The following is a 56,040-nucleotide window of genomic DNA, read 5'->3' as shown; positions in this document are numbered from 1 at the left end:
TTATCGCGAATATTACCGCGGTGGTATAATGTCGCAAATCAGATGAAAGAGGCGTTTAAAGATGCATCTTATCCATTTCCAGATAAGAAGCCGAAGTTTGGTGGTACAGTAATTCAACGATTTAATATCCGTAATGGCCTTCCTGCTACTCCATTTAGGAATAATATGGATGAAATAAATGCAACTGTAGTTTCTGAGCTGGTACCAAGTTTAAGGACTAATGGTATGTTATTGAGTGATTCTATCTATACCAGTATAGATATATCTGACACCTATTGCATTGCTGAAATACCCGATTTTCAAAGTCTTCTTCCTCAATCTCATAAATATGGGCTGCCTGTTTATGCGCTAAAAGATGGCGAAATCGGTCGTACCGGTACTGTTTTGGCCCAAATGAAAGACAAAAGAAAATCTTTCAATAAGATTTTTAATGACTTTGAAAAGAAAATAGAACTTATTAAAGCCAATGCTTAATTCAATAAAACAGTTTGATGAGAACTTCATAAGAATTGCCAATATAGATACTGTTTATCTTCACCTAATAAATAGCCTCAAGCTAAATCCCGGTGATATAGAAGATAGTCTAAGAAGTGAGATTGTGTATGCGGTATCTGCATTTGACAAGTTAGTTCATGAATTGGTTCGAATAGGAATGGTCGAAATTTTCACTAAAACGAGAGCTGCTACTAAAGGCTATCAGAAATTTCAAATTTCTTTGGAGCAGTATGACAATTTTGGCAGCACATTTCTTCCGAAGGAAGCGATATTTTCTCAATTCGTTATAACAGCACATAGTTATTTAGCATTTCAAGATCCTGACAAAGTAACTTCCGCATTAAGTTTGATTTGGCCCGAGACTCATAAATGGCAGGAAGTTGCTAAATGTATGAAGATGACGGAAGATGATGTAAAAGTAAAATTAAAGAATATTATAGTTAGGAGAAATCAGATCGTTCATGAATCTGATATAGATATTTCAACAGGAATTGTTCAGAGTATATCTCATCAAGATACGGTTGATATCGTTAAGTTTATTAAGGCTTTAGGGCATTGCATTTATAGTTTGGTCGTTTGATGTATGAAATAGGCATTAAAATGCCATTAGGTACTAGTTGTGAGATAGGGAAAAATCGAATATAACCATTAACCACCTATTAAAGTTGGTGCAACGATAATAATATAAATCGTTTGAGCAGCCAATTGAATAAATGAGTATAAATTCTAGATATCTTTAAGTAATCAATATGCTATACAATATGTTTCCAGATTAATAAACTCCTTTCAGCATGAAATAGTTCTATATAAGCCCATTTTCAAAGTATTCCTTTATTAATTAATAACTTTTAAGAAGTATATCTGTCATCTATAATGAAGTGGTATACGCAAATATATCCTGCGATGCAATTTAGCTGGGGGAGAAGCACGTGTCTTTAAATTCATCAGGACACTGAGATTCGCCGGCACACTGCCATAGTATATCAAACAAAAGGCCTAGTGTTTCTTTTCGTTGTTCGATTTCTGAAATATGCATTATTGGAAGATTTAAAGATGGACATTTTATGTGTCCAATTGTAAGGTTATCAACTAATGATGTGAATTCTGTTAAATTATATAGGCTTATAGAAATATAAAAGTCTGGAGAGATATTTAATTTTGATAATATAAAAAGGCATTGCTGACCGCATTATTTAAGAACTCCGCAAGAACCCTAATGTACAGAGTACAATATTTTGCGCCTTCTTCTATCTCATTAAAAAATATATTGTTGATGGACTCTACGCATCCGTTTCTTAACAACAATGTATGGCCTCTTTGCTTATCCCTGAGCATATATTGAGGATTCATCGGATCATCTTTTTGCAGAAGGAATAGTCCTTCGAATGAGTAGCCGTGCTGTTGTTTTTGAGCAAAACCAGTCGGCTGGAATATTTTACTTGCAAATTCTTTAAATTCTTTAGTGCTGAACGAATCCAAGGCAATTATATCTTGGAAGTTTGAGGGCACCATATGTGTTATTACTACCGGTAAATTTCTCAAACCTTCAGAGAATGGTTCGTAAATTCTCTCTGTCCTGGACTTTATAAAAGCAGCTACTTCTTCTTTAAGGCTATGATGACTCAAAAAGGCCCTAAATAGCTCATGGGTATCTGGCATATATTTGTCAGTATAGTTTCTTTTATGAAATGTATTAGACCCATTGTAGATAACCATTGTTGGAATTGAAATGTTTTTGGGGATTCCAATTGCAAAAACCCTACAACCATCTATATCCAATAGATCACTAAATTGGAGATTAACAATTTTAGGATTTGTACCTGAAAGAACTATCTGTGATATTCTTGATTTTTCCTTTTCATAATCGTCAATGGTTAGTTTATCAGTATCCGGTAAAATGGGGATACCCAATTTTTTCTTCCCCTCTCTTCTTTCTGATAGACCGAAAATAATTGTTCCTCCCTCGGTATTATAAAAGGCCGATATATCTTTTAAGAACTCTTCATTTTTTTTTATCATCAGCGACATTAAAAACCTCTTTATAATCCAGAGTTTTTGATTCCGCAATTTTGTCGTCAATAAGTATTTTTATATCCTCACGGGTAAGGGATGTAATCTTCTTTCCTAGAACTTTCATGTATTTATTTTTTTAATAATAATGGGAATTATTCTTGAAATAAATTTTATATTTTAGTATTACCCGTGGCCTAATTGGGTCTATTGTCTCTCCTGGTTATCTGGTCTCTGGAAGTTTCTGGAATTACTTCATCATAAAATTCATTAATAAGATTTGGCTGTGTTATTTGATTGTCACAGATAATATTTATGAAGACAAATAGTTTATTGGCGATATCGGGGCCGTCAGAAAAATCTATTTGCCCTGGATGTACCGCGTTATTGCCAACGACTCTAATATTATCTAAGGCTCTTTGTAGTTTTTCTGGTAATCCATTTGCAACCAAGAAGGCTATATCTTGATTTATATTTTCTCCAGATGCTCCGAGTATTCTGCAAAGTTTTTGAATTGCTAATCTTAGCAGTGCGGCAGCTCCTCTGGGTGATATATTTACGATACTTCTTGCTTCAATGTAATCCGCCTTAACATCATCAGGCATGTCTGAGTTGGGTAGTGGTGCATTTCCAGAATAGGGATAGATCATTCGGCGGTCATTGGAATTTATGCGCCAAATAGAGTAAGAATTACAATGGTCACAAACTGCAAATAATATATCGCCAATTCCAGCTGAGTAGTTTTCAGATCTATTTGTTAAATGAACTTCAGTCCAAATTTGTTTAGCGTATGCAGCACATGAGGGGCAATTGAAAGCCGATTTGTAGAATTCTGGTGGAGTATAGGTCATATTTAAATTATTATATTTAATGTATTTGAAGTCATTTCGGTAATTTATAAAAAGGATTTGTGCTATAAAAAAAAACTACAGCATTAGGAGTTCTTTTCATCTCCCAATTAATATATAATTTGCTGCAATTACTCAAAATTCGAAAATAACAAGCGGCGGCTGTGCTCTATTGGTCGTTATTATAGGTATTTGCTTTATCATTTTCTGTTATTATTCAACCTTGTACTACTTATTATTAGTCATTTAACGCATACTTAAATTTAGTTTGCATATCTGTATTAGGCATGACGGGGGCATATATTATGGGATAGTGTACCGTTTTATCTATTTGCCTTTTCTTCATCAACATTTATTCCACAGGTCGAAGCATTGGGTGCTAATGTAAAAATGGAGCATTTAGTTCTGCTACAAACCAAAAGCGCTAGAACACAGCTAAAACACCAACCTTGACCATAGTAAGAAGCTCGACGATAAGAACGAGTGATTCTCGTTGCTAACCTCCTTTAAAGGTTACAATATCGAAAATTAACTTCTAGAATTCTAGTGCCAATGCTTATGTTGGAAACGCATTTTGCGTTCATGGTCTGCCTGCCGCCTTTCAGCTAAAATCCATTCTTTAATGTAACTTTTGTGCTTACTATACCGATACTTCTTTATTTGGATCTTATTGATCGTTTCCAGAATGCTTTCTAAGTCATTGGCTCTAATGTCGGACCATATTTTATCACCATTGCTGGAAAAAGAATTATTTAGCAGCTCTATCCGCCTAAATTTTTCAAAATCTGCTTCAAGGGATAGATAGTATAAGATAAAGACGTGCCAGTGATCGCTAAATGAATTGCGAACGCAATCAAATACAAAATTGCACGCTTTGCTATCATTTATATTGGATTTTAAATAGTTTTTCAAAAATTGAATTCCTCGCGTCATGTGGATTGATTCAATATTTTTAAAAAGTGAGACGATAATCTCCTCCATGAAATGACGCTTATCACGTAGTAAAAAGTGATCTAATACATTTTCAACAAGTGTCTCGGCATTAGTTAAATTCCAGATAATTGACAAATGATCAAACTCCCTGGAATGCAAGGGAAGGTGCGTTGTTGTTATTAGCGTGAAGTATTCGAAGAAAAAACTATTGTCCAATTTTATCAATGCCAATAAATGTTTGCAGTCATAATCGAAATGATCTCTGTCATTATCGAAAAGTAAGTAAATCTGCTTCAGCAAATCGACATGTTCTATGTAAATTTCAGAATACTTTTCAAAAAAAGAGTGATCTAATTGTATATTTCTTTTATTTTCCGATTTTGTTGCAATAACACGATTTAAAGCGTCCACAAAAAATTGCTTCTTAACTTTTGTAAATTTCTCAAAGATTGTAAATTCGATATATATTCCATCTCTTGTCGTTGATAGAAGCTGGAGGAGGTCATTTGCATATTGTAATGTTACACTTTCGTCTGGTAATCGGTAATAGAAAGACCATAACCACCAATCTTTTCCTTTAAAAGAAGAATTTATCAACAATTCATAATAGTCTAAGAAGATTTTATCTTGTGATGTAAAAAAGACACTTAGTACTCTGATTGGATAGAAATTAGTTTCGTTACTTGTGGAAATGATTTGCCTTAAGAACGAATATGCTAAATTGGGATCACGCAGTGAATGTTCATGAATGAGTATGTCTAAAGACACAGAAATTTGAGTGTAACCCTTATCTTTTAATTTGGACATTTCAACATATTTGTGGTAGAATTTTTTGAATTCTGCAACGTTTTTGAAGTTGAAGCTGCTTCTAATTTCTTTTTCCTTTAGCAATTGATATTGTTCGTAGTTGGTGAAATCCACGTCTTCCTTATCGCGAAGTCTATTAAAACTGAGTATCAGGTATGTCTTATAGTCTTCTGTCAGAAAACGAGACTTGAGATTGCTTATGTCCTTCGGACGAATATTAAGCCATTTATAGTTATATATCAAACTTTGAATAAGGAAAACGTCTTGTAATGAATTTTTCTTAAAATGATCATTAAACAGTTTTATCCAATATTGATAGTCAAATTCATGAGCGACTTTTGCAAACTGCCGTCCATCTGAGATAAATGAAAGCAAAATATCATCAAGCCTTGATTTATAAGTCGGATAATTGTCAATAACAAACGACCATATGCCGCTTCTGAAACTTGCAATTGCATCAATGATTTTAATCTTCTTCGTAACAATTGTTGTTGCATTGATTTTATCAGTTCTGGAACTATTGTATGATCTATAGCTTAAAAAGCTTGGTAGCAGATAAAATAGTGATTGGTTATAAATCAAATCATAATTTACCTTTTCTGTTAAAAACATGAGTAGGGCCTTTTGCCTTTTACATCCATTGTATAAATCTTCAATATCAATAGAAAAGTTTTTAATCAATAAATCTAATAATTGTTGAAAGCATTCAGGTTTACGTTTTACATATTGGAAAGATAGATCAACTGCATCGAGGTAGCTAAATTCTTCGTACGGAAAGCAATTTGAAAGAAGCTCTATGATTTCATCATTATGGGGATAACCTCTATTTTTTAGATCCTCGATATAGATATAATTAACACATGTTATTTCTGGCAGGTTATTTATAACAAGCTCTGTATATTCGTAAATGTCTTCGTGCCTATATAGCCAGAAAAGTTTTAGAAATTTAAGTGCTATAATAGTATCGGTATTTATTGACTGCCAGTATTTAGATAAATATGGGTCGATAGTTCCTAAAACGTTAGTGTGACCAAAAGCACTATTGGCACCCAACACAGTATCATTAAATCGGTGAACATGATCTTGGAAATAGTTAGTCAAAATAGTATTAAAATCCAAACTCCTTTCCTTTAAAAAGGTTTTGTAGAAAAAATATGTTGCGAGTGTTTGCTCAGAAATTCTAATTATATTTCCATCAGGCGAAAGTTCGGCTAGTTCCCATATTGCGATATTTAGCATTGCTTCTTTAAACTCATGATAATCGATTGAAAAGTCTTGACATATCCTTCTGACAAAGTCGACATTTTCTAAATTAATCGAATAAAAAAAGGAGAGCAATCCTATCGATTTAAGCAATATTTTATCCGATAACACTGGCCTATCTATTGTCGTTCGTTCGAAATATTGCTCATACAAACTATAAACATTGTTTAATGATGTTAAATCTTGATTATCAATAGCTACCCTTGCTGCCATGATAGCTAATCTTGGATTTCCTTTTGATATTTCGGCTATACGTTGCAAGTAACGGAATTTCGATATTTGAAAATCTTCTCCTTGCAAAATTTGCTCTATTTGAGCATAGTCAAGCTTTAATAACTCGAAGTCCGCCACCTTATAATCAATGCACTCTGATTTAATTCCTGTTAGTGCATAATCCCTGACAGTTATTACAACTTGAATTTTATTTGTACGCTTTTCTTTAAGTAGACCAAGTAACGTTTTTAGATTATTTGACTGCCGATTGCCATCATCAATAAATATGGCATACGGTTTATCTTCTGCCAGATAGACTCTTAGGTCATCATGAATTGGGGCAGTTTTATTTGAAAGGCAAAGTACGGTTAACTCCTTATTAGAGATTTGTAATTCTGATAATGCTTCGAGGACCAATCTTGATTTACCTACTCCTGGTGCTCCGGATATTATTGTAATTTGATTGTTTTTTATACTGTTGGTCAGGCTCAATAATTCCTTTTCTCGCCCATACAACTTATTAGATAAAGGCGTTGCAAAATCAGAGTGCTCATATTCTTCAATAAAGATTTTGGGGGGTAAGATCTGCCCTGTGTCGATTGTAATACCTAAATATTCCTTCGCCGTGTGTTTGCATGGTCCAATAAGATTAAAAGCAATTGTGTCAATCCCTCTGAGTTCCAATAAGATACCTTGATGTGTACAAAAATCTCTTAAGGCTTGTACCTCTTTTGTAGTAAGCCTACTATTGAAACAAAAAATTATTTTTTCAATCTCATCAGTCTTCAAGCCGGTTTTGCCTTCATCTAGGCATTTGGCAATATCATCCTTAGCTTTTTTTAAGAATGCCTTCTTACTTTCAGATTTGTCCTTCGTGGTATATTCGACTAAAACATAACGCCCGTTGGGAAGAATAAAGTAAGTATCTGGCGTTCCTTTGCAGGTCTTTTGTTTTCCGATTGTAGTGCCTGTTCTAACAATATTTTGGCAGTTCTCTTCAGTGTGATATAATATTGAATCACAAACGTTCTGAAAGACAGCCTCGTTGATAGAAACCAAGCTTTTTTCTATCTCTTGTAATTTTGTCATGCGTAATATATTCTTTCAAAATGGGCTACGTTTTTAGTAGCATGTTTTAACTCAGTTTAGTTTAAATTTACCGATATAGGAAGATATGATGTTTTTACAGGAAAATGAAAAACAATGGAATTGCCTGAGCAATGAATCTTGAATGCGAGGCATGAGAGAGGTTTGGATCTTACCCAAGCTTGGCGGCTATACGAAGAGTCTGGGAAAAAGGCTGCCTGCGTAGATGATAGAAACCTATGAGTATTTTAGGACGATTTAAGTTAGAAGTCTCTAAACTCGTCCCTTTTTTATGCCTTCTATCTCCTTGTAAATGTGATAAATAGATAGTCGACCTTGTTTACTTTAGTGGTTCGATATACGTCTCCTGTAAAATCTACTACTCAATACTAATGATATTTCTCAGGTCTTTATTTGTAATTCCAAATCTCTTAATCATTTCTTCATACTGAACAATTTTTGCCTTTGTTGCCACTATTTCGCCTTTTTCATCTTTTACGGTACTAACATCGCTTGATTTAAGTACAGCATTTATTTCGGCAGGACTTAGATTCGATAAATCGACCATACTTTTTTGTTTGAATAGTTCAACCCAATAAACATCAGCTCCAAGCATTTTCCCCTTGGTGATTTCACACCGAAACGTAGTTAATGAAACCTTATCATCCTTGTCCGCTTTTTCCAGCATCCTTGCTGCTTCTTTTAACTCTTCAACGTTAGTACGATTTAAATAAATCCTGTTTTCCCACGCCTTAAACTCATATAATGAATCTGTTATTTTATAAATTTTGGCATAACCGGCATTGGACCTATATACAACTTTGGCATCAATTGTTGTGGCCTGTTCATTATTATGGCTTTTTATCAGCAGAGGATGGGCAGGAGTATTTTTATTACTGGAGGATTCTACCTGCGCAATCAAATACGTAGATTTAAGTGTCACAACTAAAGCAATAAACAAAGCTCTCATTAATGTAGTTGATAATAATATGAAATGGAAAAAGTCCATATCTTGAAATACTTGTATCTCTAAAGAACATAAAACCTTCTTGAATGAAAGTGGCATGATCTTTTAGACTGGGGATAATGTTATGAAGTTAAATCCCTGCCCTCCAATTTGAAAATTTACCAAAAACTTCCCTTTGATATGTATTTGCCTCCTGTTCCAATTTATTAATCCCATATTCTTCTCATTAATTATAACTGTTACAAGAGCATTACCTTGCATTGGTTCAGAATAATAATAAGAGATTGCTTGTCCATCTTTATCAATTTCATTGGCTATCTTAGGATCGGTGATGTGCAAAACCGTAAATTTTAATGCTGTAATTGAACTTGAAACATAATCCCCACCGTCAGTAATGGTTTTAAATTTCGTTTTGAGTTCATTTATATAAGTGGGATAATTATAAAACATTTTATTGGAATCCAGGGACGACGAATCAAATTTCCGATCATTTATGACGGTATTGACAAAAATCTCCTTCCCATCATTTTCATCCGCAAATATTTCGAACTCCCCATCATCAATGTTGGTATATTCGTTTGGGCCTTGTATTAAGTTACCTTGTATTACTGTTCCAATCTGCCCTTTGTTGAAAACAACTTTATCTGCTACAATATTTGGAGAAGTATCAGCTTTGATTAAATCAGCTGAAAGTACACTAGAGTTGTAGCTTAACATAAAATAAGCAGCAAGACTTAATAAGGAAAGTATAAATACGCAAAGAATAATTAACCTTAAAATATTATAGCCTTGTCGCTTAGTTAATGAAGGGAAAATCTCTTTTTTTATTATGCCTTTAAATACAAGAAATAAAATCGTTAACGCTAACCCAGCGATACCAGTGTATTTTAAAATTATTTCCATAGTATATAGAATTTTTTCGCTGAAAAACCATAACCATTTAGCTTGTCTTAATCGGAGTTACTCAATTAATAGAGTATGTATACAAATTATTAATAGCAATGAATATTCATGTTGTTAATATTGCCGACTCCCCAAGCCTGCTATAACTAATCGCAGCACCAAGCTGATCATTCCCTTCCATCACATTCATTGCCTGAGCAAATTTCAAGAACTGAATTTCGGGAGTTCCACCACCTATAGGATTGCGGATGAAAACAAATTCATTTGTCTTAATGTTAAAACAAAAATGGTGTATATCAAATGCTTTGACTTTTATTCGATCTATATCATCGGATATATGAAATATTTCACCATCAATAAAGTAATACTCAAATGACAAATTAATGGATCCAGGATGTGAGCGATATTTATATTTCCAATAGCCATTAAGAATAGAAGGAGTAGTATATTGATCAATTGCTTCAATCTTTCCGGAGAGTTCAGTATGTATTTGCTTTTGAACAGAAAGGTCGTGTTGAAGGACATTAACCTTATCATTTATTTCCGCAAGTTTCTGGATTGCTGAACTTTCATTCTCAATAACGTCACTCACTAATTTTGTCTGATCGATATATTTTTGCCTCAACTTGATAAAATGGGCTGATGAAATCTTTCCAGTTTTTGATATTTCGAGATTCCATGAATTACTTTTTGTTTTTATCAACGTCATAAAGGCCATAATGAACATCCGGATAGGAGGGAAGAATAAAGTGTATCCAACAGCATAACAAAAAGGAGTGAAGAAAGAGCGCCATGGTTCCAGATTTCCACTGATATATTGGACATACGATTTATACCCTTCCAGCTGTAGGTCACCCAAATGATATAATGTCAAGACAACTGGTATTTTCCAATTGTAAACTAGCCAGGCAATTATAAATGAAACAAACAAAGGGTTACTGGTTCTGTCACGCAGATCATAGAAAAAGTCGGTAATCTTCTCCATCGGTATAGTGTTTTCTCGGACAGTGCTGTTGCCAATCTTCAATTTATGCTAATGAATTTACCAATTTTCAAGCACTTTACATAAAGTAATTTTAGGTAAAGCTATATTTGATCAGGGAGCACTGGTGATAACCTTTTTAACATCGTGCATATTGTAAAGAATGGTAACTGGTGTTTGCTCCCATGAGTACAAATATTTATTTTTGTATGATTATAAGAAATAGGTTATATATTCGCATATCACGTAAAAAAGGATATTATAGATTATTTAAACGCATCTTCGTTCCCATACCTATACTAATGGAGCACAATAGGGCTCACATAACATACATCCCGGAAGTAGGGTTCATCTAACTTTTTACCGGTAATATGTTCATGTATTTTAGGATAGTTGACCATTTTACCCTCATAACCACATTGGCGCAGGATCAATATGGTTAGCAATGTGTATATTCGTAAGCAGCAGTGATAGACATGCCGACTAAGTTCGTCTGTATACTGAGCGGGTAGGCGGCCTTTGTCTATATCAATCAGCGTAATACGGCCATGCAAAAAATCATTACGAGAGATAATTACCTCCAGATCATCAGGGCTAAGTGTGAATCCTAATTCTGCAAAAGGCTTCGATAGTTGATCTGCATTAACAGGTCGATTGATATCATTGATTTTATTTCTCAATATGGCTACAGATTTGAGATCCAATTCAACCGTATGCGATTGCAAAACAGCCATTAATTCTTTTTTTATTGCTTTAGCTTTGTTAGTATCATGGATGGGCTTAACCTTGGATACGGGTCCATTTACCCACTCATTTGTGAGTGCTTCAAGTGCTACCATGAAGGCAGCAGGCATCATTACTTGGGAAGCGGAACAGGCTTCAATGATTAATAATATAGCAGCAGAAAATTCTATCGATTGATTGATCTTTTGACACAAGAGAGAAAATTCTTTAATAGAAAGCGGCTGCAGTTCTTTATGTACTTGTTCGGCCATTGACGTGTCGCGGATATAGCTATACGCATTAGCATATATCGGGGTAAAACTGGTTTGGCAGGATTTTCGGAATTCACTATAGTGATACGCTGTGGGATGGTCCATTTCCATGTTTGGATATTGGAAGAAGTAACCCTCATTCTGAATAAAGTGGCCGCTGACATAACCCAGGGCTACTAAGGCATCAAAACAATAATCCATAAATGCCTTAAACTGCACTTTTTCTGTCGTATCTAATACCATATACTGCTTTGCATCCTTAGCACGATATATGTACATATCCAATTGTAGTTCTTCATAATTAATCCCTACGCATTCACCTGATCTTTTGTTTTTGGTTTTAAACGATTTCCTATCTACGAAATAATGAAAATGAAGATTACTTTCAAATGGGATCATTAGCCGAAAATAAGAGGCTGTTAGCAAACTAAAATCTAGGGAATAGAACGTGCTAACTTCTGCCGTTACAGTGTTAAAATCTGTTTCAACTGGAATTATTTTACCGCACTTAAAATCGCCGATATTGCTTTGGAAACCAACATTTTCAATATCCAATAGGCTATGATACTCCCTTTTATCATCAGGAAATGTCAACAAAAAACCTTTCCCTGTATTCTTGACCAGGTTCACTGCTAATTGATGTAGGGAAGATCCTGGCTTTTGGAGGGTTATCATGCCACCTTTGTTCAGCTTTTGTAGCACTTTCAGGGATGGCTCTATATGTTTAAAGTTACGAGAATGGGGCAGAATCAATTTTTTGCGCATACGCAAGTATACAGAAAAATCGACGTACATGGAGTGGATCTGTCAAAAGACCTTTAAATGAGACAAATTATTTAACCTGGCAGGTGGCATTCACCAAATACAAACCTGTTTTTGATGTCGCCCGAAAAGCCATCCAAATCCGGGTAAATACCACCCTTTCGGACACCGAGGAAGTATAAAGTCTTCTGAATATCAATAGCTACGTTATAATCGAACTCCAACTTATGAATCCACTGTGCGCCGTTTGGCTCTTTGTCCTCAAAAACATCCTGTAACTCTTTTCTGGGATCCGGATGGATAGTAAATAGTCCACCTTGGCCTGCGATTCGATTGGTTACCACTGGAGCGTAAACCAATGAGGCATTTTTAATATCAAATGGGCTACGAGTATCGTCATATGCATCTATAAAATTGCAGGCGTGTAATACGTAAATCGCACCACAACCTTTCGGCAAATCCAACAAGGTACCATCGTGTTTTATTTCTGGTTCTGTCGCAAAATAAGCTGCAATTAAAGGGCTATACGTCCAATCCAATAATCTTGTTGGTAATCCGTGATGTTGAGCAAGGGCAAGCCATGTCCAATCATTTTGAGGTAACTTTTTTAGCTCTCCATATGCCCTGTGCCGAAAAAGTTTCAAGATGAGTTGCTCATGATCCACAAGTTCATTCAATTTCGCTGAGTGGTATTGTATCTTCCTACCGGCTGATGGAATAAGTTTATGATTGACTTTGTCCGTAACGCCTCTAAATACTACATGTCCACAGCAATACTCTGGATTTTGTAACGTTTTGATTAGATGATCGAATGATTTTATTTTAATCGATTTCATTTATTTTTCTTTTTGCGACTACCGCTCACTTTTACAATATGTACCAACTTGCAGAAATTGCATCATTATTCTTAATACACTTTTATTTCAAAATGGGTACTATATATACTAGGATATTTTATTAAGTTTACTAATAACTAGTAAATCATATTCCCATGAGGCACCGTAATATCGTTACTCAGTTTTCTTAAGGGAAAAATCTGGCATAAATATTTTAGGTTAATACAACGATTTTAAAGCTCTTCTACTCTTTTGTAAAAGTCTGAAAGTGTAATGTCAAAATATTTACAGAGTGCGGCTACTGTGCTGACTGTAGAATTCGCCTTAGCAGTTTCTATACGCCCAACGTGTATATTAGTATCGTTATAAACTTCTTCTTGGCTTAAAGATTTAGCCTCACGTAATTCTTTAAGAATCGTTGCTATTCCTTTCAACAGATTATTATTTCTTATTTGTTCTGCCATGTGTACAAGATGGGGTGAAATATTTTTTAAAATAATGACGAATATGTCATTATTTTAAGTATTTTTGTATTGTCAATTAAAAAGACGAAAATCTGATTTAAAACATTGATAAAACACCTTTTACTTATAAAGTAAAAATAATAGTTTTTCAATTCTTTCAACATTAGATATCATAAACATTCGCTTTTAAAACCTGAGAATCTTAATGAACAGATGAAGTTGATGACTCGCGTTTATTCGCGGTCGACCTTCATCGGTTTCTCAGGGCCTCAAAAGTGAAAGGTGGGGACCGCGCTTTTTTATCTCCGGTACCCTCATTCCAATTCCATAAACGCATATTACAACGACCGGTTAGTCAGCCTTCACAGCTGATCCGGAATCGTATTGCCTATTCAAAACTGTATTTATTCACTTTAAATATCTGTTATGGAAAATCTGTTAACCATCTTAACCCGCATTACCGCCTGTGGCACCTCCGCAGGCTTCGTCGAGCTATGCGAACACGAACTATGCAATGTTATCGGCAGTACCTCCGCCAATAACTGGTCCCCAGGCCAGCGGGCCGATTTTATGACCTTCTACACCTTGTTCAGAACCACCACTAAAGCTGCTTTTAACCTCAGGGATGCGCTGAAAAGAACCAATGCGGAGGACCTTACCAGGGAGCTGGTAACGGAGCTGGAAAGCGATCTGTATGAGTTGTCAAGTTTTCAGGCGGGTATTGAGCTGGATGAGTTGGCAGCTGCGCTTGATCAGTACATTGAAATACTGGTTGACGGCGACAAGGGGATAGATGGAACCATTGCCGCTATTACCGGCAATTACTTCCGCACCTTTTTCCTGACGCTTCATTCCCTGGAGATAGAAGAGCGGATCAGTATTGCTAAAATAGACCATCACTATTCAAATTTACTTTATGAGTATTGAAATCCAAAAGAAGAATATATTGCTGGAGTTGCATACGGAGTTCTCCAAACTGCCCGTTCTTTTCAGGGAGCGCGTTTGCGAAGAATGTAACTATAGCGCGCCAACGTTTTACAGGAAGATGCGGGGCAATGAAGGCAAGGTGGTGCCGGCGTTAAGCAAGGCGGAAATGAAAAGGATCCGCAGCATAGGAGAGGAGCTTGTTAATGGTTTGATCAACGCTGTTGCCGGAAGCGACCAAAAGTGAAAAAGGGCTGCCGCGGCAGCCCTTCGTGTTTTATTCCTCTGTAACACTCGCTCCCGGAGCATTGCTTTTAACGGATTCAATACCGTTATCCCTGCTGGAGGAGGTGGTGTACATTTCGCTGGTGCCGATAACCTGGAAATTGGCCGCTTTGAGCGTGAAATAGAACTCACCGTTCTTAGCGGTTTGCTTTTCATAACGGCTATCATTCGGCGCGTTGGTTTTAACAGACTCGATGCCGTTGTTGCAGGCGGCTTTAGTGGTGTACATTTCGCTGGATAAAATAGTTTCGCCATTACCGGCTTTCAAAGCAAAATAGTTTTGGCCGTTTTTAGCTGTTTTGATAACAAATTTTCCCATAACATTGTGGTGTTTTAAATGAATGAAAGGATACAGGTACAATAACCAGGCAGAAGCATAATTGTTTAAAATATCAGGATTATTTTTAAAATACCGTTCATCAGAATACTTCTCCCATACATGTAGCATACATGTCACATACTTCCCGGTTACTTAGGAGTCGTCTATGTGTCGTATTCCCCATACAGTCCTTATACTGTCCCCTTATAGTCTCCATACTCTCGTAATACACTCACAATACTCTCCGCATACACTCCCAATACACTTAGGACCCCGAATTATCCGTCCAGGAACTCCCTGACCTCCTCCTCATCCAACCCGGAGTATTCACAAAATTCAGCCACTGAAATGTACTGCCAGTCCTGCTTTCCAAACATCTGCCGCAGCTTTTGCATTAGCTCCCTGGCAGAGCGGTCGCTCTTGCCCATGATGTTTTGAATGTCTTTGGTGTAGATCACCATCCTATTGCGAACGTTTTTCGGCATAATCCGGCAAAAAGCGGCAAAAGCGGCGGGTTTGTTTTTCCACACTTCTGCCAGTGAATAATTTCGTATCGTATTTCGAAGTACAACCCTGTCTGATCAGATGGAAAAGCTTAACAGGCATAGCTATAGAAACTGCCTATTCTTTAAGAAAAAACATTTTAATTATGAGTAAACAAGACGGATTGCTACAATTTGACGGCGCAATCGAAAACCTATCGTTTTATAAAACAAAGCGTGGATACGCAGTCAGGAAAAGATCTGGCGTATCAGGAGCCCGGATCTCCACCGACCCGGCCTTCAAACGCACCCGCGAAAACGGCCTCGAGTTTGGCCGCGCAGGCAAAGCCAGTAAACTGCTACGTACAGCTTTTCGTGATATGATAAAGAACGCGGCGGACAAAGGGGCTACCCCCCGCCTCACGAAAGAATTCGTAAAAGTGGTAAAGGCCGATGCTACCAGCGATCGCGGCTTACGGAATGTAATTGACGGAGAAGTTGGGTTCATTGAAAGCTTTGAGTTTAATATGAATAGTTTGATGGATACCTCACTCTTTGCTCCCTTAACGGCTAACATTGATCGCGTGGCCGGTACCGGAACAATAGAGCTGCCGCCCTTCAACCCGGCGGAAGGCATTCAATCACCCCCAGGGGCATCGCACTTCATTATCACCTGTGGCGTTTGTGCTATCGACTTTGCAGGCGGTAAGTATGAAAGTGCCATAGCTGCCAGCGAAGTATTGGTACTGGATAGCAATAATACCGCTCCGCTGAAGCTCACTGCCACCGTTTCTCCCAACAGCACGTTCCCGATGTTCCTGGCACTCAGCATTGAGTTTGTACAGGTAGTGAACGGAAAGCCTTACAAGCTGTCCAATGGTACATACAATTCCATGAAGGTGATGGCGGTATCCGCCAGCGTTTAAGGATGCGTAATTTTTCACTCTTTAAAACAAATGCTGTATGGAATTAGTACAACGATTAATTGCCCCCACACCACCTTTCTTTGTGAAGGTGCGCAACATAGGGCTCATTCTCACTGCGCTCGCAGCAGCAGTGATAGGGTTACCGGTACAACTCCCGTCTATAGTAGGGGAAGTAGCCCAGGTAGTAGCAGTAGCAGGCAGCATCATGACAGGTGTAAGTCAGGCCGCTGTTAAAAATGAGTAGCAGGAACACCCTCTGCTACCTGTTCTGAGGAAAGTTGCAACAATTCAGAACAGTTTTAAGAGTCCCCCGCAGGCATGCGGGGGCTTTTTTAACAGCTTACTACGGCTAATAATTGTAATCGGTGGGGCGCTTGTTTTGTTTGAGTAATCATGGATATCTTATTTTGAGGTGAAAAACGCTGAATACTCATAAGGAGATGCTGAAGACAGCAGGGTTATTTTATCATTTTCAAAATTAGGAGGCTGATTTGAGAAGATTGTTAAGATATATGACAATTTTTTATCCGGGTATCCGCTGCCTGGGACTCCTTATACAGCGCTTTTTGATAGCACTTAAATACTGCCGGGAGATGCCAAGATAGGAGGCCAGATCTGTATCCGTTATCCGGTTTTCCAGTTTGGGATATTCTTTAAAAAGCAGGTGGTAACGCTCTTCTGCAGTGTAATTGATCCACATGGCCCTTTCCTCTGCAAGCTCATAGTAGTGCTCCGTTAGTTTCCTGCCTATCTTATTGAACTCGGGGTATTCGGCATAAATATTTTCCAGTTTTTCCCAAGATATAGCCAGGCATATAGTAGGCTCCTTGGCAACCAGCTTATCCAAACTAACTACCTGGTTAAAGAAACTCTTTACCGAAATAATCATATCATGTTCTGCAAAGAACCACTTCGCCTTTTCAGCCCCATCTTTTATATATCTTCCCGTAACCAGTCCTTTAATGCAAAAATAACAGTACCGGCAGGTTTCGCCATAGTCCAGCAGGATAGCATTCCTCTTAAAAGAGCATACTTCACAGCTATCGATAATAGCGTTTTTTAATGCGTCTGAGAAAAAGGGGAGATGTACTTTTAAATCTTTGAACATGATCTCAAAATAATGCTGAACTTCCGGGGACGTGGCGTTAACCATATGCAGCACCTTTGTGCCATGATGCTTTCTTTTCATAGCAATGCGTATGTTTTGGGATGATTCAATTGACGCGTTATATAAATATAGGCATTTTGAACCGTCTGCACCGGAATGCAAACGGTTCAAAATGCCTATATTCCGATGATGTTATTTCCGGATCAGTTTAGTACCTCATTTTTAGTATGAACTGTTGATCCTTCAGCGTCCGCATTCCAGTTGAAGCTTGCCCTGAACGCCAAAGGCGACAAATTAGTCCTTAACTTGAACAGCCGGCTGAATGATTGCGGGTGTTCAAAACCCAATCCATAGGCAATTTCACTCACCGACTGATTCGTAGTAGATAGTTGCGCCTTTGCGTTTTCAATGAGCCTGTCCTGGAGGTAGTGTTGTGTGCTTTTGCCGGTCAGCACTTTCAGTAAGTTGCTGAGGTATCCTGCAGAAACATTCAATGAGGAGGCCACATATTTAACGGTGGGTATTCCTTCTGTGGATAGCCGGTCGCTGTTGAAATATTCATTCAGTAAGGATTCTAAGCGGTCGAGGATCGTATGGCTGTATTTTTTGCGGGTAATGAACTGCCGCTGGTAAAATCGCTCCGCATATGTCAGAAGCAGTTCCAGCTGCGCAATGATCACGGGGTCGCTGAATTTGTCGATGTTATTCCGGTACTCCTGCGCCATGCCTTCCATGATGGCAAGGATCGACTTCTCTTCCTTATCCGATAGGAACAGCGCCTCATTCACAGTATAGTTGAAAAAGTCGTATTGCCTGATTTTCTTTGCCAGCGTAGTTTTCCATAGGAAATCGGGATGGATGAGTAATACCCAGCCTGAGCGGTTGATGCTTTCCGCTTCTTCAACACTCACTTCAAATACCTGGCCTGGCGCCATAAAAAAAAGTACGCCTTCCTCGAAGTCACCCGACTGCTGCCCGTATTTCATGTTGCCTTTAAAATCCCTGTCGATAAGGATGGTATAAAAGTCGAACATGAAACCCATACTCGCTTTACAGGGTAGCTGTATAGACCCGTAATCCACAATACTGATCAGCGGATGTTCCGGCTTGGGAAGGCCCATTACCTTATGGTATTCACTGATCGTTTTTATCCGGTGTATCACCCTGTTTTCCATATCCTAAGTTACTGATAAATGGTTTAAGATTGCCTCAGGCATATACCCGTCCTTTTCCCCGGGAGCTATTACCGTACGATCTCTTCCAGCTTTTTTACCAGGTTTTCCGGTTGCTCACGCATGGAGTAGTGTCCGCCCTCCAGTGTATAGATTTTCCATTTTCTTGCCCTGGCTTTCAATATTCCCATTTTATCGTGTGCCGGACTTCCCTTACCGTCTTTCGTCATCTGGAGAAAGGCGGTTGGAATCTTTTTAACCATGGGGTTGCTGATCTGCAGCGGTTCAGTAAAGGTATTCAATGGTTGTGGCACATCCATCGGCGGAGTAAGCTTTGTGGGACCAAAAGGATAAAGCACCATGCTGTCTTTGATATTGCCTTTGGTCATTGGCTCCCAGAGGTCGCCACACACGTCTTTTGCACTTTCTCCGTTGTCAGGTACCATTGCATCCAGGTAAATCAGCTGTTGGATGCGGTCAGGCGCCTGCTCCGCCACGCCTGAAATGACCATGCCGCCATAGCTATGACCCACCAGGATGACATTGTGCAGGTTCTCGAACCTGATCACATTCAGTATATCATGGATGTAGGTGGTCAGGTTGATATCAGGGTTGGAGAGATGCACCTTTTCTCCAAGGCCTGTAAGTGTTGGGCGGTAAACGATGTCGCCATGTGCGCTTAAAATGGAATCCACCTTTGCGTAGTCCCAGCCACCGTCCCATGCACCGGGAACGAAGAGAAAAGTACGGGGATGGTGTGGCTGTCCGTACGCGAAGGAAGAGAGGATCATGCTTAAAATAAAGATTAATTTTTTCATACAATGTTTGATTGAAATCTCTTGTTTGAGATGACAAAATTCCGGAATAGGCGGGTGCCAGACCTAACCGGATCTGCTTTAGTTGTAACAAAATATGAGGTTGGAGCGTATTACCCGGCAGCAGATGGCTCATATTTCATCCGCAAGGGAAGCGCTCCAAGTATGATGGATACGGATATCGTTATGATGGAACCCTCCAGTTCAGGTTTTATAGTCATTAAAAAAATAACCCCCAGGAAAATTGCTGTTCGCATTTTGATAGAAAACCACAGTGAATTATCGTTTATAAGTTTTTCTAACTCCTGCGAATGCGCATTATTCTCTTTCATTATTTTCCTGATTTTTTTCATTTTTCTCCCTGTTATGATACCGCCAATTAAGCCTATGAGTATCAACCCCAAAAAACCAAATATAGCCCACCTGGCATCACCCCAAACGGAGACCATCATATATATGCCAGGAACAAGAATCAGGAGCGCTCCTATATCGCCGATGATACCTATCCTGGAATAATAGAAAAGCGATTCCTTAATGCGGTCCATACTAGCTGTTTTCCTGAAATGGATGATGCAAAGCCACTCAATAGCAATGGCGGCACATACCATTAAAGCCCCTATAATGTGTAAGAATAGCGCAATTTTATATAACATGATATCTTGTGTTTTAGTGTTGTTTTACGTTGGCTGATGAAGTGTCTTTTGCTTTTTCAAGTAGCCCGTGCAGATTGGTGACCACCCAGCGTTCTGCCAATTTATTGTTTTCCAGGCGGTAGATGGCAATACCCTCAAGTGTGATAAACCTGCCTGTGGGAGCGATGTCAAGGAAGTTGCCTTGATGGGTCCCCAAAAGCCTCCATCGCACTACTACCCGGTTCCCTTCTGCAATGAGGTCGTCCACTTCATAGCGGGCGTCCGGTAATACGGAGCGTATGACGGTTGAATAGTAAGTCCGGAATGCTTCCGGACCTGATGGGCTGCCTTCCGGCCAGTCGTGAGATATAAAATGAGGTGCAACAAACTCCTCCACCAGTGACATATTCCAGTTCACCAGTACTTCCTTGTACAGTCGTTGAACGATTGCCTTGTTAATGGCTGTTATTGTGTCGGTCATCTTTGTGCTGTTTAGAAGCAAAGTTGGGACGACGCCGACAAGATAAATTGTATAATCCTGCTATTTTTTGGTGGCAAAAGATGGATAGATGCCAAACATTTTCTGAAATGTTTTAATAAAATGAGAAGAGTCCGCAAAACCGGAAGAGTAGGCGCACCTGGTGAGGGAGGAGCCTTCCAGTGCATGTTTTATAGCCATTTCAATCTTTTTCCATAAGATATACTGATTAATAGAGGTGCCTACTTCCTTCTTAAATAGATGTGATAACCTGCTTTCTGATAAAAAAGCAACTTCAGCAAGCCTGACAATATTTATCCGGTCGGTTGCATAATTCGCTTTTATCCAGTCCAGGATTAGCTGCACCCTGCTGTCCATGTCATTTAAAGCCGGATGTTGATTTTCAGAAGCGAGTATATAGTTTTCCCTGAAAGGTTCAATTTCAACAGGATCAATTAAAATGTCTTCGTTATGGCTAAGGTAAGATTTCAGGATATTCTTCCCGGTATAAGACACGGGGTTTATAAAATACAGCTGGCATTCACTGTTCAGGCAACTGAAAGTATGCGGCACATTTGAATTAATAATGGCAGATTGAATATTAGCATATTTGTGGGTATCGGTTTCAATAGTTAACTGCCCTGATAAGCTGAAAGCTACTTCGATAGGGAAATGGGCATGACGCTTTAATTGGTAATCCTTTTGTGAAAAACCTGCCACTCCGCTATTTAAATCCATATAGTTTATATGCATATTTCCGCTGTAAATACCCCGGTAAGATATGATTATTTGTTAATTTTTCCTCCATACAACCTTCGCCACCGCAGCGCCTCCGCTTGTAGGTGTAGTCACGGTATATGTAAGAATACTATCTTTCAATGAATAAGTACGTACTTGCGTAATTCCCTCCCAATTTGGATAAAAAGCATGTTGGATATTGAATACAATTACCTGTTTGTTTTCATCAATAGTATAGGTTCCGAAATGAGAGTTATTTCCCCGTACTAACGCCGCATTTTCTTCTGTGGTAGCTTTATCTTTATCATTGGCTAAAACTTTACTCCGGTGAGCTTTTAATATCTGGATGGCGTATTTTCCTTCTTTTGTAAAAACGAGCATTCCTACAGGATGTTCGCCATAAGGAGCAATTTTACTGCCATCGGCGATTATATTTTCAACGGAGATAAGCGACCAGGTGCCCCAGAATTGGTGCTGGTCCGATAGTCCTTTATTATCTTGGCCCTGTACAAAAGAGACAGACATCGTAAAAACGAGATATAGAATATGCTTCATTTTAATTACTGTTTATAATAACCTACTCTTATAATTTCCCCATTTATTGCTGTTTCAAGACATCTTACATAAGCCGCTATTAATTCATCCCCGCCAGTATCTGAAACTTTAGACGGGCTGATAGCATTCAGTCTGATTCCCCTGGGCATTTCCTGCGCCGCAGCCATTACAAAGCTGTTGATCGCTCCATTTACAAATGCTTTTCCCGACGAACCTTTAGCAGGAAGTTCACCCATTTTGCCGGATATAAGCGTGATCGAACCATTATCCTTCAGATACTTCATGCCGGAAAGCACTAAGTTAATCTGTGGCCATAACTTCTGCTCAATGCCAACCATGAATTGCGCTTTATTCATCTCCGGCAAGGGACCCGTAACGCTATCGCCGGCAGTACAAATGATCGCATCAATATCTGACACTTGTTTAAATAAGCTTTCCATGGCAGTTGGAGAAGAGATATCAGCCATAATATCCCCGGTGTTTCTCCCCACGGTGATGACTTCATGCGCTTTCAGCGCCGCAGTAACCTTCTTACCAATAGTGCCGCCCGCACCAATTATTAGAATTTTCATCTTATTAGAATTTATATGAGCAAATGTATACAAGGAGATTGTCATGCTGGTTGTACATTATTACGCTAATTTTGTATTTTTACAACATGCCGGGAGGAACCTTACATCAACAATATGAAATCGAATGGAAGGAGTTACAGCGCTTCGAAAAACCTGTAAAGCGCAATAATTTCTTTGAGCTCATCTATATTATGGAAGGTACCGGCGTACAGTTTGTCAATAACCACCAGTTTAAATACCGGAAAGGAAATTTATTTTTATTAACGCCAAAGGATAGTTACTCTTTTGATATTGACCAAAAGACCAGTTTCTTTTTTCTAAGATTTAATGAATCATATATCAGGGAAAAATCGGGTAAGGACCAGGATACGGTGACGCATGTAACATACATTTTACAAAATGCCAGTCACAGGCCCGGGTGTATCTTAAAAAATAAAACGGATAAACCTTTTATTTTTTCACTGGTAAATGCGATCCTTGATGAGCACACCAGGCAACAGATCTACTATACCCGTATTTCAGAACAGGTTATCAGTACCATCATTACGGTTGTAGCAAGAAATATTGCGTTAAAATTGCCCAAGAATATAAAGGAAAATACAGGTGAGCCAATTTTGGAAATATTGAATTATATACAAGTAAACATTTTTGAATCGGAGAAACTCAGAACGGAGAATTTAAGCCGTCATTTTAATATTTCGACAAATTACCTGGGCAGGTATTTCAAAAAGCAAACCGGTGAAACACTTCAGAGCTATATTACGCATTACAAAATCAGGTTAGTGGAAACCAGGCTATTACATAGTGATATGCGCATGAGTGAAATTGCCTATGAGCTTAGCTTTACAGACGAAAGTCATTTAAACCGTATTTTTAAAAGGTATAAAGGAGTAAGTCCTACAGCGTTTAAGAAAACAGGAAAGAAAGTATAATAATAGCCATGAAAAGAATCGGGATCATTATCGCCTTTTTTGGAGTATACCTCAACTGTTCAGCTCAGGTGTTGAACAACAATCCCTTAAAAACCCAACTGGATTCTACGGTGGATCGTTCGGCAAAATTATATTTAAGTAAAACAGGGAGGGTGGGTATATCCATCGGGGTAATATATCATCAGCGTCATTATCGCTATAACTACGGGCAAACGGCTCCAGAATCAAAAGAGCTGACACGGTCCAACTCAATTTATGAGATAGGATCTATCACTAAAACATTTACGGGCCTGCTGGTGGCACATGCAATCGGCGAAGGCAAAATGAAACTGGATGAAGATATCCGGAAGTACTTGCCTGGAAATTTCCCCACACTTCAATATCCATCGGGGGAACCGGTACGCGTGGGATACTTGCTGAGTCATACCGCGATGTTTCCAAATAGTTTTACGGATGGTGACATATCGGTTCCAATGACGGAAGCTTATTTCCTGGATCACCTGCAGCAAATCAAACTGGATAGTTTGAAGACGTTAAAATATGCCTATTCCAACGTAGGTTACCAGTTATTGGGCTATGCATTGGAACATATTTACCAGGTGGACTTTGAAACGTTGATCAACCGCTATATAACCGGCCCGCTACGCATGACAAATACATTTGTAAATCGTGCTGCTGCAAAACTTGACGGTTATACTGCCAGTGGTGAAAAAGCACAGCCGGTACAGGTTTCTTTTCCAGGCGCAGGAGGGCTTCATTCCTGCATAGATGATATGTTGAAATATGCTGACTACCAACTCGCTGAAAAAGATGCTGCGGTAAAACTCACCCACCGGGTTATTTATGGTAACGTGGAGGAAGACGCTGTCGGCTTTCAATGGGCAATTGGCAGGACAAGGAATTGGGATTATTATATCAGGATAGATGGAGGTACTAATGGATTCCGGAGCTTTTGTTCGCTATATCCAAATGAGCAGGCAGCCATTATCCTGCTTACTAACGAAAAAGACGACCAGGCAGGCGGCGACCTTTACCGGCTGACAACTGCGATACTAAAAACGTTGAAACAAAGTCACTTCTTCTCCAATTAGCATCATGGTGATTCTTTCTTATACAATTTGTCATCCAGCACTAACCGTGATCGCTTTTCTTGTTTTGGGAATCAGGATAAATATTTATTTTTACCGGTATGGGACAATTAAGAATAGGACTGGGCAGCTGTAGGCCCATTCCAAGCGCAAACACCGATCATTTTTCGCACGTACACGGTCGCTTACAGATCATAATCGATGAGAAGGTGGTACCCGCCCTGGGCTATTTTGGAGAGGGAGATGTATGCCTGAATGCCTGGCTCAATGTGTTGGGCACAGTCGTCCGCAACTTCGAATCAGGAAAAGATACCGAATACACCTATGATGAGGGGGAGCAGGGGCAACCCGCCTTTCGATTTGTGCTGGTTAAACCGAACGAGGTAGCCTTTTCCATTGTTGAATCAGCTATCTCAGGTGGCGGCGGCAGCGGCAGTAAAAAATGGCGCAACAAAACCTTTCCACTTTCTGATCTGAAGAAAGAATTCCAGAAAGTTGCCGAGCAGTTTTTGAAAGAAGTGGCTTCCAAAGCGCCGGCTCAATTGTCACACTGGAAGAAGATTATTGGGAATGTATAGTACTTTGATAAAAAGATCGGCATGAATTTTTTATATTACCGAAATACACAATCCAGATATCAGAAGAAATAATTTGTAATGTAGTAATAACGGCTAAGCTTTATCTTCGTAATTATTCCCGATAATTATATTACCATTGAAAGAGGACCAGATAAAACACATTTTAGATAGCTATGTGATTCACAGGGAAATGCCTGTAAACAGGGAAAAACGAACCCTGGGCAACGGAAAATATCTTTTGGCTTTTGATGAATGGTCCCATTCACATTATCATTGGTTCTGCGACGTAATCCCCCGCCTGTTTTCGATTAGGGAATTGGTAAAAGATTATATTTTATTGCTTCCTGATGTAGCATACATTAGAGATATTGGCCTGGCGAGTTTGGAGTTTTTCGACTTAAACCCGGCTGGAATTGAATTTATACAAGAGCGGGAGCTTGTCAAGGCAAAGCATCTGTCGATTGTCACCCATACCTGTTTAACCGGGTACACGAATGATAAGGTGATGCAGGAAATGCAGCGTTTTATTTTATCCAGGCTGAGCGTTCCAATTGCCAACGACAAAATTTATGTTACCAGGGATAAGGCCAGGTATCGAAAGGCGCTGAATGAAGAAGTAATTTTGGATATTGTTAAAAGTAATGGTTATAGCATAATAAGGTTTGAAGATTTTGATTGGAAGCAACAGATTTTGATAGCGGCTTAGGCTAAATCCATGGTTTCATTGAAGGAGCAAAGAAAGTAGCAATAGCATTAAGGTTCAATAACATGTTCATGTTATTAGGGACTTGTTTAGAGAATGATGCTGTATTGAATAATTATTGAATATGATTCTGTACATTTACGCCACATAATCTCATTCCCTATACTATGAACGACCAGGATAAAATGATCCGGCTGCACATTGCTGGTGCTACCATCAGGCATACTCACCCCTTCGATGAACTGCCTGATCATAAAAATTCAAAGGAACTCTCTGCCAGCTTCCTCCAGGATTGGGTAACGCCATATTATCTCGAAATTAACTTGAAAAATGATCAAAGCTGGATCGTCGCCCTGGAGAAAATAAAAGGAAAGATCACCCGGGAGATAACCAAAGAACTGTTGGGCGACTTCAACTGGCGTACAAGACTGGTAGGGGCCTACTTTGCTGCCATTAAAGGTTATACGGAATTCATCGATATCATAGGTATTCATTTGCTGAAAAGTGAAGTGTGCTGCGTAGGACATATCTACGCCCTTACCCTTACTTATTTTAATACGGAGAAAAGTATCGGATACCTGCATCAGTATCTTGATCATTACCTGACCACACCTTCCCTGTATTTTGATCAGCAGACGGTCATGGAAGCATTGTTGTACCTGGATCAGCAACAGCAAACCAATCACTTTGCCAAACACGTACCAGCCTGGGAAAAGTTAAGTTTAGAAAGGGCACGGATCAATAAAAAATCTGTTTCGGGTATTACCAGGATGCTGGAAATTGTAACAGGTAAAAGCTTTGGCGAAGAAAAGGCGGAAACGGCAGCCCCAAAAGAAGCAATATTTAAAACAGATTTCTTCACGGGGCATATGGCCATCTTCGAGCGCTTAAAAGACTGAGTGAGAATTGAAAGCTTTTATTTATTCTTCTTGTCCCGTTCATATTCCAATTCTTCCCGGGATTTTCCAGTATGCCATTCCCTTTTGCGCAGGCCATGGTCGTCTCTCAATTTATTCTCGGTAATATTATGCACGGTAGCTTCTTCCGGTATTCCTTCAATCGTATGCTTTTCGTCTTTATTGTGCCAATTGTCGCCAAGAGTTTGAGATTTAAGATCCTTGCCTGTGACCCGTGAATTTAAAATATGGATCAGTTCATGTCCATAAACAATAAATCCGGGAGCAGGGATAGGATGATGATCCTTATCTTCATTCACCATTTCACTATCTTTTATCCGTTCTCTTAGCTCAACATCTTTTCCGGCAGGATCTGCGTTAGCAACGGAAGAATTATATTTATCCTTTTCTACTTCACGGCTGCCAACCTGCTCCTCAAGTTCTCTTTTCCTGGACATAAGCTTAGTATATATTTCTGAATCAAAATAGGCATCTAAAGTCTCCTCTTTTTCAGCGCGCTCAACATTCTCCTTGTTTTGCTTTATTATCTCTTCCAATTCGGGTCCATATTGCTTTAGTTCCCTATTTATCTCATGCTTACGATATACCCTTTCCTGTTTTTCCTTCCTGGACAGATTGGGCGCTTTGTTTTGTTTTATTTCAAGCGTTTGTTTTGTTTCGAGCAACCTTTTTAGCAATTCAGCTCCATTGGGCTGAGAAAGAAGTTTGGCATGCATCGCCCTTAATTCCTTCTTAAATTCAGGTGTGGCATCCTTATTTGTTTTTATGATACCTGTTTCATTACGCAGGGCGTTCCAATTTTGCTGGACCGTTTTAGTTTGTTCAGGCGTAAATTTAGCATCTTTGGGCAGGGGGAGATCTAAATTCATACGATGAACATAATCGACAAGATTTAAATGCTCCTGTTGTAAGTGATCTAGTGCATCCAAAGCGCTGTTGTCAATATCCCCGTTATCAAATGCGTCCTGAACACGCTTGTATAAGCCTTTCTGCCCGTTTTCAATGCGCTCCATTTCTTTATTGGCATAGGATTGCTGATAATACTTGTATGCGCCTCCAGCCAAAGCTCCCATCCCTACCAAACCCAGACCAACGGGGCCTGTTAAAGCCGAAACGCCTAAATAAGCACTTACTCCGGCAGCTCCGGCCCCTGCCAATGCCCCTATGCCAGCTCCTTTTGCCATTTCCTTGTTCCTGTTCGTAAATTGCACGACATTGCCGGCTGTTTTTGCCTGAGTAATAGCGTTGTTTTGATCTATTGAATGAGATAACGGTGCTTCATGTGCTAATTTACGCTGAAAGGGGTGGATGGATGGCCGCGAAATGCCAGATGAACTATGATGGTTTGCTGCTGCACGGGAAGGGGGTTGTGCAACATCAGTACGGTTATGATTATCAAACATTTGAGGGACCGGTTTTTATTGGGATACAATTTTGATTATCAAACCTAATATACGAAAAAGAATCATCATGCCTTTAGTCGGGAGCGCTTAATCTTTCCAATAAAATAATGAATTGCGAGCGCCAATATAGTCCAGTAGAGAGCAAATCCAATAACCAGGAATGGGGGTGGAGGATCCGGCAGATTCATAAGTGGAAGAATGGGACCCGCCAGAACAATTTTAACAGGATACAACATTGTGGATACTATGCTCTTCCAGCCAGTAAGTGATTCCGTGCTCATAAAAGACGCTCCGTTTTCAGGAATGAGCCGGACGACTGACCGAAAAATTACGTTGTATATAGAAAGAAAGGCAAATCCACCAATGAGGAAGAGGACAACAAATCTTTTTCTTGAAATTTTCATGATCCCGCCTTTTTAAGTGAGAGAAATGCTTTGAATTACAAAGTAACTAAAAGTACTTTGTAATTCAAAGTGTTTTAACAAAAACTTTTATAATCCGGTACTGAGAGAATTTCGTATGCTAAGCACCTAACCACTGGTATACTTCTCTTAATAACTGTTTTTCTACCCATTCCCACATTTATTAAGTTTTAAACAAAAAGTGATTATGAATGTTTAAATAGAACTGCTATCTCATAGCAACGCTATTCCCAGGCATACACAACCTTTAGCATTCATCCCACCTACTTAAGCATATTCATGGTTTAGCATCTTCGCAATTAAGGTTTTCAATGAACTAATTTAAAATAGAAACCATGGGTAAGAAGTTAATGTTATGGGCTCTTTTAGTCAAGATAATTTCATTTGCAGCAATCGTAATTTCCCTGTCAGTGCTGGTATCATGTAAAAGCAAAACTGCCGGTACCAGCGGCAATAGCAATGGGAAAATAGACTCTTTGAGTACGGAAGATCCATTGCCATCGTGGAACGATGGAGAGGTTAAAAAGAGGATCATTAGTTATGTGAGTAATGTTACCAATGCTGCTGGCGCCGATTTTATTCCCGTAGCAGACAGAATTGCCACCTTTGACAATGATGGTACCCTATGGGCGGAACAGCCTATGTATTTCCAGCTTTTTTACGCGTTGGATAAAGCGAAATCTATGGCGCCGGCTCATCCTGACTGGAAAACCAAAGAGCCTTTCAAATCTGTGTTAAACAATGATATGGCAGGGATTATGAAGCAGGGGGAAAAAGGTATTCTTCAGATTATGGCCGCCACCCATGCAGGTATGAATACCACTGCGTTTGATTCATCTGTGCAGCAATGGATGGATACCGCTTTGCACCCGGTAAAGAAAGTACATTATACGCGGATGGTTTATCAGCCAATGCTGGAACTGATAAAGTATCTGCAGGATCACCAGTTTAAAACTTTTATTGTATCCGGTGGAGGTATAGATTTTATGAGGGCATGGGCGGAGAAAGTTTATGGTATCCCTAAAGATCAGATTGTTGGAAGCAGCATCAAAGCCAAATTTGATAATAATAACGGCAACCCGGTGATTGTGAAGCTGGCGGAGCTGGATTTTATAGACGATCATGATGGTAAGCCGGTGGGCATCCACAAATTCATAGGACGTAAACCCGTTTTGGCCTGTGGGAATTCGGATGGCGACCTGCAAATGCTTCAGTGGACGGCATCAAACAAGTACCCTAACCTTGAACTGTATGTACATCATACCGATGCAGAGCGGGAATGGGCATACGACCGGCAGTCGTCTATTGGTAAATTGGATAAGGGACTGGATGAGGCCACACAAAGAAAATGGCTGGTGGCAGATATGAAAATTGACTGGAAAACTGTTTTCCCAGGGAAGAAGGGTGAATAGGTAGTTCCATTGGATTGGGATCTAAAGAGCAGCATATGTATTTCATCGCCCCTAACAGATTTCTTATCGCCATGATATTATTTTTCCTAAGCCTGGATAGTTTGGGACAGGAGAACAACATAGACACTTCTAATAATTATATCCCCGTAAAGTATGGTGAAAAGGGATTTGAATTCAGGACCAGGGACAATAAGTTCCTGTTACAAATACAAAGCAGGCTTCAATTCAGATTTGCCGCGCCGGAAGACCAGGACCCGGTTACATTCGATGACTTCAACGGTAAAAGGGCTGCGACATTCAGTATAAACAGGGCGCGTTTGAAAGTAGGGGGACATGCGTTTAAACCCTGGTTGAAGTATTACTGGGAGTATGAATTGAGCCAGGCAAATCTTCTTAATTTTACTATTACTATAGATAAATGGGAGTGGCTGAAATTCCAGGTGGGTCAATGGAAAGTTGAATACACCAGGGAAAGAAGGATCAGCAGCGGCGAGCAGCAAATGGTGGACCGCTCGGTAATAAACCGGGCCTTTACGGTCGACAGGCAACAGGGAGCATCAATCCATGGCCATATTGAAGGTAAAGGACTGGTAAATTTTAATTATTGGGTGGCTGTTGCTACGGGAACAGGCCGTGGCAGCAGGGAGAATGATGATAATCACCTGATGTATTTCGGAAGAATACAATGGAATTTCTTAGGACCCTATTTAGATTTTGAAGGCAGTGACCTGGAGATCCATCAGCATCCTGCTGCAGAAATAGCCATATCCGGAATCACAAACAGAAGTCCATATACACGTTTTTCCCAGGCAGGGGGAGGATCTCTTGAAGGATATGAGAATGGACTTCCCGGGCAATACCGTGTAAATCAAGCCAACATAGAAACAGCATTTAAGTACAAAGGTTTTAGCTGGCAATCAGAATTTCACTGGAAGCAAATCATCGACAGGGACGCTAATAACAAAACTGATAACCTTCATGGATATTATGTGGAGGCGGGTTTTTTCTTTCATCAATTGGTGAACTGGTGGCCGGAACCATTGGAAGTAGCGGCCCGTAACGCCGGCTATATGCCTAACAGGGAAGCCGATCAAACAAAGAAGCGGGAGACTTCTGTTGCTGCCAACTGGTTTTTTAACGGGCATAAAAATAAAGTAACAGCTGAGGTAAGTTATTTCAATTATGACAAAACAGGCGGCATGCCTGCTGATCAATGGCGGTTCAGGTTGCAATGGGATATCTCATTATAGTTATTGTTAATTCGCCAGAACTTCTTGTTTCGCAACTACCACTTGCTTCTTCCAAATGTATAACTAACCGTAACAGACGGACCATTATATCCCCATTTAAAGTAACCGAGCAGCCTGTCTTTTTCCGCGTCGATACGGGCATTCAAACCAGTATACCCAACAGCTACATCCAGTCCTTTCACGGCCCGGTAGTTTACTGCTGCGGTATAAGCAAGTATTCTTCCTTTATAGTCGTTTACCGTCAGCGCGAAGTAATCAACCTCGGCATTGATATACCATTTCTTTGCGAAACTGTAGCCGCCCCATATGCCAAAGTCGGGGAGTGGTGCTGTGATACCAAAATTATCTTTTAAAGAAGCACCCACATTAGCGCCCACTACATTTATGCCGGCGTCCAAACCAACAATATGCGCGCCCACTAATAATCCTGCTTCAAATTTAGGGTTTATGAAAAAAGCATATCCATAGGAGAACCTGTAGATATCAGTATTGAAAAATGCGTTTATACTCGTATTGATGTTATAGGTATTTTCACCGAAAGTAATGTCCTTCTGCAGCCTGTAATCAGAGTTCCTGGCTACCCTGTAATAGCTCAGGTCAAATCTTGATCTCCTGCTGGCTCTCCATTGGAGATCAAGCAGGAAGGTGCCGGTATTTTTATTAAAACCCAGGTCGTCTTCAAAATCAATATCGGTGCCTATTCTACTATCCGTAGAGCCAACAGAAACGTCGGTGTTGTTGATGGGAAAGAAGGCGCCGGCAGAAACTTTGAATCGCTCCACATACCAGGGCGGGCCAGGTTTGGTGTGTTGCGATTGTGCCTGGAGTTGGAATGAGCAGAGAATGCAAACAGGTATGATGTAGCATATATTCCTTGCCCATACACATATGGGCTGTCTTAACAGATATCGGTTATTTTTCATTTTTTAACAGTTAATGAATGAGGGAAATAAAATCGTCATCTTCAAAGTGCCTGGTAAAGTATATAACCCACTAATACAGATGATTGTTTTGATTTGAACAAAAATGTAGTTGCAAACGTTTCAAACAAACCCGGTTATCTGCTTCTGAAGAAGTTCTATTTTATTTTTATATATTGGCGCTTGTAATGAGAAGTGGCCACTATTATTTTTGACAATGGAAAGTGATCGTTGCTAAAAATGAAGCCACGTATCGCAGCACTAACAAATACCGTCCAATAAATGAACCATCAAATTTATAAACCCCACCAGGACTTATCGTCACTTGTCGAATGTTATTGGACCTTGGAAAGCCCGAAAGAAAAAACACCTGGGAAAAACACCATAGTTCCTGATGGTAGTATGAAAATGATTTTTCATTATGGCGATTTGTATAAACAATACCTGGAAGACGGAAGTTGTGTTGTCCTGCCGAAATGCTTTGTAATCGGGCAACTGACACGTCCCCTTGAAGTAGAACCGACGGGAGAAACAGGTACTTTTTTTGTCCGTTTTCGTCCATACGGATTTTTGCCCTTTACAACCATACCAATAAAAGAAATGGAGAATACAGCCGTTTCATTGGAACAGCTGTTTGGAGAGGACGGAAAGGAAATCGGGCAGGAGATTTTAAGCGCTGATTCAACATCGGAGAGAATAAAATTGATAGAAGCCTTTTTATTGAGCCGGTTAACGGATACTGCCACCATTGACCACATTGTAAAATCAACTGTTGAAACTATTCTAACAGCCAGCAGGCAACTTTCCGTTGAAGAACTTTCCAAACAAACCAATACCAATCGCAGGCAATTAGTACGTAAATTTTCATCAGCTATTGGTTTGAGTCCGAAACAACTCTCAAAAACCATCAGGTTGCAAGCCTCGCTGAAAGTATTGCTGAATGAGGAACCTGCCAGTCTTATTGCACTAGCTTACCAGGCCGAATATTACGATCAGGCGCATTTTATTAAGGATTTCAAGGAATTTACAGGACTGACACCCAAAGAATTTTATGGCGACCACTTAAAGATGTCCCTGATCTTTGACAGGAAAGATTAGCATTGTCCCATTTTTACAATTTTATGTTTGAGGCACACCATAACTTTGCTGCCTCACATGACAATGGAGCATCTAATGGTGCTCTATTCAATCAACTAAAACATGAAAGTATCTACCCTGAAATTTCTGGAAAAATTAGACGCGAACAACAGCCGGGAATGGTTCAATGAGCATAAAAATATTTATACGGATGCCCGCGAAGATGTTATTTCTTTTGTTGAAGAACTGATAGGGCAAATGACCAAATTTGATAAGAATATAGCGAAAGCAGATGCCGGCAAATCACTTTTCCGGATATATCGCGACACGAGGTTTTCTCATAACAAAGCCCCTTATAAAACCAATTTCGGGGCAAGCATAGCGGTAGGAAAAGCCGGCTACTATCTGCATATCCAGCCTGGGCAATCCTTTCTGGCAGGTGGTATTTATATGCTGGAAAAGGACAACCTGAAAGCGCTCCGGAAAGAGATTTCCGGCAATGTACGGGAGTTTGAGAAAATTGTGGGCGAAGAAAGTTTCCGGCATTATTTCGGCGGTTTGAGCGAGGAAGGAAAGCTAAAACGTGTTCCTTCCGGCTTTGATAAAGATGATCCGGTAGGGGAGTACCTGAAACTGAAAAATTTCGTAGCCGTCTGTCCTATTGCTGATAAAGCGCTTTTGGAAAAAGATGCCCCAAAGAAGTTGGCTGAAATTTATAGATCCCTGAAGCCGCTCAATGATTTTTTAAATGCAGCTTTTGTATAGACTTCCTGATGTATTTCCCTTTATTCCCGGTCATTTTTCCGGTATCCCATAGGCAGGAAATGCAGCCAGAAGAAACCTATCAGGAATAAAAACAGTGAGGCCAGAAATGCCGGCAGGGCAATATCCCTGTTTTCGCCGAGGGCGTTATTAAGACTGGTATAAAGCAGCCATATCTGGATGCCGATATTCAGGATAAGAATAATGATCAGCGCAGATATGAGCGTGTTTGTTTTATTTGGGTGCGCTTTATTTTGTGCATCTTTAAAATTGCTCATTTTTAATATTGTTAGATAGATTTTTAAATGGCAGCTGCGTTTTTAGCAGCATTCTGATTCCCGGCTTTCACATACACATCATCCCCTTTCAGCAATACTTCCAGGGCAGGTAATGGCCTGGGCGGCGGCCCTGCGAGCACTTCACCTGTCATGGCGTCAAAGAAACCTTCATGACAGGGGCATACAATCTGCCCGGAGCCTGGCTTATAATATACTGCACAGGAAAGATGGGTGCATTTTTGTTCATATGCCTTCCAGTTACCGTTTTCCAGTCGTATGAGAATATATGGGATAGTGCTTCCTTCAATAACAAAGGAACGGGTACCTCCTACAGGAACGCTGGCTGCTTTACAAACAAAGTGTTCTCCTGTTACTTCTTCTGGCGGAAAGAAATTCGCTTTAACAGCTACGTAGGCGCTGCCCGCTGCAAGACCGCCGGAAACCAGGCAAAGGAAGCGGGCGAAATCCCGCCGGCTTACCTTGGTGGCTTCGGTTCTTTCTATCGGAAAATCCTCTTTCCAATGAGGTGCTTTTGCAGTTTTATCAGACATACTGTTCAGTTTAATGGATTTTCAGAAAGGTGCTTCCTTTGGGCATCATGATATTTACTTTCGTTGTCACTTCCTGTTCCCCGAAAATGAATTTATTTACGGGGGTACTGTTAGGGCGCATCCGGTTAATTTCTTCCCTGGTGCCGTAAAACAAGGCCTGGCTGGGGCAAACAGTGGCGCACATCGGTTTTTTGCCGGCGCTGGTCCGGTCGTAGCACATGTTGCATTTCATCATCATGTCGTATTTCTCTTCTTTGATGGGTACGCCAAAAGGACAAGCCATCACGCAGTTGGAGCAGCCTATGCACCGCGCGGTATTGGCGCTGTGTACAACGCCAAAGTCATCTTTGGAAATAGCGTCAGCAGGACACACTTTCGCGCATACGGGATCGTCGCAGTGCATGCATACCTGCACCGTGGTTTGGATAGTAACAGCGCGTTCCACGTAATTTACGTGGATCATACTTTCGTGGCCATTGGTTTCGCATTCCGCACAGGCCATTTCACATGCTTTGCAGCCAATGCAGCGCTGCATGTCCACGAAGAACTCCATATCGGTTTTGTAGGCGGTAACTTCCATCAGGTTATTATGTTTTGTGTAAATCAGATACTGTCAAATGCAGGTACTTCGCCCGGCTGGGTGAAAACTCCCAACGGCTCCAGCTGGCACGCGCATACTTTGAATTCCGGGATCTTTGACACCGGGTCCAGTGTGCCGATGGTCAGCTGGTTGGCTGATTTTTTGCCAGGCCAGTGATAGGGGATGAATACGGTGTCTTTTCGTATTGTTTCCACAATATTTGCCGGGAAATCGGCCGTGCCGCGCCTGGTGGTAACCCGTACGGTTTCGCGTTGCCGGATATTGTATCGTTGTGCCAGTTCAGGATGTATTTCGAGCAGCGGCTCGGGTATCAGCCCCACCAGTTTGCCGATCCGCCTGGTTTGTGTGCCACTGAGGTACTGTGATACTACCCGTCCGGTGGTAAGTACTACCGGGTATTCGCTGTCAGTTACCTCTGATGGTTGCCGGAACGGTGCCGGGTTAAAATGAGCCTTACCATCCGGGGTGGCAAATTTTTTATCTTCCCACAGTCGTGGTGTGCCCGGATGATCTTCGGAAGGGCAGGGCCAGAAGATGCCCATATTATCTTCCACTTTTTTATAAGTGATGCCATAGTAATCGGCCGTGCCACCTTTGGAGGCGATGCGCAGTTCATTAAAAATGGCTTCTGAGCTGGCGTAGTTAAATCGCTCTGCTTCTCCCAGCCTGGCTGCCAGTTCCAGGATAATGGAAGTATCTGTGCGGGCATTTCCCGGAGGGGTAACGGCCTGGCGTATACGAATTACCCGGCCTTCTGCAGTAGTAACGGTACCTTCTTCTTCTTCGTGCAGGGAGCCTGCCAGTACGATATCTGCATGCCTGGCGGTTTCGTTTAAAAAGAAATCGATGCAAACATAGAATTCCAGTTTCTCGAGGGCTTCCCTCACATAGTTATTATTAGGCAAAGATACCAGCGGGTTGAAGCAGATAGACAGCAATCCTTTTACCTCGCCGCGATGTATGGCTTCTATCAGCTCCCAGGCGGTGAGTCCTTTTCCAGGCAGTTCCTGTTCCGGGATATTCCATACGCCGGCAATATATTTCCGGTGTTCCGGATTGGTGATGTCGCGGTTGCCCGGCAGCTGGTCGCATTTATGTCCATGTTCCCGGCCCCCTTGCCCGTTACCCTGACCGGTGATGGTGCCGTAACCGCAGTAGGGCCGGCCAATGCGGCCGGTAGCCAATACCAGGTTGATACAGCCCAGTACATTGTCTACTCCTTTGGAGTGATGTTCAATACCGCGTGCATGGAGGAGAAAACTGGTGCTGGCTTTGCCCCATAGTTCCGCTGCCATTTGTATTTTTTCCTTTTCGATACCGGTAATGGTTTCCGCCCATTCAAGGGTATAGTCCTGTACCGCTTCAATAGTTTCCTGGAACCCGGTGGTATGCTGATCAATAAAATCATGATCCAGCATATCATGGTCCGCCAGGTATTTAAGCATGGCGCCATACAGGGCAGAATCTGTTCCTGGTTTTATCGCGAGGTGTATGTCTGCCGTTCTGGCCAGTGGAATAACCCTTGGGTCTATGACAATCAGTTTTGCGCCGTTGTCTCTTGCCCGCCAAAGCCAATGGGTGAGGGTAGGGAAGGTTTCGCTCACATTAGCGCCGGTGACAATGATCACCTCCGCATGTTCCAGGTCGGCGTAGCTGTTGGAGGCACGATCCAGCCCGAACGCCTTTTTATTCCCGGCGCCGGCACTCACCATACACAATCTGCCATTATAATCCAGGTTGGCGGTTTTTATAGCTACCCGCGCAAATTTTCCCATCAGGTAGCTTTTTTCGTTGGTGAGTGACACTCCTGATAAAACCGCGAAAGCATCTTTCCCATGATCGGCCTGTATCTGCCTGATAGCGGCAGTAACCCTGCTGAGTGCATGATCCCAGGAAACCGGCTTAAAGCCTTCTCCTTCCACCCTCTCCAGTGGTTCCATTAACCGGTCGGGGTGATTATCCTGCAGGTACCGCTGTACGCCTTTGGGGCAAAGCCGTCCTTCGTTGAAGGGGAATTCCATCCACGGTTCGAACCCAACCACTTTGTTGTTTTTTACCAGTAGCTGAATGCCGCACTGCATACCACAGAAGCAGCAATGAGTTTTAACGGTGGCATCAGGTTCATCCCTGCCGGTGTATCCCTCCTGGGGAGCAAAGTTGAGATGAGGGCCGAAATGGGCAATCAGTTTATCGGTGGAAACGGGTAATTTGGCCATGCTGATCGTATTTTATTTTCGGGTAATGCTTCTTTGCGTTTATCCAAACAGCGTACCGCCTTCCTGCCGGGCCTTCAGATGTGCCTTGGCCAGCAGGGAGCGTTTTCCTTCCGGGCTGTAATCCAGGTGAGAGGTGCCGTCTTCCAGGGTGAAATCGAAACCTAATTGTTTGGTGACGGTCTTCAGATCGTCTACGTGTAGCTGGGAGGTAAATGCTTTGCCCGTATGCGGACAAATCGCCATGCCTCTCTTTTCTCCTTCCCGCCTATAAATATGCGCACCTATCTGCGCAGGACGCTGGATAATATGAAAGAACTTGCCAAAGGGAATCCACACCAGGAAAAGGATAACGGAGATGGCATGTGTTACCGACATAAAATCATAGGCGATGCCTTTCATAAAAGCATAGCTGAAATTCAGTCCCAGCCCCGTTACCGAAATAATGATCAGGAGAATCAAGGGGAGCAGATCGCCTTCAAAGGTCTGGGATGCGATCAGGCCCGCATTGGTTAATCTTCTTACTAAAAAAATTACCGCGCCTGCTATAACAAACCAGGAGCACCAGGTTAAAGCATGAAAAATTAAAAACGCCATAACCGATCCCAGTTTAAAGTTCATTACTTTAAAACCGAAGAAGTTGGCAGCATATAATTTAGTAGCTCCCGGATCCAATGCGGATGCAGGGTCCAGGGTGAAATTGATCCAGCCAAGAGTGAGCGGAATGGTAATGGCGAATGCCGCCAGGCAGCCGGACGCCAGCATAAAGTGCGCTATCCACCGTTTTTTGCCCCTGGGGTAGATAAAAGACTGGAACAGGAGGTTCTTTACGGAGTCTGCTACCAGGGAAAAAATATGAGCGAAGATTTTTCCGGAGAAGACCAGTTGCCAGGTGCGTTTAAAATACATCCAGGTAGGAGGCCTTTGCAGCCATACGCAATAACGGTAAATGCCTCCGAACAGCGCAAACAGGGTTCCGAATAAATAGGCAATTAAAGCAGGGTCAAAATTTTGCAGTTTCCTGGAGCCATAAAATGAAATCACTACGCAAACGAGGGTAGCAATAATCGAAATAATGGCCGCTTTCTTATTGAGAGAATGCTGCATGGGTACATTTTTGGATAGCTGAATAAGACAACGGGGTTATTTCTCTTGTATTTTTTTTGCTGAAAAAAGATCAATGAACAAACCAATCATCACGATCACCCACGTGCCTAAAGCTAATATAACAAATAAAGCGGAAATAGGTTTCAGGAAACTGAAACCGGTGATGGCCGCATATGTATACGTACATACACCGTACATGCCCAGTGGGAAAACCATCGACCAATACTGTGGATCGTACTTCAACTGCACGCCGGCAATAAAGTGCCGGTAGAAAAACATGATGAATAACAAAGGGAGCCACCAGCTGGCAAACGCCCAGAAAAACATCGTGAAAGCCTGTACGAAGCCGGCCCACTCACCGAGTGTTTCATGTGCCCGGGCATACATGACAAGACGGGAACCTGCCAATGTAATAATCGCTACTGCGCCCATATTAATCCAGTAGGGTGGTGTGAGGGTTTCTGCTTTCATGCTGAAAAACAACCACCGGTAAAGGATTAGCCCGATAAGTACAAAGTAAAACATGCCACCTATCATATAAGTGCACAGGGAAATAAATGCAATCAGCCAGTGAAGTGCGCTGCTGTTGGCGATGATGGCCCCCAAAACAGCCACCGACTCTGTAGATACAACGATTAACAGCCAGGCGCCATTGATACTCTGCTCCAGCGAAGGTTTGGGCTCCTTCATAATATTTACAAGGAAGAAAGTATATAACAGCAGTATCCAGAGTACAAACCCCGCTATCCATAATGCCAGCGCAATATCCATGCGACCGGTGATAAGCGCCACCTGGCTGCCCAGCACATTGTTACCGGCTACCAGTGTGAGGAAGGTTACGCCCCTGGCCGGATGATGGAGATCATTCCAAACCACTACCGGGAATTTTATAATCCGTAGAATAAGAATGATCCATAACAGCAGGTAAAAAAATATATTTAAACCGAGAAAGATACCGGCCATGCGGGGATGCGACCAGAGGAACATTCCTATGGAAACGATTCCTGTAGCCATTATCAGCGCAAAATAACCAGGGAAGAAGTTTTCCAGAGACGTGGTGTTAACCGGTTGACCAGGATGTGCGAGTCCAGCTTTAGACATGATCAGGGTTTTATGTAATTTAAGATTTACTGCGCATAAAAATCTTTTTCGATGTATAAAAATGTTGGATAATTCACACGGCTATTTTATTTTGTACCGTAAGATGCAACTATGACAGACCATAAAACCACACTAAAAATTTTTGTAAACTCATTTAAAGAATGGCTGTCGGCAAACTATTCCCTGCAAGAGATACAGGACCTGCAAGTTAATGACGCCAGTTATCCGGAGTGGCAACCAATAGAAGATTATTTTTCAGCCCTGCTGGCCGCCGGACAAATCAATCAGCTGGATGAGGAGGATCTGGCTCATTTGCTTTACCTCATTGCGCGGCATTGGGATATTGGAAGAATGATTGCATGGTTATCCCGGGCGCCTGTATTATCGAACCTCGGCGATCTTTCAGTCGAAGATTTTATGATACTTGCCAGGGCCGTGTCCAAATTATCCGGAACTGAATACGATGATGCAAAATATCAGTTTGCTGCCTGCTTTGAAAAAAAGTTCGATACACTAACGCCCGGAATAGCGCACATCCTTTTAAACCTTTACCATAGCAATGATGAATACACCAAACGGTTATCCCTGCTGGCGCTGGCAAAACTCAAGTATCCGGATATCAGGACGATATTGAAACAATCGTGGGACACCGTTGATGAGCAGTATCATAAGATTGGCTGCCTGCAGGCCATTGATGAATATATAAAAGACCCGGTACTGCTTAACGAATACCTCGCGTTGGCGGCAGGCGAAACAGGCGATGAACTGGAAAAATATGTCAGTTGGCTTAAAAGTAAATAAGGTGATAAGTATTGGATACTTGTCGCTTACTCCTTACAAGCTGAATACAAACCAGCATATATTATTTCTTAATTGCTGATCGTCAAGAACAAGTTCACGGATGGCATCCGGAAGTTGTTCCCGCTGCCATTGACATTCTTTGCGCCGCATTTCATCTTTTTCATTTTCAGGAACGGATTCCATCGCTGCTCTGATGGCGTAGGCTGCTGCACCAAGTTCATGTGCTGCAACGTGGGCCACTGCTACCGCTTGCCCGGCTGCCAGTGCCGCAAACCTGGCGACATCAGGCAATCCTTTTGCAGCAGCATTTGTAGCAAAAGCTGTTTTGTGCGCTTCTTTCATAGTGATTTCTCCGTTTACCCATGCCCGTGTCAATGCTATTGCTTGTTGTGGCCGGTCGTCGTCAGAGGCCTGCTCAAACAGGTGGAGCACATGTTCCGCGCAACTGGCGGCCCATAATGCCAGCAAATGATGATGGGTATCTGTCAATGTGCCACCACGTCTTATCGTTATAAATCTTGGATCCCTTTGTTTCGGTAATATCATCGAGTGATTATTTTTTTGAATAGTGTAAAAGCCGGGACATGATTACCAGCATAAGCACACTCGTAACATAACACATGATCCTGAAAAATTCAGGTACCCGGAAAATCTCCGTGGTATAGATCGTCCGCATAGCGATTCTTTTAAATCCGCCTGTAATATAAAATGTGTATTTTTATTTTCATCAATAAAAACCCATATTATGACAGTAGAACAAATTGCTGCACGTTTAACGGAACTTTGCCGGCAGGAAAAATTTGATGTGGCACAAAAAGAACTGTATGCCGATGATGCAGTTAGCATAGAACCCTATGCCACGCCTGGCTTTGAAATAGAAACCAAAGGACGGGAGGCTTTAACTGAGAAAGACAAAAAGTTCAGTGCTATGGTGGAAACCAGGTATGGCACGGAGGTTTCGGAACCATTGATTGCCGGCAATGTTATTGCATTCGTGCTCACCATGGATCTCAAGATGATTGGCAGGGACCGTATGAAGATGAGTGAGCTTTGCGTATATCATGTGAAAGATGGTAAAATTATTTCAGAGGAGTTCTTCATGTAGCTTACTGGTATTATTAATATTACGTTTGGGCGTTCCCGTGCCCGGAGTGTAAGAAATGTTGAAAATACACTTAATTATTTTTATCTTTCCGGTAGACAATTATACGCGTAAATTCCATGTCTACACTCTCTCAGATACTCGAACATAAGATCATTGCCATCATCCGCGGGGTACAGCCGGCAGATGTGCTGCGGGTGGCAGAGGCCATTTATGCCGGCGGCATCCGCCTGCTTGAAATAACAATGAATTCAAGCGAGCCGCTGGCCGTTATCAAAGAAGTGTCCGCTAAAATGGGCGATAAAATGATCATCGGCGCCGGCACTGTGCTGGACGCCGCTACTGCCAGGGAAGCAGCGGCGGCGGGAGCTCGCTTCATACTTTCTCCCATACTGGAACCGGAAGTGATCAAAACAGCCCGGGAACTGGGTGTGGTGAGCATTCCCGGCGCCTATACGGCCACTGAAGTTTATGCAGCCTACAAACAGGGGGCAGACATGATCAAGGTTTTCCCGGCTACCTCCGCTGCTTATATCAAAGATATTTCCGCACCACTGCCTAAAATGCACCTGCTACCTACAGGTGGCATCACACCCGAGAACATCAAAGATTTCCAGAAAGCCGGTGCTGCCGGCTTTGGCATTGGCAGCGCCCTGGTGAGTGCCGGTGTTGCCGTTACACCGGAATATTTGCAGCAACTCGCCATAAAGGCACAACAGTTCGTCCGCGCCATTCAATCCTGAAAAAGTAATACATCGTTATGAAGATAAAAAGCTATGAACTGTTCCAGGTGCCGCCACGCTGGCTGTTCCTGAAAATAGAAACGGACGAAGGCATTATTGGCTGGGGCGAACCGGTGATAGAAGGGAAAGCCGCCACGGTTAAAACTGCGGTGGACGAGTTAATGGAATACCTCCTGGGCAAAGATCCTATGCATATTGAAGACCACTGGAACGTGATGTACCGTGCCGGCTTTTACCGCGGCGGTCCCATCCTGATGAGCGCCATTGCAGGCATCGATCAGGCGTTGTGGGACATTAAAGGGAAGTATTACAACGCGCCCGTCTACCAGCTACTGGGCGGCAAAGCGCGCGACAAAATGAAGGTCTACTCCTGGATTGGCGGCGACCGTCCCGCTGAAGTAGGAGCGGCTGCCCGTAAAATGGCAGAACAGGGCTTCCTGGCCGTAAAGATGAATGCTACGGAGGAACTGCAGTACATTGATAGTTATGAAAAGATAGATGCCGCCATTGAACGCATCGCTTCCGTGCGCGAAGCCGTTGGACCGGGCATCGGTATCGGCATCGACTTTCACGGCCGCGTGCACAAGCCCATGGCTAAAATACTGGCCAAAGAAATGGAGCCGTTCCGGCCCATGTTTATTGAAGAGCCGGTACTGCCGGAAAACAATGAAGACCTGCGCGAGATTGCGCAACACGTAGCCATCCCCATTGCCACCGGTGAGCGCATGTTTTCCAAATGGCAGTTCAAAACACTGCTGAAGGAAGGTTACGTGGATATTATCCAGCCGGATGTTTCCCATGCCGGGGGCATCACCGAATGCAAAAAGATCATCTCCATGGCAGAAGCGTTTGACGTGGCAGCAGCGCCGCATTGTCCGCTGGGACCTATTGCGCTGGCGGCCTGCCTGCAGGTAGACGCTACCTGCCACAACGCTTTTATCCAGGAACAAAGCCTCGGTATTCATTACAACCAGGGCAGCGACCTGCTGGATTACCTGGCGGATAAAACAGTATTCCAATACAAGGATGGCTATGTGGAAATTCCTTCCAAACCAGGTCTTGGTATAGAGATCAACGAAGCGCATGTAAGGAAAATGGCCGCTGACGGCCACAACTGGCGCAACCCCGTGTGGCGGCATACCGATGGCAGTGTGGCGGAATGGTAAACACAGACCTGTAAAAACTACATGAAAGCACTCAATCCTAATGCGAAGCCTTCAAAAATACGCTACCAGGTACTGTTCCTGATATTTGTGAATGTAGTGATCAACTACATGGACAGAAGCAACCTGGCGGTAGCCGCTTCTGAAATAGATAAGGAATTTAAATTGACTCCGGTGCAACTGGGGCTGGTCTTTTCAGCCTTCAGTTGGACCTACCTGCTTTTCCAGATACCCGGTGGCATATTGGTGAACCGTTTCAGTCCGCATATCCTGTATGCCATCTGTCTTATTAGCTGGTCGTTTACCACGGTTATGCAGGGATTTGCAAAAGGCTTTGCCTCTCTCTTTGGCCTCCGCATGGCCACCGGCGTGTTTGAAGCACCGGCGTTTTCCATCAACAACCGGGTGGTGAGTAATTGGTTCCCTGACAATGAGCGGGCTTCTGCTATTGCTGTGTATACCTCCGGCCAGTTCCTTGGCCTGGCCTTCCTGATGCCGGTACTATCTATGATCCAGCTGGAGGTGGGCTGGAGAGGGCTATTCCTCGTGACTGGCATCATTGGCATCATCTGGGGAATAGTATGGTACCTGTTTTACCGGGACCCGCTCAGGCACAAAAGGGTTAACGCCGCGGAGTTGCAGCATATTGAAAACGGTGGCGGCCTGCTGGACAAGCAAGCGGCCGAAAAGAAAACGGCTTTCCGCTGGACCGACCTGAAAGCGGTGCTTTCTTATCGTAAGCTCTGGGGTATTTATATCGGCCAATTTGCGGTGAACTCCACACTATGGTTCTTCCTCACTTGGTTTCCAAAGTACCTGGCAGACTACCGGGGTCTTGATTTCATTAAATCAGGTTATTGGGTGTCCGTGCCTTATGTAGCAGCGTTTACAGGCATTTTGTGTTCCGGTTTTTTATCTGATTACCTGGTGAAAAAAGGAGTGTCTACTGCAAAAGCACGCAAGCTGCCCATCATCATAGGCTTATTGCTATCTGCTTTTATACTGGGCGCTAATTATGTAAACCTACCGGGGCTCATTATCTTTTTTATGTCCCTGTCATTTTTCGGAGTGGGCTTTGCTTCCATCACCTGGATATTTGTATCTACGTTGGCGCCCAAACACCTCATCAATCTTACAGGCGGTGTGTTTAACTTCATTGGCCAGCTGGCCGGTATTGTTGTACCCATTGTAATAGGTTTCCTGGCAAGAGGAGGCAACTTTGCGCCGGCGTTGGTTTTTGTGGCAGTACTCGGACTGCTGGGTGCATGCTCGTATATTTTCCTGGTGGGGAATGTAGAACGGATAAAAAGAGGAGATGATGAATATTAAACAGCAGCAGATGAATTATTTTTTAAGTTGTGACTGGGGCACCAGTTCCTTCCGGTTACGATTGGTGGAAACAAGTAACCTGAACATCATAGCAGAAGAAAAATCAGGTGCTGGTATTTCCGGCACTTACCAGCAATGGCAGCAAACATCGCTGGCCCGGGAAGATTTTTTCGCATCGGTTATCAATCGCCAGATCGATACACTGGCGGAGAGAACAGGCATTCCGCTGCAGGATACGCCGGTAGTGCTGTCCGGCATGGCATCTTCCAGCATTGGCATGGTAGAGTTGCCTTACAAGGAGCTGCCCTTTAACATGAGCGGAGCAGATCTGGCGGTACATACTTTCAAAAGGTTCATCATTATTTCCGGCGCCACCAATGGACATGATGTGATGCGTGGCGAAGAAACGAAAATAGCAGGCTGCGGGTCATTGTTACCGCATACAACGCAGGACCAATGGCTGCTCATACCAGGCACGCATCCAAAACATGTGGTAGTAAACCGTCACCAGGCCATTCGTTTTCAAACCTTCATGACAGGCGAATTTTTTGACCTGCTCTCTACCCACAGTATCCTCGCCGCGTCTGTAGAAAACGGCGCAACGCTGGATGACCCGGCATCGCTCGCCTGCTTCACAGAAGGGGTACAGGCCGGAAGGTTGGACAACCTGCTGCATGCCGCCTTTATGGTACGCACCAACCAGTTGCTAAAAAAGATCCCTGCCGCCCATAACCGTTTTTATTTAAGCGGCCTGCTCATTGGTGTAGAACTGAAGGCTGTGCCACCTGGTACACCTGTATACCTGGTGGCAGGGCCGCAGCATGCTCCGCTTTACACACTGGCCTGCCAGCTATTGAATATTCCCGTAGCAACAGTAATAGATGCAGATGAGGCGCTGGTACGGGGACAACAGGCCGTTATTTCAAATCGGAAATGACGTTTCCCTGGCGCACTATTCAGGCAACTGCAGGTGAATATCAGGCCGGTAAATTTCCTGTACAAATGCCGGATTGGCCAAATCCCTGAATTGAAACTGGCGATATAATCCGTGTGCATCTTTGGTATTAAGCATTATTCTCCTTAAACGCTTAGCCCATGGTTGTGCTAATATGTGTGTCAGTATTTTTTTAGAAATTCCCTGTCTCCTGTATTCTTCCAATACATAAAAATCCGCGAACCATCCAAAGGTGGAGTAGTCGGTGATCACCCTTCCAAACCCGATTTGCTGACCACCTGTAAAGGCGCCTGTACAAAACGAATGTTGCAGCGAGTTATCTACCAGTTCATACGAAATCCCTTTGGCCCAGTAGGAATCTTCACTTAAGAAACGATGTATCGCCTGTACATCCATGTGCTCTTTACCGGTTTTAATAATTACTGCTGGCATAATTGTTTTATGCAAAAATAGCTGCAGCCACTCGATTAGCACAGTCTCAGTTTTGATTATTTTAATGGACACAGTTATCTTTGACAAATGAGTAAGGAGTTTCTGTATACTGAAATCACCAATGGCATTGCCGGCCAGATCAGGAGCGGAGTTTTGAGAGCAGGAGACCGGCTGCCTTCCGTCAGGATATTATGCCGGCAACACAGCATTAGCATGAACACTGCTAAGAGGGTATTCCTGGAGTTGGAAGCGCAATCGCTGATTGAATCAAAACCACAATCCGGCTATTTTGTAAGCCGCCTGCCTTACCTGAAACTTCCGCTTCCTGAAGTAAGCAAGCCTTCTCCGACCCGTAATAACAAAGAGCCGGAAGAACTGATCAGGAAAGTATATGAAAATATGGGGAGAGATGACCTGATGCCTTTTTCGATTGGCGTTCCTTCCGGAAGTTTGCTGCCTTTGGCGAAGCTGAACAAAGAGATCGTTAAGGCAACGCGTGAATTGGAGGGATGTGGTACCGCATATGAGCCTTTGCAGGGCAATGCAGCATTGCGCCGGATGATTGCCATCCGCTCGCTGGCATGGGGAGGAAACCTGCATGAAAATGACCTGGTTACTGCCAGCGGAGGGATGAATGCGTTATCTTTTTGTATGATGGCTTTAGCGAAGCCGGGAGATACCATTGCGATGGAAAGCCCCTGTTACTCCGGTATCCTGCAATTAGCCAGGAGTATAGGACTAAAAGTACTTGAGCTTCCTACACATCCTACCACGGGTATTGAAATAGCTGCTTTAAAGAAGGTGATTTCAAAGATCAACCTTTGCCTGTTGGTGCCGAATTTTAATACGCCTTTGGGTAGCTGTATGCCCGATGAGCATAAAAAAGAAGTGGTGTCGCTGCTGGCCAGGCATCGTATCCCGCTCATTGAGGATGATATATATGGCGATCTGTACTTCGGATCTCAACGCCCGAAATGTTGCAAGTCATTTGATGAAGAGGGGATGGTGTTGTATTGCAGCGCTGTTTCCAAAACGCTGGCGCCGGGTTACCGGGTGGGCTGGATTGCACCCGGCAGGTACAAGGAGCAAATATTGAAATTGAAGCTGGTGCATGCCATATCATCGTCTGCTGTTACACACGAAGCGGTGGCGGGTTTCCTGAAAAGTGGCCGGTATGAAAATCATCTTCGCCGGTTGCGTCAAACCTTACAGGGCAATTACCAGCACTATGTAAATACGATAGCGGAATATTTTCCGGAGGGTACCAAAACCAGCCGGCCGCAGGGCGGACTTACTTTATGGGTGGAGTTCAATAAAAAAATTAATACCGCCGAACTGTATGACAGCGCCATAAAACGGAAGATCAGCATTGCGCCGGGAAGGATATTCACCCTGCAGGATCAGTTTGAAAACTGCATGAGGCTTTCCATCGGTTTACCCTGGTCGGAAGAAGTACGGAACAAATTAAAGCTGCTGGGCAAACTGGCGGCACATTCAATGTAAGCATCTATTGTTAGAAAGGGAGCTGCGATCTGTTGACCGCACCTTGTTTCAACAGATCGCAGCTCCCTGTTATTATGCTTTCACCGCCTGTGTGGCCCACCAGTTCTCGAAAGTAACCGCACCCTTTTGCGCTTCGCCAGCAGGCACCAGTGCGCTGTGTGTAACTTCACCACCGAAGTACGCAGGCTTACCGTTAGGGATTACTTTACGCGGGTCGTTGGCCAGTTGCAGGTAACGCTCCACAATTTTGTACATTTCAAAACGCTCAGGTCCTGCAATTTCTACCCTGCCATTCAACGGGGCAGCCAGTGCATATTTCGCCACGAACTTTGCTACATCATCTGAGGCGATAGGCTGGAACAATACATCTGAAAGATGCACTTCATTGCCTTCTGTAGCCTGATTGGCGATACCGGCAATAAACTCAATGAATTGTGTGCTGCGAACAATGGTGTAAGGCACGCCTGATTGCTCAATCAGTTCTTCCTGCACTTTTTTTGCACGCATGTAGCCAATGTTTTGCATGATATCCACGCCAACAATAGACAATGCTATGTGATGTTTTACGCCTGCATTAATTTCTGCGGCTAACAGGTTACGGCCTGCTGTCTGGAAAAATTCCATTACTGCTTTATCTTCAAAGGAAGGGGAGTTGGCGAGATCAATAACAATATCGGTTTCCTTCATGGCTTCCGCCAGTCCCTCGCCGGTGAGCGTGTTGATACCAGTTGCGGGGGATGCAGCGATCACCTGGTGACCAGCCTGACGAAGTTGATTTACCACTTTGGTTCCAATGAGACCAGTGCCTCCGATTACTACGACTTTCATATAATTTGATTTTTGTTTTTAATGATGCTACCTATCAGGCCAACCAAATGCCATCTTTAGTAAATCATTAAAAATCAATCAAATAGCAAGAGCTGGAGCATCTGTTTTTCACTGTATTTAATGAAACCACCAGGCCTTTCACTTTATTAAGGGATTTTATCAGGAGAAGTAGTCGCTCTTGGTGATGCCCAGTTTTTTTATTTTAGAGTGTAATGTGTTACCGGGAATTTGTAATACTTCTGCTGCACTGCCGGCACCGGAAATCTTGCCTTTACAGCGTTTCAGCGTTTCAATAATATAGTCGCGCTCCACTTCTTCCAGCGACCGGTTCTGCAGGAAAGCCTGTTCGTGTTTATCGGCATCTGCACTGCGCGGAATAAAAACATCGCTCAGGGTGCTGTCGGTAGCCAGCAGTACGCTTCTTTCAATAAGATGTTCCAGTTCCCTTACATTGCCAGGCCAGGTATAGCTACGTAATTGCTGTATTACCCTGGGCGCTATTTTCCTGATAGTGCGGCCTGTGTTCCTGCTATATTTCTTTACGAAGAACTGCGTGAGCGCTTCAATATCCTCCAGCCGGTCGCGCAGCGGGGGGAGGTTGATGGGAAATACATTTAACCTGAAATACAGATCGGCGCGGAAGCGGCCGGCTTTTACCTCTTCTTCCAGGTTGCGGTTGGTAGCGGCTACAAGGCGGACATTGATTTTAATGACATGTTTACCGCCCACACGCTCCAGTTCGCGCTCCTGGATTACACGCAGCAGCTTAGCCTGTGCCTCCAGTGGCAGCTCCCCGATTTCATCCAGGAATAGGGTACTGTTATCTGCCATCTCGAATTTCCCGATGCGGCGGTCTGTTGCTCCGGTAAAGGCGCCGCGTTCATGGCCAAATAATTCACTTTCGATGAGGTTGGAAGGAAGCGCCGCACAATTTACTTTCACCATGAGGTTTTCTTTTCGTGGCGAGGCATTGTGAATAGCTCTTGCGATAAGTTCTTTACCGGTACCTGTTTCTCCCAGTATCAACACCGTAGTATTGGACGCTGCAACAAGTCCCATCAGGCGGTACACCTCCTGCATCGCGTCGCCGCTGCCAATGATTTCAGAAAAATTGTATATGGTTTTGATCTGTTCTTTCAGGTAATCATTTTCTATTTCCAGTTGCTTTTTATAAGCCAGCAATTTTTCATTTGCTAATATATTTGCCACGGCAACAGTAATCTGGGAACAGATACCTTTCAGGAGTAAGGGCCCCAGGGAATCTGCCAGCAGCCAGATGGTGCCGATAATCTTGTCCCCCATACGTAACGGTAAGCCATACATATTTTTCAGGCCGGTGGATTTCCAAAGTTTCGCATAGTCATTACCGCTTCTTAATTCTTCATCTATATTGAATATTATTCCTTCCTTACTTGCGAGCACCTGTGCAGTATAGGTTTCATCAATTTTAATTTTACTGGAAGATAATTTATCAAAATCTGCCTGGGCGTTTCCGAATAGCCTGCGGTCAAACATAAATACGCCCAAATGGACGCCATCATCTTCCAATACGCGGATCATGGCAAGCTGTGTATTCATGGTTTTATCCAACACCTCGAAGATGGCGGCCTGCAGCTCATCTTTTGTGCGTACTTTGGTGATGGCGCTGCTGAAGCCCAGCAGAAAGGCTTGTTCTTCCTGTTTTTTGCTCACCTGCTCATTAGCCATAATATTGGCCATGGCTATGGATATCTGTGCACAAATACCCTGCAGCAGGTCTATCTTGATCTCTTCAATGTCGAGCAGCAGAATTCCGAGATCGGTTTCCCCGTTGCGCAACCGTATACCCACGAAATTTTCGAAGCCCATCTTTTTCCAGTATTGCAGATAGGCTGATGTGATCCCTCTCTGTATTTCTCTTTCTACATTAAATAGTAAAGGAATAGCACTATTGAGCACGCGGTTTTGCAAGCCATCGTTAACAGGATATTGGGCTTTTACCAGTACGGCGAGCGACTTCTCATCGCCTGCTGGTCCCAGATCATACACATATGCGCTCATCGTCGCTTTATCTTCATTGATGCGCCGGATGACGAAGCCGCTTTGCTGATCAAGTTTACGCAGCGCCGTGCGAACTGCCCGGGTGAGGTCTTCCTTTGTTCTTACGGTGGCTATAGCACTGCTAAAATCGAGGAGGAAAGATTTCTCTTTTTCTTTATTCAGTAATTCTTCGTTTTTAATAATATTGGAAACTGCACCCGACAGCTGTGGTGCGATACCATTCATTACACTTCTGAATTCATGATTAAAGCTGTCCGTCCGGTCCGAGTACAAATGAATAAAACCCATTGGCTTTCCTTCTTTCATCAGCCTTGTCATCAGTATTTCCCTTACCCCTCCTTCATAATTGACATGAAGGAAAGGTGGGCTCTGGGGCTTGTCCATTATTTCTTCCAGCAGAAAAGAAACAGGTGCTTCTGCTGTCAGTACAGCCTGAATGAAGGGATCGTTCAGGGAAAACCGGCCGGTTACCAGTTCCTTATATTTCAGATGGGTTCTGATGGGAGATCCTTCATTATCCAGCAGAAATGGATAATAGGTTTCGTCTTTATAGTCTATTAAAGTAATAATCGTATGCGTGAAGTAAAATAATCCCTTAATGTTGTTTTTAAAAAGTGTGATCAGGTCATTTTTCTCTCTTACTTTGGTAATATCGTTGCCGAGATCCAGCAATATCTTTCTTTCCTGCTCAAGTATTGCTTTCGTCGGCGGATGAAGCACTGACTCGTTTTTGATGGTTTTTTTCATATGGGGGCAGCCCAACCGGGTGTCTGAATCTTTGTTTGCAAAAAGGTGTGAAGTAATTCAGGCAAAAGGTACAAAAAAAATAAAAGGGGGCAAAGACAAGTATCCGGAACCGGGGTATTTATTTTATGTTAAAATGACACTTATATTATGTAGCTTTCAGATATGATGCCTGACTGGGTCAATGATCTGCAGCTATGAAAAAATTCGTTATTCTCTTCCTGATTATTTATCCGGTGATATTAACAGGCCAGGCCCGTACTTTATCCAACGTTCCTGCCTCCCTTAATCCCGGGAATGTTACCGTCAATATTTTTGTTGAAGGTTATAACCCAAAGACAGATGCTTTCAGATATCTGAAGTTGAACTATTTCTCTGTCTATAATGGTATTACCACAACGATACCATGCGAATTAGACAGCGGCGGAAAATCCAGTGTTACTTTCCCCCTGGTATCACCACAGGAAATTATGCTGCTGATAGATGGTAGCTACTCTATGATGTATGCGGTGCCTGGTCAAACTGAAAATGTATACTTCGATCTGGCAGCATTCAAGGCAGGTAAAAAACTGTCTGCCGGGGAAACCGGCACCACATTTTTATCCCTTCGTTTCTCTGGTGGGTTGTCGCACTTTAACCAATACTTAAATGCTTTCTGGCCAAAGCTGCCAGCCATCATTCCTTACGACAACCAAAAGAGAATGATTGACTCGCTGGAGCAATCCGCTTATAAGTCCTGGCGCCTTGCCGTGATGAAAAGAATGCTGGATACCCTGGATGTGTTCAACCGGAACCAATGTACCAGCAATGATTTTCGGCAGGCGATGTCCCAGCACATACATTACTGGGCTGCGGAGGATCTGGTAAGGTATGGTTGGCTGCACCGGCAAGGGAAACGGGAGCCGCTGACCAAAGAATATTTTGATTTTTTAAAGGAAATTCCCATTAATAACACCAAAGCCCTGGTAACCGGAAAGTACGCTGCTTTTTTAAGGGAATATTTCGAAATGTGGATGGGACGATGGCAATTTATACCCATTGATGTAACAGACGCGCAATTGTATGCCTTTCTTGAAACGAATGCCGGTCCGGTTTCGCAGGAAGATAAACGGGCGCTTAAAATGCCCAAAGCCAGCCGGAACCCGTCGCAGGAGGCATTGGTGTCGCAGCTTTATTCCCTGTATGAAGTTAATTACAAAAATTTCAGGAACAATTTAAATATCCAGACCTGGCTGGCGCGGGAGTTGCCTCCTGGTATCGGAACAGATATTCTGTTGGCGAGGGTAATCAGCAATTATTTAAATCAATTCCGGCAACCACTTCTGCCGCAGAACATGCAGCTTATGACCCGGCATATCGGTAATCAACCTGTTTGTGCATTGGTAAAACAGGATAATGAACAGCTTAAGCAGGAACTTGCGGGTACATTTTCGCATGAAGGGAATCAGGGTAGATTTAAGTTGCAACAGGAACAGCTCTATCAGAAACTGGTTACCCGTTACAGTGGAAAGGTGATATACATCGACTTCTGGGCTCCCTGGTGCGGGCCCTGTATGGGTGAAATGCCAGCCTCTATAGCAATGGCAAAAGAACTAAAAGGGAAAGATATAGTTTTTCTATACGTTGGAGTGGAGTGTGATCAAAACTTATGGGACACGACTGTGAAAAGAATGTTTGATGGCGGGGAGCATTATTATGCAGATAAGAATGAATCAGTGCTGCTGGAAGCGAAATTTAATTTTTCGGGCATACCCCGCTATGTGCTTATCGATAAAAAAGGAGCGGTGTCGGATGACAATGCCCCGGCGCCGGGACGATCGGCAATACTAAAAAGCAAAATTGACATTTTGCTTGAAAATAACCAATAGTGACATACTTTCAGGGATCATCAGGCATTATATACCCGGTGGTCCCTGAAAGTATATTGCTCGCTGCCTCAGGCATCCGGTATTTCCGGCTCTACCAGCTTCGCAAGTTTTTCCAGTGATTCCTGCCAGCCCAGGTAGCACATTTCCACCGGTATCACAGCGGGGATTCCTTCCTGGGTAATTTTTATTTCTGTTCCCGCGATCGTTTTCCGGAGCCACACAGAAGTGGTCATTTCTCCCGGCAGGTTGGGGTCGTCAAATTTATCAGTGTATTTTAAAAACTCATTGGGTTTAAGTTCCAGGTATGTTCCACCGAATGAATGGCTGTTGCCGGTGGTGAAATTCTGGAACGACATTTTGAAAGCACCACCTACTTTTGCCTGCTGCTCATGAACGGTACAAAGAAATCCGTAAGGAGGCAGCCAGGAGGCGATTGCAGTGGATTCAGTAAATGCGCGGTATACCTTTTCGGGAGATGCTTTAAGAACCCGGTGGAGTGAAACAGTATTGTTTGACATATGAAATAATTTTGTTCCTACTCATCTGGCTTTTCGGTTTCGCCCGTTTTTAGAGTGGTTGCTGCTCCACTGGTATTTATCGTTGACATAACAAAGATGGTAAGAAAACCAGATTCAGAGGCAGGCTATATACGACAATTTAAAGGGTGGTTTGCGACCCGTTTATGTCGCAGGTTATTTTTTAACGCCTATCGGTTATCTTTGACCACCAGTGATTTTTCTTTGGAAAGAAATAATAATGAGTATTGATATGTTTTTTGTCAGTGAGATAAAACAAACCAGGCCACCGGTGTTTAAAACACCGTTACAGCAACTGGTATATGAAATGTTGGAGGAGAGAGGGGTGAAGTATGAGCGGGTCGACAATGATCCTGCTATTACGATGGAAGACTGTATCAGGATAGATGAGCGGCTGAACATGAAAACGGTAAAAACGCTTTTTCTCTGCAACCGGCAGCAAACAAATTTTTATTTAGTGGTTACTACCGCCGGGAAGCCTTTTAAAACAAAAGACCTGAGCGCAGCGTTGGCGATTTCCCGCCTGTCCTTTGCGCCTGTTGAATTACTGAGATCAATGCTGGGAACAGATATAGGTGCAACCACCATATTCGGGCTGATGCTGGATGAGAAAATGGAGGTACAGCTGGTGATCGATAATGATATACTGGCAGAAGAGTGGTATGGTTGCAGCGATGGCACTACCACCAGTTACCTCAAACTGGGTACAGCCTGGGTGATAAACGAATTTATTCCTTCTACCGGGCATACGCCAAAATTGGTACAGCTATAGGATGCCGGTACTGCTTTTTCTAAAGAGAAATATTGTTCGCATAGCCGGTAACGTTAGTTAACATACCATAAGGGCGCCCTTATGGTATGTTAGCTAACGGAAATCAGGGTCGCTTATATTCCCCGTCCGTTACATGTTCCAGCCAATCTACCACTTTGCCGTCCAGGGTTTCCTGTATGGCTATATGGGTCATACCGTTGGAAGCCGAAGCACCATGCCAGTGTTTCTCGCCAGGTTCAAACCATACTACATCACCCGGGCGTACTTCTTCCACAGGGCCGCCTTCACGTTGCACCCAGCCAAGGCCGGCTGTAATGATGATGGTCTGACCCAGGGGGTGCGTATGCCAGGCCGTTCTTGCACCCGGCTCAAAAGTGACTGTGGCCGCGGCGGCCCGGCGGGCATTGTTCGCGTCAAATAAAGGATCAATGCGTACAGCCCCGGTGAACCAGTCGGCTGGTCCTTTGGCAGAGGGCTTGGACGCTATTCTTGTTATTTCCATTACGAGGCATTTTTCAAAGAGTTCATGTCGATCACAAAGCGGTATTTCACATCACCTTTCAGCAAACGTTCATAGGCTTCGTTGATTTGCTGGATATTGATCATTTCAATATCCGCGGTAATATTATGTGCTCCACAAAAATCCAACATTTCCTGCGTTTCAGCAATGCCGCCGATCATTGAACCGGAAAAACTTTTGCGGCCCATGATCACACTGAAGGCGGCAACCGGCAGCGGATGCTCAGGGGCGCCTACTAATGCCAGCGAACCGTCTACCCGCAGCAGGTTCAGGTAAGCATTGATATCATGCTCCGCAGATACGGCGTCCAGGATAAAGTGCAGTTTGCCCCTGTAGGCGGCCATCTGCTCTTCATCTTTGGACAGCACCACCTCGTCGGCGCCCAACCGTTGGGCTTCTGCGAACTTTGATGCGGAAGTGGTAAAGGCTACCACATGTGCGCCCATGGCTTTGGCTATCTTTATGCCCATATGACCCAGGCCGCCGATACCCACAATACCCACTTTTTTTCCGGGGCCTATGTTCCAGTGACGCAGGGGAGAATAGGTGGTGATGCCGGCGCATAGTAATGGCGCTGTTGCGGCCAGGTCAAGGTTTTCTGGTATGCGCAATACATAGTTCTCATCTACCACAACACTTTCTGAGTAACCGCCAAAAGTAGGCGTATCCAGATATTTATCGGGCGAATTATAGGTTTGGGTGGGGCCCGGCTCACAGAACTGTTCCAGGCCTTCCCGGCAGTACTGGCATTCCCGGCAGGAGTCAACCAGGCAACCTACACCCACTACATCTCCGACCTTGAATTTGGTCACATGATCG

General features: G+C 42.6%; 59 protein-coding genes (2 of these 59 running past the window's edge). 24 read left to right on the top strand and 35 right to left on the bottom strand.

Features of this window, described 5'->3' with window-relative positions:
- Window positions 1-474, top strand: the final stretch of a protein-coding gene (locus tag ACLHR0_RS11730; RefSeq protein ID WP_436486739.1) for a ParA family protein. The gene continues 555 nt to the left of window position 1, outside the view; only the last 474 of its 1,029 coding nucleotides appear in the window; its start codon lies off the left edge, out of view; the stop codon is at window positions 472-474.
- Window positions 467-1,075, top strand: coding sequence for a HEPN domain-containing protein (locus tag ACLHR0_RS11725; RefSeq protein ID WP_436486737.1), 609 nt, complete (start codon window positions 467-469; stop codon window positions 1,073-1,075). Before ACLHR0_RS11730 ends, ACLHR0_RS11725 begins: the two co-directional genes overlap by 8 nt.
- Window positions 1,076-1,647: 572 nt before the next feature.
- Here ACLHR0_RS11725 and ACLHR0_RS11720 read toward each other — a convergent pair.
- The 10 genes from ACLHR0_RS11720 to ACLHR0_RS11675 form a co-directional block, all read right to left on the bottom strand.
- Window positions 1,648-2,514 (bottom strand): AlbA family DNA-binding domain-containing protein, encoded by an 867-nt coding sequence (locus ACLHR0_RS11720; RefSeq protein ID WP_436486735.1) that lies wholly within the window; start codon window positions 2,512-2,514, stop codon window positions 1,648-1,650.
- The gene (locus ACLHR0_RS11715) at window positions 2,498-2,632 is read right to left on the bottom strand and encodes a hypothetical protein (RefSeq protein ID WP_436486733.1); all 135 of its coding nucleotides are present in this window, start codon (window positions 2,630-2,632) and stop codon (window positions 2,498-2,500) included. The genes ACLHR0_RS11720 and ACLHR0_RS11715 overlap by 17 nt, the downstream gene beginning before the upstream one ends.
- Window positions 2,633-2,702: 70 nt before the next feature.
- On the bottom strand, window positions 2,703-3,356 hold the full coding sequence (locus tag ACLHR0_RS11710) for a DUF4145 domain-containing protein (protein ID WP_436486731.1): 654 nt from the start codon (window positions 3,354-3,356) through the stop codon (window positions 2,703-2,705).
- A 540-nt stretch (window positions 3,357-3,896) separates the two neighbouring features.
- Window positions 3,897-7,658, bottom strand: a complete 3,762-nt coding sequence (locus tag ACLHR0_RS11705) for a hypothetical protein (protein WP_436486729.1) — start codon at window positions 7,656-7,658, stop codon at window positions 3,897-3,899.
- 376 nt (window positions 7,659-8,034) lie between these two features.
- Window positions 8,035-8,721 carry a hypothetical protein gene (locus ACLHR0_RS11700; RefSeq protein WP_436486727.1) on the bottom strand — a complete coding sequence of 229 codons (687 nt, stop codon included), beginning with the start codon at window positions 8,719-8,721 and terminating at the stop codon, window positions 8,035-8,037.
- Window positions 8,722-8,727: 6 nt separating this feature from the next.
- Complete coding sequence (locus ACLHR0_RS11695; protein WP_436486725.1) at window positions 8,728-9,525, bottom strand: hypothetical protein; 798 nt, start codon at window positions 9,523-9,525, stop codon at window positions 8,728-8,730.
- A 106-nt stretch (window positions 9,526-9,631) separates the two neighbouring features.
- The gene (locus tag ACLHR0_RS11690; protein WP_436486723.1) at window positions 9,632-10,510 is read right to left on the bottom strand and encodes a hypothetical protein; all 879 of its coding nucleotides are present in this window, start codon (window positions 10,508-10,510) and stop codon (window positions 9,632-9,634) included.
- Between the two features lie 296 nt (window positions 10,511-10,806).
- Window positions 10,807-12,267, bottom strand: a complete 1,461-nt coding sequence (locus tag ACLHR0_RS11685; RefSeq protein ID WP_436486721.1) for a hypothetical protein — start codon at window positions 12,265-12,267, stop codon at window positions 10,807-10,809.
- 71 nt (window positions 12,268-12,338) lie between these two features.
- Window positions 12,339-13,100, bottom strand: a complete 762-nt coding sequence (locus tag ACLHR0_RS11680) for an FRG domain-containing protein (RefSeq protein ID WP_436486719.1) — start codon at window positions 13,098-13,100, stop codon at window positions 12,339-12,341.
- 233 nt (window positions 13,101-13,333) lie between these two features.
- Complete coding sequence (locus tag ACLHR0_RS11675) at window positions 13,334-13,564, bottom strand: helix-turn-helix domain-containing protein (RefSeq protein WP_436486717.1); 231 nt, start codon at window positions 13,562-13,564, stop codon at window positions 13,334-13,336.
- Window positions 13,565-13,990: 426 nt separating this feature from the next.
- Here ACLHR0_RS11675 and ACLHR0_RS11670 point away from each other — a divergent pair, with 426 nt between their 5' ends.
- The gene (locus ACLHR0_RS11670; protein WP_436486715.1) at window positions 13,991-14,491 is read left to right on the top strand and encodes a hypothetical protein; all 501 of its coding nucleotides are present in this window, start codon (window positions 13,991-13,993) and stop codon (window positions 14,489-14,491) included.
- Window positions 14,481-14,735: a hypothetical protein gene (locus ACLHR0_RS11665; protein ID WP_436486713.1), complete on the top strand. Its 255-nt coding sequence runs from the start codon at window positions 14,481-14,483 to the stop codon at window positions 14,733-14,735. The genes ACLHR0_RS11670 and ACLHR0_RS11665 overlap by 11 nt, the downstream gene beginning before the upstream one ends.
- Before the next feature lie 30 nt (window positions 14,736-14,765).
- On the opposite strand, the gene ACLHR0_RS11660 is transcribed toward ACLHR0_RS11665, so the two are convergent.
- A complete protein-coding gene (locus tag ACLHR0_RS11660; RefSeq protein ID WP_436486711.1) occupies window positions 14,766-15,092 on the bottom strand; it encodes a YegP family protein in 327 nt (108 codons plus the stop codon).
- A 278-nt stretch (window positions 15,093-15,370) separates the two neighbouring features.
- Window positions 15,371-15,553, bottom strand: coding sequence for a hypothetical protein (locus ACLHR0_RS11655; RefSeq protein ID WP_436486709.1), 183 nt, complete (start codon window positions 15,551-15,553; stop codon window positions 15,371-15,373).
- Window positions 15,554-15,741: 188 nt separating this feature from the next.
- On the opposite strand from ACLHR0_RS11655, the gene ACLHR0_RS11650 reads away from it, so the two are divergent.
- Together ACLHR0_RS11650 and ACLHR0_RS11645 are read left to right on the top strand one after the other, a co-directional pair.
- Entirely contained in the window at window positions 15,742-16,500 is a 759-nt protein-coding gene (locus ACLHR0_RS11650; RefSeq protein WP_370910574.1) for a hypothetical protein, read from the top strand.
- A gap of 37 nt (window positions 16,501-16,537) precedes the next feature.
- Complete coding sequence (locus ACLHR0_RS11645) at window positions 16,538-16,744, top strand: hypothetical protein (RefSeq protein ID WP_370910575.1); 207 nt, start codon at window positions 16,538-16,540, stop codon at window positions 16,742-16,744.
- Window positions 16,745-17,023: 279 nt separating this feature from the next.
- Here ACLHR0_RS11645 and ACLHR0_RS11640 read toward each other — a convergent pair whose 3' ends face one another.
- The 8 genes from ACLHR0_RS11640 to ACLHR0_RS11605 all read right to left on the bottom strand — a co-directional run bounded on the left by ACLHR0_RS11640 (window position 17,024) and on the right by ACLHR0_RS11605 (window position 22,570).
- Entirely contained in the window at window positions 17,024-17,689 is a 666-nt protein-coding gene (locus ACLHR0_RS11640; RefSeq protein ID WP_436486706.1) for a Crp/Fnr family transcriptional regulator, read from the bottom strand.
- Window positions 17,690-17,811: 122 nt separating this feature from the next.
- On the bottom strand, window positions 17,812-18,783 hold the full coding sequence (locus ACLHR0_RS11635) for a helix-turn-helix domain-containing protein (protein WP_436486704.1): 972 nt from the start codon (window positions 18,781-18,783) through the stop codon (window positions 17,812-17,814).
- Window positions 18,784-18,851: 68 nt separating this feature from the next.
- Window positions 18,852-19,598 carry an alpha/beta fold hydrolase gene (locus ACLHR0_RS11630; protein ID WP_436486702.1) on the bottom strand — a complete coding sequence of 249 codons (747 nt, stop codon included), beginning with the start codon at window positions 19,596-19,598 and terminating at the stop codon, window positions 18,852-18,854.
- A gap of 110 nt (window positions 19,599-19,708) precedes the next feature.
- Window positions 19,709-20,248, bottom strand: a complete 540-nt coding sequence (locus ACLHR0_RS11625) for a hypothetical protein (RefSeq protein ID WP_436486700.1) — start codon at window positions 20,246-20,248, stop codon at window positions 19,709-19,711.
- Window positions 20,249-20,261: 13 nt separating this feature from the next.
- Window positions 20,262-20,708: an ester cyclase gene (locus ACLHR0_RS11620; protein ID WP_436486698.1), complete on the bottom strand. Its 447-nt coding sequence runs from the start codon at window positions 20,706-20,708 to the stop codon at window positions 20,262-20,264.
- Between the two features lie 60 nt (window positions 20,709-20,768).
- A complete protein-coding gene (locus ACLHR0_RS11615) occupies window positions 20,769-21,443 on the bottom strand; it encodes a helix-turn-helix domain-containing protein (protein ID WP_436486696.1) in 675 nt (224 codons plus the stop codon).
- Between the two features lie 54 nt (window positions 21,444-21,497).
- Window positions 21,498-21,998 carry a lipocalin-like domain-containing protein gene (locus ACLHR0_RS11610; RefSeq protein ID WP_436486694.1) on the bottom strand — a complete coding sequence of 167 codons (501 nt, stop codon included), beginning with the start codon at window positions 21,996-21,998 and terminating at the stop codon, window positions 21,498-21,500.
- A 5-nt stretch (window positions 21,999-22,003) separates the two neighbouring features.
- Window positions 22,004-22,570: a short chain dehydrogenase gene (locus ACLHR0_RS11605; protein ID WP_436486692.1), complete on the bottom strand. Its 567-nt coding sequence runs from the start codon at window positions 22,568-22,570 to the stop codon at window positions 22,004-22,006.
- An 86-nt stretch (window positions 22,571-22,656) separates the two neighbouring features.
- Here ACLHR0_RS11605 and ACLHR0_RS11600 point away from each other — a divergent pair, with 86 nt between their 5' ends.
- The 5 genes from ACLHR0_RS11600 (at window position 22,657) to ACLHR0_RS11580 (ending at window position 26,770) form a co-directional block, all read left to right on the top strand.
- Entirely contained in the window at window positions 22,657-23,502 is an 846-nt protein-coding gene (locus ACLHR0_RS11600) for an AraC family transcriptional regulator (protein WP_436486690.1), read from the top strand.
- An 8-nt stretch (window positions 23,503-23,510) separates the two neighbouring features.
- Window positions 23,511-24,593: a serine hydrolase domain-containing protein gene (locus tag ACLHR0_RS11595; protein ID WP_436486688.1), complete on the top strand. Its 1,083-nt coding sequence runs from the start codon at window positions 23,511-23,513 to the stop codon at window positions 24,591-24,593.
- Window positions 24,594-24,691: 98 nt separating this feature from the next.
- Window positions 24,692-25,168 (top strand): hypothetical protein, encoded by a 477-nt coding sequence (locus ACLHR0_RS11590; protein WP_436486687.1) that lies wholly within the window; start codon window positions 24,692-24,694, stop codon window positions 25,166-25,168.
- A gap of 136 nt (window positions 25,169-25,304) precedes the next feature.
- Window positions 25,305-25,874 carry a glycosyltransferase 61 family protein gene (locus ACLHR0_RS11585; RefSeq protein WP_436486685.1) on the top strand — a complete coding sequence of 190 codons (570 nt, stop codon included), beginning with the start codon at window positions 25,305-25,307 and terminating at the stop codon, window positions 25,872-25,874.
- A gap of 164 nt (window positions 25,875-26,038) precedes the next feature.
- Window positions 26,039-26,770, top strand: coding sequence for a DUF6000 family protein (locus tag ACLHR0_RS11580; protein ID WP_436486683.1), 732 nt, complete (start codon window positions 26,039-26,041; stop codon window positions 26,768-26,770).
- Window positions 26,771-26,787: 17 nt separating this feature from the next.
- Here ACLHR0_RS11580 and ACLHR0_RS11575 read toward each other — a convergent pair whose 3' ends face one another.
- Window positions 26,788-28,191: a hypothetical protein gene (locus ACLHR0_RS11575; protein ID WP_436486682.1), complete on the bottom strand. Its 1,404-nt coding sequence runs from the start codon at window positions 28,189-28,191 to the stop codon at window positions 26,788-26,790.
- A 757-nt stretch (window positions 28,192-28,948) separates the two neighbouring features.
- Between ACLHR0_RS11575 and ACLHR0_RS11570 the strand changes: the two genes are divergently transcribed.
- A complete protein-coding gene (locus ACLHR0_RS11570) occupies window positions 28,949-30,025 on the top strand; it encodes an HAD family hydrolase (protein WP_436486680.1) in 1,077 nt (358 codons plus the stop codon).
- 71 nt (window positions 30,026-30,096) lie between these two features.
- Window positions 30,097-31,275, top strand: coding sequence for an OprO/OprP family phosphate-selective porin (locus ACLHR0_RS11565; protein ID WP_436486678.1), 1,179 nt, complete (start codon window positions 30,097-30,099; stop codon window positions 31,273-31,275).
- A gap of 35 nt (window positions 31,276-31,310) precedes the next feature.
- On the opposite strand, the gene ACLHR0_RS11560 is transcribed toward ACLHR0_RS11565, so the two are convergent.
- Window positions 31,311-32,198 carry a hypothetical protein gene (locus tag ACLHR0_RS11560; RefSeq protein ID WP_436486677.1) on the bottom strand — a complete coding sequence of 296 codons (888 nt, stop codon included), beginning with the start codon at window positions 32,196-32,198 and terminating at the stop codon, window positions 31,311-31,313.
- A 279-nt stretch (window positions 32,199-32,477) separates the two neighbouring features.
- Between ACLHR0_RS11560 and ACLHR0_RS11555 the strand changes: the two genes are divergently transcribed.
- Both ACLHR0_RS11555 and ACLHR0_RS11550 read left to right on the top strand, forming a co-directional pair.
- Window positions 32,478-33,293 carry a DUF6597 domain-containing transcriptional factor gene (locus ACLHR0_RS11555; RefSeq protein WP_436486675.1) on the top strand — a complete coding sequence of 272 codons (816 nt, stop codon included), beginning with the start codon at window positions 32,478-32,480 and terminating at the stop codon, window positions 33,291-33,293.
- Between the two features lie 102 nt (window positions 33,294-33,395).
- Window positions 33,396-34,037 (top strand): DUF2461 domain-containing protein, encoded by a 642-nt coding sequence (locus ACLHR0_RS11550; RefSeq protein ID WP_436486674.1) that lies wholly within the window; start codon window positions 33,396-33,398, stop codon window positions 34,035-34,037.
- 20 nt (window positions 34,038-34,057) lie between these two features.
- On the opposite strand, the gene ACLHR0_RS11545 is transcribed toward ACLHR0_RS11550, so the two are convergent.
- The 6 genes from ACLHR0_RS11545 to ACLHR0_RS11520 are packed head-to-tail and all read right to left on the bottom strand — an operon-like array spanning window position 34,058 to window position 39,885.
- Entirely contained in the window at window positions 34,058-34,312 is a 255-nt protein-coding gene (locus ACLHR0_RS11545) for a DUF6755 family protein (protein WP_429048539.1), read from the bottom strand.
- Window positions 34,313-34,335: 23 nt separating this feature from the next.
- Window positions 34,336-34,863, bottom strand: coding sequence for a Rieske (2Fe-2S) protein (locus ACLHR0_RS11540; RefSeq protein WP_429048537.1), 528 nt, complete (start codon window positions 34,861-34,863; stop codon window positions 34,336-34,338).
- A gap of 10 nt (window positions 34,864-34,873) precedes the next feature.
- Window positions 34,874-35,443, bottom strand: a complete 570-nt coding sequence (locus tag ACLHR0_RS11535; protein ID WP_370910607.1) for a 4Fe-4S dicluster domain-containing protein — start codon at window positions 35,441-35,443, stop codon at window positions 34,874-34,876.
- A gap of 23 nt (window positions 35,444-35,466) precedes the next feature.
- Window positions 35,467-37,680, bottom strand: a complete 2,214-nt coding sequence (locus tag ACLHR0_RS11530) for a molybdopterin oxidoreductase family protein (RefSeq protein WP_436486671.1) — start codon at window positions 37,678-37,680, stop codon at window positions 35,467-35,469.
- Window positions 37,681-37,719: 39 nt separating this feature from the next.
- A complete protein-coding gene (locus tag ACLHR0_RS11525) occupies window positions 37,720-38,784 on the bottom strand; it encodes a hypothetical protein (RefSeq protein WP_429048534.1) in 1,065 nt (354 codons plus the stop codon).
- A 36-nt stretch (window positions 38,785-38,820) separates the two neighbouring features.
- Window positions 38,821-39,885 carry a tellurite resistance/C4-dicarboxylate transporter family protein gene (locus tag ACLHR0_RS11520; RefSeq protein ID WP_429064262.1) on the bottom strand — a complete coding sequence of 355 codons (1,065 nt, stop codon included), beginning with the start codon at window positions 39,883-39,885 and terminating at the stop codon, window positions 38,821-38,823.
- A 111-nt stretch (window positions 39,886-39,996) separates the two neighbouring features.
- Between ACLHR0_RS11520 and ACLHR0_RS11515 the strand changes: the two genes are divergently transcribed.
- A complete protein-coding gene (locus ACLHR0_RS11515) occupies window positions 39,997-40,686 on the top strand; it encodes a hypothetical protein (RefSeq protein ID WP_436486669.1) in 690 nt (229 codons plus the stop codon).
- Window positions 40,687-40,719: 33 nt separating this feature from the next.
- Here ACLHR0_RS11515 and ACLHR0_RS11510 read toward each other — a convergent pair whose 3' ends face one another.
- Window positions 40,720-41,232, bottom strand: a complete 513-nt coding sequence (locus ACLHR0_RS11510) for a putative immunity protein (protein WP_436486667.1) — start codon at window positions 41,230-41,232, stop codon at window positions 40,720-40,722.
- Between the two features lie 199 nt (window positions 41,233-41,431).
- Here ACLHR0_RS11510 and ACLHR0_RS11505 point away from each other — a divergent pair, with 199 nt between their 5' ends.
- From ACLHR0_RS11505 to ACLHR0_RS11485, 5 genes are all read left to right on the top strand, one after another.
- A complete protein-coding gene (locus ACLHR0_RS11505) occupies window positions 41,432-41,791 on the top strand; it encodes a SnoaL-like domain-containing protein (protein ID WP_429048527.1) in 360 nt (119 codons plus the stop codon).
- Between the two features lie 116 nt (window positions 41,792-41,907).
- Window positions 41,908-42,531: a bifunctional 4-hydroxy-2-oxoglutarate aldolase/2-dehydro-3-deoxy-phosphogluconate aldolase gene (locus ACLHR0_RS11500; protein ID WP_429048525.1), complete on the top strand. Its 624-nt coding sequence runs from the start codon at window positions 41,908-41,910 to the stop codon at window positions 42,529-42,531.
- Between the two features lie 17 nt (window positions 42,532-42,548).
- The gene (gene dgoD / locus ACLHR0_RS11495; RefSeq protein ID WP_436486665.1) at window positions 42,549-43,697 is read left to right on the top strand and encodes a galactonate dehydratase; all 1,149 of its coding nucleotides are present in this window, start codon (window positions 42,549-42,551) and stop codon (window positions 43,695-43,697) included.
- A 21-nt stretch (window positions 43,698-43,718) separates the two neighbouring features.
- Window positions 43,719-45,023 (top strand): MFS transporter, encoded by a 1,305-nt coding sequence (locus tag ACLHR0_RS11490; protein WP_436486663.1) that lies wholly within the window; start codon window positions 43,719-43,721, stop codon window positions 45,021-45,023.
- Window positions 45,010-45,960 (top strand): 2-dehydro-3-deoxygalactonokinase, encoded by a 951-nt coding sequence (locus ACLHR0_RS11485; protein ID WP_436486661.1) that lies wholly within the window; start codon window positions 45,010-45,012, stop codon window positions 45,958-45,960. The genes ACLHR0_RS11490 and ACLHR0_RS11485 overlap by 14 nt, the downstream gene beginning before the upstream one ends.
- Window positions 45,961-45,975: 15 nt before the next feature.
- On the opposite strand, the gene ACLHR0_RS11480 is transcribed toward ACLHR0_RS11485, so the two are convergent.
- Entirely contained in the window at window positions 45,976-46,410 is a 435-nt protein-coding gene (locus ACLHR0_RS11480; protein ID WP_429048518.1) for a GNAT family N-acetyltransferase, read from the bottom strand.
- Between the two features lie 87 nt (window positions 46,411-46,497).
- On the opposite strand from ACLHR0_RS11480, the gene ACLHR0_RS11475 reads away from it, so the two are divergent.
- Window positions 46,498-47,913, top strand: coding sequence for a PLP-dependent aminotransferase family protein (locus ACLHR0_RS11475; protein ID WP_436486659.1), 1,416 nt, complete (start codon window positions 46,498-46,500; stop codon window positions 47,911-47,913).
- A 72-nt stretch (window positions 47,914-47,985) separates the two neighbouring features.
- On the opposite strand, the gene ACLHR0_RS11470 is transcribed toward ACLHR0_RS11475, so the two are convergent.
- Both ACLHR0_RS11470 and ACLHR0_RS11465 read right to left on the bottom strand, forming a co-directional pair.
- On the bottom strand, window positions 47,986-48,741 hold the full coding sequence (locus ACLHR0_RS11470) for an SDR family oxidoreductase (RefSeq protein ID WP_429048515.1): 756 nt from the start codon (window positions 48,739-48,741) through the stop codon (window positions 47,986-47,988).
- 159 nt (window positions 48,742-48,900) lie between these two features.
- A complete protein-coding gene (locus ACLHR0_RS11465; RefSeq protein WP_429064270.1) occupies window positions 48,901-51,501 on the bottom strand; it encodes a sigma 54-interacting transcriptional regulator in 2,601 nt (866 codons plus the stop codon).
- Window positions 51,502-51,722: 221 nt separating this feature from the next.
- Here ACLHR0_RS11465 and ACLHR0_RS11460 point away from each other — a divergent pair, with 221 nt between their 5' ends.
- Window positions 51,723-53,393: a TlpA family protein disulfide reductase gene (locus tag ACLHR0_RS11460; RefSeq protein ID WP_436486656.1), complete on the top strand. Its 1,671-nt coding sequence runs from the start codon at window positions 51,723-51,725 to the stop codon at window positions 53,391-53,393.
- Window positions 53,394-53,461: 68 nt separating this feature from the next.
- Here the strand turns inward: ACLHR0_RS11460 and ACLHR0_RS11455 are convergent, their stop codons facing one another.
- Window positions 53,462-53,911: an SRPBCC family protein gene (locus ACLHR0_RS11455; RefSeq protein WP_429048508.1), complete on the bottom strand. Its 450-nt coding sequence runs from the start codon at window positions 53,909-53,911 to the stop codon at window positions 53,462-53,464.
- A 250-nt stretch (window positions 53,912-54,161) separates the two neighbouring features.
- On the opposite strand from ACLHR0_RS11455, the gene ACLHR0_RS11450 reads away from it, so the two are divergent.
- Window positions 54,162-54,701 (top strand): prolyl-tRNA synthetase associated domain-containing protein, encoded by a 540-nt coding sequence (locus ACLHR0_RS11450; RefSeq protein ID WP_436486654.1) that lies wholly within the window; start codon window positions 54,162-54,164, stop codon window positions 54,699-54,701.
- Between the two features lie 103 nt (window positions 54,702-54,804).
- On the opposite strand, the gene ACLHR0_RS11445 is transcribed toward ACLHR0_RS11450, so the two are convergent.
- Window positions 54,805-55,203, bottom strand: coding sequence for a (R)-mandelonitrile lyase (locus ACLHR0_RS11445; protein ID WP_436486652.1), 399 nt, complete (start codon window positions 55,201-55,203; stop codon window positions 54,805-54,807).
- On the bottom strand, window positions 55,203-56,040 hold the 3' portion of the coding sequence (locus ACLHR0_RS11440) for an NAD(P)-dependent alcohol dehydrogenase (RefSeq protein WP_436486651.1). Its footprint extends 224 nt past the window's final position; 838 of the gene's 1,062 nt are visible here — the last part of the coding sequence; the start codon falls outside the window, past its right edge; its stop codon occupies window positions 55,203-55,205. Before ACLHR0_RS11440 ends, ACLHR0_RS11445 begins: the two co-directional genes overlap by 1 nt.

Source organism: Chitinophaga sp. ARDCPP14, assembly GCF_051362515.1.
Lineage (GTDB): Bacteria > Bacteroidota > Bacteroidia > Chitinophagales > Chitinophagaceae > Chitinophaga.
The sequence above is the reverse complement of the archived record's forward strand: the minus strand, read 5'-3'. Positions and strand labels throughout refer to the sequence as shown.

What these genes read in the sequence shown, in the direction of transcription:
- ACLHR0_RS11725 (WP_436486737.1), top strand. Translation starts at nt 467, where the DNA reads ATGCTTAATTCAATAAAACAGTTTGATGAGAACTTCATAAGAATTGCC.
- ACLHR0_RS11720 (WP_436486735.1), bottom strand. Translation starts at nt 2,514, where the DNA reads ATGATAAAAAAAAATGAAGAGTTCTTAAAAGATATATCGGCCTTTTAT.
- ACLHR0_RS11715 (WP_436486733.1), bottom strand. Translation starts at nt 2,632, where the DNA reads ATGAAAGTTCTAGGAAAGAAGATTACATCCCTTACCCGTGAGGATATA.
- ACLHR0_RS11710 (WP_436486731.1), bottom strand. Translation starts at nt 3,356, where the DNA reads ATGACCTATACTCCACCAGAATTCTACAAATCGGCTTTCAATTGCCCC.
- ACLHR0_RS11705 (WP_436486729.1), bottom strand. Translation starts at nt 7,658, where the DNA reads ATGACAAAATTACAAGAGATAGAAAAAAGCTTGGTTTCTATCAACGAG.
- ACLHR0_RS11700 (WP_436486727.1), bottom strand. Translation starts at nt 8,721, where the DNA reads ATGCCACTTTCATTCAAGAAGGTTTTATGTTCTTTAGAGATACAAGTA.
- ACLHR0_RS11695 (WP_436486725.1), bottom strand. Translation starts at nt 9,525, where the DNA reads ATGGAAATAATTTTAAAATACACTGGTATCGCTGGGTTAGCGTTAACG.
- ACLHR0_RS11690 (WP_436486723.1), bottom strand. Translation starts at nt 10,510, where the DNA reads ATGGAGAAGATTACCGACTTTTTCTATGATCTGCGTGACAGAACCAGT.
- ACLHR0_RS11685 (WP_436486721.1), bottom strand. Translation starts at nt 12,267, where the DNA reads ATGCGCAAAAAATTGATTCTGCCCCATTCTCGTAACTTTAAACATATA.
- ACLHR0_RS11680 (WP_436486719.1), bottom strand. Translation starts at nt 13,100, where the DNA reads ATGAAATCGATTAAAATAAAATCATTCGATCATCTAATCAAAACGTTA.
- ACLHR0_RS11675 (WP_436486717.1), bottom strand. Translation starts at nt 13,564, where the DNA reads ATGGCAGAACAAATAAGAAATAATAATCTGTTGAAAGGAATAGCAACG.
- ACLHR0_RS11670 (WP_436486715.1), top strand. Translation starts at nt 13,991, where the DNA reads ATGGAAAATCTGTTAACCATCTTAACCCGCATTACCGCCTGTGGCACC.
- ACLHR0_RS11665 (WP_436486713.1), top strand. Translation starts at nt 14,481, where the DNA reads ATGAGTATTGAAATCCAAAAGAAGAATATATTGCTGGAGTTGCATACG.
- ACLHR0_RS11660 (WP_436486711.1), bottom strand. Translation starts at nt 15,092, where the DNA reads ATGGGAAAATTTGTTATCAAAACAGCTAAAAACGGCCAAAACTATTTT.
- ACLHR0_RS11655 (WP_436486709.1), bottom strand. Translation starts at nt 15,553, where the DNA reads ATGGTGATCTACACCAAAGACATTCAAAACATCATGGGCAAGAGCGAC.
- ACLHR0_RS11650 (WP_370910574.1), top strand. Translation starts at nt 15,742, where the DNA reads ATGAGTAAACAAGACGGATTGCTACAATTTGACGGCGCAATCGAAAAC.
- ACLHR0_RS11645 (WP_370910575.1), top strand. Translation starts at nt 16,538, where the DNA reads ATGGAATTAGTACAACGATTAATTGCCCCCACACCACCTTTCTTTGTG.
- ACLHR0_RS11640 (WP_436486706.1), bottom strand. Translation starts at nt 17,689, where the DNA reads ATGAAAAGAAAGCATCATGGCACAAAGGTGCTGCATATGGTTAACGCC.
- ACLHR0_RS11635 (WP_436486704.1), bottom strand. Translation starts at nt 18,783, where the DNA reads ATGGAAAACAGGGTGATACACCGGATAAAAACGATCAGTGAATACCAT.
- ACLHR0_RS11630 (WP_436486702.1), bottom strand. Translation starts at nt 19,598, where the DNA reads ATGAAAAAATTAATCTTTATTTTAAGCATGATCCTCTCTTCCTTCGCG.
- ACLHR0_RS11625 (WP_436486700.1), bottom strand. Translation starts at nt 20,248, where the DNA reads ATGTTATATAAAATTGCGCTATTCTTACACATTATAGGGGCTTTAATG.
- ACLHR0_RS11620 (WP_436486698.1), bottom strand. Translation starts at nt 20,708, where the DNA reads ATGACCGACACAATAACAGCCATTAACAAGGCAATCGTTCAACGACTG.
- ACLHR0_RS11615 (WP_436486696.1), bottom strand. Translation starts at nt 21,443, where the DNA reads ATGGATTTAAATAGCGGAGTGGCAGGTTTTTCACAAAAGGATTACCAA.
- ACLHR0_RS11610 (WP_436486694.1), bottom strand. Translation starts at nt 21,998, where the DNA reads ATGAAGCATATTCTATATCTCGTTTTTACGATGTCTGTCTCTTTTGTA.
- ACLHR0_RS11605 (WP_436486692.1), bottom strand. Translation starts at nt 22,570, where the DNA reads ATGAAAATTCTAATAATTGGTGCGGGCGGCACTATTGGTAAGAAGGTT.
- ACLHR0_RS11600 (WP_436486690.1), top strand. Translation starts at nt 22,657, where the DNA reads ATGCCGGGAGGAACCTTACATCAACAATATGAAATCGAATGGAAGGAG.
- ACLHR0_RS11595 (WP_436486688.1), top strand. Translation starts at nt 23,511, where the DNA reads ATGAAAAGAATCGGGATCATTATCGCCTTTTTTGGAGTATACCTCAAC.
- ACLHR0_RS11590 (WP_436486687.1), top strand. Translation starts at nt 24,692, where the DNA reads ATGGGACAATTAAGAATAGGACTGGGCAGCTGTAGGCCCATTCCAAGC.
- ACLHR0_RS11580 (WP_436486683.1), top strand. Translation starts at nt 26,039, where the DNA reads ATGAACGACCAGGATAAAATGATCCGGCTGCACATTGCTGGTGCTACC.
- ACLHR0_RS11575 (WP_436486682.1), bottom strand. Translation starts at nt 28,191, where the DNA reads ATGTTTGATAATCATAACCGTACTGATGTTGCACAACCCCCTTCCCGT.
- ACLHR0_RS11570 (WP_436486680.1), top strand. Translation starts at nt 28,949, where the DNA reads ATGGGTAAGAAGTTAATGTTATGGGCTCTTTTAGTCAAGATAATTTCA.
- ACLHR0_RS11565 (WP_436486678.1), top strand. Translation starts at nt 30,097, where the DNA reads ATGATATTATTTTTCCTAAGCCTGGATAGTTTGGGACAGGAGAACAAC.
- ACLHR0_RS11560 (WP_436486677.1), bottom strand. Translation starts at nt 32,198, where the DNA reads ATGAAAAATAACCGATATCTGTTAAGACAGCCCATATGTGTATGGGCA.
- ACLHR0_RS11555 (WP_436486675.1), top strand. Translation starts at nt 32,478, where the DNA reads ATGAACCATCAAATTTATAAACCCCACCAGGACTTATCGTCACTTGTC.
- ACLHR0_RS11550 (WP_436486674.1), top strand. Translation starts at nt 33,396, where the DNA reads ATGAAAGTATCTACCCTGAAATTTCTGGAAAAATTAGACGCGAACAAC.
- ACLHR0_RS11545 (WP_429048539.1), bottom strand. Translation starts at nt 34,312, where the DNA reads ATGAGCAATTTTAAAGATGCACAAAATAAAGCGCACCCAAATAAAACA.
- ACLHR0_RS11540 (WP_429048537.1), bottom strand. Translation starts at nt 34,863, where the DNA reads ATGTCTGATAAAACTGCAAAAGCACCTCATTGGAAAGAGGATTTTCCG.
- ACLHR0_RS11535 (WP_370910607.1), bottom strand. Translation starts at nt 35,443, where the DNA reads ATGGAAGTTACCGCCTACAAAACCGATATGGAGTTCTTCGTGGACATG.
- ACLHR0_RS11530 (WP_436486671.1), bottom strand. Translation starts at nt 37,680, where the DNA reads ATGGCCAAATTACCCGTTTCCACCGATAAACTGATTGCCCATTTCGGC.
- ACLHR0_RS11525 (WP_429048534.1), bottom strand. Translation starts at nt 38,784, where the DNA reads ATGCAGCATTCTCTCAATAAGAAAGCGGCCATTATTTCGATTATTGCT.
- ACLHR0_RS11520 (WP_429064262.1), bottom strand. Translation starts at nt 39,885, where the DNA reads ATGTCTAAAGCTGGACTCGCACATCCTGGTCAACCGGTTAACACCACG.
- ACLHR0_RS11515 (WP_436486669.1), top strand. Translation starts at nt 39,997, where the DNA reads ATGACAGACCATAAAACCACACTAAAAATTTTTGTAAACTCATTTAAA.
- ACLHR0_RS11510 (WP_436486667.1), bottom strand. Translation starts at nt 41,232, where the DNA reads ATGATATTACCGAAACAAAGGGATCCAAGATTTATAACGATAAGACGT.
- ACLHR0_RS11505 (WP_429048527.1), top strand. Translation starts at nt 41,432, where the DNA reads ATGACAGTAGAACAAATTGCTGCACGTTTAACGGAACTTTGCCGGCAG.
- ACLHR0_RS11500 (WP_429048525.1), top strand. Translation starts at nt 41,908, where the DNA reads ATGTCTACACTCTCTCAGATACTCGAACATAAGATCATTGCCATCATC.
- dgoD (WP_436486665.1), top strand. Translation starts at nt 42,549, where the DNA reads ATGAAGATAAAAAGCTATGAACTGTTCCAGGTGCCGCCACGCTGGCTG.
- ACLHR0_RS11490 (WP_436486663.1), top strand. Translation starts at nt 43,719, where the DNA reads ATGAAAGCACTCAATCCTAATGCGAAGCCTTCAAAAATACGCTACCAG.
- ACLHR0_RS11485 (WP_436486661.1), top strand. Translation starts at nt 45,010, where the DNA reads ATGATGAATATTAAACAGCAGCAGATGAATTATTTTTTAAGTTGTGAC.
- ACLHR0_RS11480 (WP_429048518.1), bottom strand. Translation starts at nt 46,410, where the DNA reads ATGCCAGCAGTAATTATTAAAACCGGTAAAGAGCACATGGATGTACAG.
- ACLHR0_RS11475 (WP_436486659.1), top strand. Translation starts at nt 46,498, where the DNA reads ATGAGTAAGGAGTTTCTGTATACTGAAATCACCAATGGCATTGCCGGC.
- ACLHR0_RS11470 (WP_429048515.1), bottom strand. Translation starts at nt 48,741, where the DNA reads ATGAAAGTCGTAGTAATCGGAGGCACTGGTCTCATTGGAACCAAAGTG.
- ACLHR0_RS11460 (WP_436486656.1), top strand. Translation starts at nt 51,723, where the DNA reads ATGAAAAAATTCGTTATTCTCTTCCTGATTATTTATCCGGTGATATTA.
- ACLHR0_RS11455 (WP_429048508.1), bottom strand. Translation starts at nt 53,911, where the DNA reads ATGTCAAACAATACTGTTTCACTCCACCGGGTTCTTAAAGCATCTCCC.
- ACLHR0_RS11450 (WP_436486654.1), top strand. Translation starts at nt 54,162, where the DNA reads ATGTTTTTTGTCAGTGAGATAAAACAAACCAGGCCACCGGTGTTTAAA.
- ACLHR0_RS11445 (WP_436486652.1), bottom strand. Translation starts at nt 55,203, where the DNA reads ATGGAAATAACAAGAATAGCGTCCAAGCCCTCTGCCAAAGGACCAGCC.